We start from the raw sequence: 57671 nt of genomic DNA on the forward strand, positions 1-57671 counted from the left end.
CCTCCAGCCGCTCCAGATCGCGTACGGCGGTCCGCGCCCCCTTGGGCAGGGCCTCCCGGTCGAGTCCGGCGGCGGTCAGGGCGGTGTCGACACGCAGCCTCGCCTCCGCGGCGCGCTCGGCGCGCGGTCGCAGCAGCCCCCGCAGGGAGCCGCCGAAGCGGCGCTGGAGCAGCGCCCGTTCCCGCAGGTGCTCCCCGACGGTCAGGGCGGGGTCGAGGTCGGTGACACCGGCGACGTTGGCCACGGCGCTCATCCGCCGCACCGCCCCCAGCTGCTTGGGCAGCCGTGCCCCGCCCACGACCGCCGTCCCCTCGGAGGCCTTCATGCGCCCGGTGAGCGCCAGCAGCAGACACGTACGGCCCGACCCCGAGGCCCCCTGGACGGCGATCAGCGCACCGGGCTCCGCGTCGAGCCCGACCCCGCGGAACGTCCAGCCGCGCGGCCCCCTGAGCCCGAAGCCCTCGGCTGTGACGGCGACTCCGTGCACAGCCCCACCCCCTCTTCCCGAACTGCCCCTGTTTTTGAACTGACTGGTCAGTGCAAAAACTAGCCCGAACCTTCGATCGAGGCAAAAGCCCAGGTCGGAACGGATTGTCAGTGCCATACCTCACGATGGGCCCATACGGCATCCCGTATCGGGACGTGCCGTCACACAGACGACAGGAGGTTCGTCATGGCCAGCTATCACGCAGCAGCCGCCCGCCGGCGCCGTGCCACCGGCCCTGCCCCCTCACTGACCGGCCCGGCGAGCGACGTCCACCCCGTGCTCCGCCGGACCACGGCCCCGCCCGCCGCCCTCGACCTGCTCGCCCAGGCCCGTGCCGGACTCGACGAGGCCGCCGTCCTGGAGACCCCCAACGAGCGGTACGCCACGGCGCACCTCGCCGCCCTGCGCACCGCCGCCGCCGTGCTCGCCGCGCGCGGACGCCCCGAACCCACGCCGCGACGCCGGGCCAAGATACGGAGCGCCTGGGAAGTGCTCCCCGAGATAGCGCCCGAGCTCGCCGAGTGGAGCGCCCTGTTCGCCGCCGGCGCCAGGCGTCGCGCCCGCGCCGAGGCCGGCATCCAGGGCGCGGCCAGCCGCCGGGACGCCGACGACCTCATACGCGACGTGGCGATGTTCCTTCGCCTCGTCGAGCGGATGCTGGTCCTCCAGCCGGTGCTGCCCCAGCCCCGCCCGGACGCGGACCATCCGGGACCCGACGACCACACCAGGGGGCGGGACATGCCGGACGCGGGGTGAGCGGCGGCCGGGGCGAGCACCACCGGGGGAGCGGCCGCACACCGGGGACGGACGGCTCACGGGCCGGGCGCCGCCGACAGCCGGCTCCGGTGCGTACGGCGAGGTCCGCGGTGTGAGACGCCGGCCGGAGCCGCCCCTCGCGGTGGCCGGACGGGGTGGCGGAGGCAATAGGGTGGAGGGCGCCTGAAGCCTTCTCCGTCCGCACTTCCGGCGGAGACGGCAGCCCGTTCGCCCCGCCGCGCAAGAGGCGGTGCCGCGCCGAGGAGTCAACTGCCGTGTCGGACCCGCTGCGACCCCGCGCCTCTCTCCGTACCGCCGTGGTCTGGGAGGTCCTCCAGGACGCTCTCGACCGACGGGTCAAAGCCACGGGCCGCGACGCGCTGGACGTCCTCGACACCGGAGGCGGCAGCGGCAACTTCGCCGTGCCCGTCGCCCGCCTCGGTCACCGGGTCACCGTCGTCGACCCCAGCCCCAACGCGCTCTTCGCCCTGGAGCGCCGCGCCGCCGAGGCCGGTGTCGCCGACCGCGTGCGGGGCGTGCAGGGCGACGCCCACGGCCTCTTCGACGTGGTCGAGCGCGGGGCCTACGACGCGGTGCTGTGCCACGGCGTGCTGGAGTACGTGGACGACCCCGCCGAGGGCATGCGCAACGTGGTGGCCGCCCTGCGCGCCGAGGGTGTCCTCAGCCTGCTCGCCGCGGGCCTCGGCGGTGCCGTGCTCGCCCGCGCCCTCGCCGGCCACTTCAAGGAGGCTCGACAGGCCCTCGAGGACCCGAACGGCCGCTGGGGCACCGGCGACCCCGTGCCGCGGCGGTTCACCGCCGAGCAGCTCACCGAGCTGGTCGAGGGCGCGGGCCTCGCGGTCGGTGCCGTGCACGGGGTGCGGGTCTTCGCCGACCTGGTCCCCGGCGTGCTGGTCGACACCGAGCCCGGAGCCCTGGAGGCCCTGCTCAAGCTGGAGGAGGCGGCGGCCGAACTCACCGCCTTCCACTCCGTGGCCACGCAGCTCCATGTGCTCGGTGAGACACGGGGGACCAGCGAGGGCTGAGCCGGCTCTCCTCGGGCGGCGCTGATCAGGGACTTGCGTGCGCATGGAGTACGCCACAGGCCCCCCGATCGGGCGTCCAGAGCCGTATGATCGAGGGAGACCGTCCGGCATGACGTGTCGGCCGCTGGGGAATGCAGGTTCTAGCGGCCGGGATGTCCATGGCGGAACCTGGTTGGCCAATTGGCGTAGAGGGGCGGGTTTCACGGGGGCGATTCCCTGCCTATCCTGAAGGGACCCCCCGGGTCGCCCCGGCGACTGCACGATGAGGAGGACTCCGTGCCGCTCTCGGAGCACGAGCAGCGCATGCTCGAGCAGATGGAGCGAGCGCTGTACGCCGAAGATCCCAAGTTCGCGACAGCGCTTGAGGGAAGCGGGCTGCGCACGTACACCCGGCGACGGGTCTACCAGGCGGTCGCGGGCTTCCTCGTCGGTATCGCGCTCCTCATGGCAGGAATGGTCGCCAAGCAGGTCTGGCTCAGCGTGATGGGCTTCCTCGTCATGCTGGGCTGTGCGGTCCTCGCCGTGACCGGCTGGCGCAAGGCCCCCAAGCCGGGCGAGCAGCCCATTGCCGGGGCCCCGCAGGCCCACCGTCCGGCCCGGCAGAAGCGCTCCATGATGGACCGCATCGAGCAACGCTGGCAGAAGCGCCGCGACGAGCAGGGCGGCCACTAGCCGGACCAGCAGCTGAGCGTGAGGGGGTGACCGCCCGCAGGCGGTCACCCCCTCACGCACGCCCGCTGGACGGCACGGGTCACCCGGTGCGTGAGCAATCGCCCGAGAGGCAGTCGCCTGGCCGACGAGTGGCAACGGGTGGCGACGAGTGCCGGCGGGTGGCGACGGGTGCCGGCGGGTGCCGGCGGGTGCGACGGGTGCGACGAGTCCCGACGGGTGCCGGCGGGTGCGGCGCGTGCCGATGAGTGCCGATGAGTCAGGCCCCGAACCGTTCACCCGGTTCGGGGCCTCACCCTTTGCTCCGATCGAGGGCACCGCCCTCCTCGCCCGCCCCAGGGGCTCAGCCCTCCTGGCCCGACGGCTTGCGCAGCGTCGGCCTGGCCGCCGCCGCGCGGGCCGTCACCCGGGCCCACCACTGCGAGACGGCCCACACCACTCGTACGGCGGAACGCGGAGCGAGGAGCGCCCGCAGCCGCGTACGCCGCGGCACCGGGGCGGCCAGTCCGGCGACCGCCCTGCGGACGTCCTCCCCGAGCCCGGCCGTCAGGCGGGGCCGCGGTGCGTAGAGGACCTGCTCCACGGCGTCCGCCACCCGGTGCACCGCGGTCGCGGCCTCCGGGTCAAGATGCCCGAGTCTGACGATCCTGGCCGCCGCCTTGCGCGGGGTCTGCGACTCGTCCGGCGGAATGCCGAAGTCCCACGCCGTGTCGGTCAGTTCCAGCCAGACCGCCAGGGTGTGCGGCACCACGTCCGCCTCACCGCGCCCGTGCGCCCCCAGCCGTACCGCCCGGACGCGCCGGCGCCACATCATCGGCGCCAGCGGGATCGCCAGGGCGGCGAGACCGCCGAGCGCCCAGGCCAGGGCGACGTACCACTTCGGGCCGTCGTCGTCCGTGGGCGCCGCGATCGCCGCGGACTCGCTCGGACAGGCCTCCAGCTTCTTCTGCTCCGCCGTGCAGCTCTCGCTCGCCGAGGGGGCGGTGGAGGGCGCGACGCTCGCCGACCGCGAGGGCAGGCCCGGGTCGGGCAGGCTGTTGCTCGGGCTGTCCGTCTGGGTGTACTCCGGCTGGGTGCCCCGCGTCGGCGTCGGCTCGAAACGGGTCCAGCCCACGCCCTCGAAGTACAGCTCCGGCCAGGCGTGGGCGTCCCGCAGCCCCACCGACACGGTGCCGTCGACCTGCGGGGTGCCCGGCGCGAAGCCGACCGCGACGCGGGCCGGGATGCCCAGCGTGCGGGCCATCGCCGCCATGGCGAAGGAGAAGTGGACGCAGAAGCCCTGCTTGTCCTTCAGGAACCGGGCGATCGCCTCGGTGCCGGAGCCCACCTGCACCTGGGTGTCGTACTGGAAGCCGCCGGTCAGTGAGAAGTACTCCTGGAGCTTGACCGCCTGCTCGTAGTGATTCGCCGAGTCCTGGGTGACCGCACGGGCCGTCCGGGCCACGACCGCCGGCAGCGAGTCGGGCACCTTGGTGTACTCGCGCCGCAGACCCGCCGGCGGTGCCGTGGCCGCCGCCAGCTGCTCCGCCGTCGGCTGCACCACGAGGCTCTTGACCTCGTACGCCACCCCGCCCGTGTTCTGGCCGTGGTCGCCGACGAGGGTCATGCCCTCCGGCTCGTACCGCCAGTTGCCCTCGACCTCCACGCCGCTGGGCGGGTACGGCATCGGCAGAAAGTCCTGCCGGTAGTCCTCGGCGGCCACGACCCGGGTCGTGATCTCGGCGCGCCGGATGTCGGCGCCGAGCCCGACCGGGGTGGGGAACTCGTCCGGCACCTTCTCGATGTTGCGCTTGGACGGCTTCCAGGTGCGGCCGTCGAAGTCGTCCAGCGACACGATCCGCACGTACAGGCTGCCCTGGTCCTCGGGCTCGGTGCGCAGGGTCAGGACCTGGCGGTCCTCGTCCACGTTGAGGTTGTCGCGCAGGGAGACCAGCGGGTTCACCGCGGCGATCGTGCCGCCGCTCCCGCTGCCGCCGCCCACACCCGTGCCGGTGCCGTCCAGGAGGCCGCCGTCCATCGACGGCAGCGCGACCGGCACCACCAGGGCGAGGCCCAGCGCGACCGCGCCGATGCGCCGCCCGGTGCGGACCGGGGCCACCACGCCGGACTCCCCGCCGGGGGTGCGCGGCGCCCCGCCGAAGACCCGCCCCCACTGGGAGAGCCGGTCGCGTCCCTCGGCCAGCAGCAGCATCAGATAACCGGCCGCCGCGACCAGGAACCACAGCCAGTCGGCGCCGCCGTCGGACAGCCCCGCGGCCACGGAGTACAGCGCGAGCAGCGGCAGCCCGGCGGGCGCCGCGCCGCGGAAGGTCACCGCGAGGGTGTCCACCGCGAGCCCGATGACCAGCACCCCGCCGATGATCATCAGCCGGATGCCGGCGGAGTCCAGCGGCGCCGGGATCGCGTACCGTGCGATGTCGTCGCCGCCCTGCCGGAGCAGATCGGCGAAGCGCTGGAAGGCCTCGGGGGTCGGGATCACGCCTGCCAGGGCCTGCTGCCGGGCGAAGACCACGGTCAGCAGCATCAGGGTGACCAGGGCCTGCGCGGCGACCGTCAGCGGCCGGGCCAGCGGCACCCGCCGGGTCGCCGCGCCCACTAGCGACTGGATGCCGAGCAGGAAGGCCGCCTGGAGGATCCACGAGGCCGGTTCCACCAGGGGCAGCAGGGCGCAGGACGTCATCAGGGTGGCCGCCCAGGCGCACAGTGCCAGTCGTGCCCGCCCGCTCATGCGCGTGCCCCCTCGGCTCCCGGCCCGTTCGGCGCTCCGAAGCCGGTGCGCTCACGGTCCGCCTGGCGCCACAGCTCGGTCAAGGAGGCGCCGCGTGGCACGCGCAGCGCCGTCCAGCCCGCCTCGCGCAGCATCCGCAACCGCTCCTCGCTCCTGTCCAACGGCCGGGCCACATCGGTGGGTTCCCGCACCCAGCTCTGGCTGTCCAGCAGGAAGGCGACCGCGCCTCCGCTGCGCTGGCGCATCTTGGCGGCCACCGCGGCCTGCTCCTCGTCGAGGTCGCCGAAGAAGGCCACCAGCAGCCCTTCGTTGCCCCCGCGCAGCACGTCGTAGGCCCGGGACAGGCCGGTGCCGTCGGAGTGGTCGACGACCGCGAGGGTGTCCATCATCAGCCCGGCTGCGTCCGCCGACTCCTGGTTGGCGCCCGCGAACCCGTCCGCCCCCTCGCCGGGCACGGAACTGCCGGTGTCCGTCAACAGCCGTACCGAAAAGCCCCGTTCGAGCATGTGCACCAGCGCCGACGCGGTGCCCGACACGGCCCACTCGAAGGCGGAGTCGGGGCCCGCGCCGCGGAAGGCGAGGCCCCGGGTGTCGAGCAGCACGGTGCAGCGGGCGCGCTGCGGCTGCTCCTCGCGGCGCACCATCAGCTCGCCGTAGCGCGCGGTGGAGCGCCAGTGCACCCGGCGCAGGTCGTCGCCGTAGCGGTACCCGCGCGGGATCACGTCGTCCTCGCCGGCCAGCGCCAGCGAGCGGTGCCGCCCGTCGCCGTACCCCTTGGCCTCGCCGCTGAACCGCACCGGTGGCAGCGGCTCCACGCGCGGGATCACCGTCAGGGTGTCGAACGACGAGAAGGACCGGGTCAGTTCGCACATGCCGAACGGGTCGGTCAGGCGCAGCTGGAGCGGGCCCAGCGGGTAGCGGCCGCGCAGGTCGGAGCGGACGCGGTAGGACACCTCGCGGCGGCCGCCCGCCTCCACCCGGTCCAGCACGAAGCGCGGGCGCGGGCCGAGGACGTAGGGCACCCGGTCCTGGAGCATCAGCAGGCCGGTGGGCAGCCGCGAGACGTTGTCCATGCGCAGGTGGACCCGGGCCTCGCTGCCGGCGGGCACGCGCGCGGGGGAGAGCCGACGGCTGCCGGCCACCCGGTAACGGGTGCGGTAGAGCACGGTCGCGCACACCAGCGGCAGCAGCGCCAGCAGCAGTCCGACCCGGAGCAGATCGCTCTGCCCCAGGACGTAGGCGCAGACCGCGGCGGCGATCCCGGCGGCCAGGAAGGAGCGGCCGCGGGTGGTCAGCCCGGCGAGCGCCGTGCGTATCCCGCCCTTGTCGCCCCGGTCGGGCTCCCCGTGGCCCGGCCCCGCGGCGGTGGTCATCACAGCCTCCGCGGCGGCTGCTGACCGAACGCCTGCGTGCCGTGCCCGAGACCGATGCCGCTCTGCTGCTGGGGCACCGGGGTGCGCTGGAGGATCTCCTGCACCACCTGCTCGGCGGTGCGCCGGTTGAGCTGGGCCTGGGCGGTGGGCAGCAGGCGGTGGGCCAGGACGGCGACGGCGAGTGCCTGGATGTCGTCCGGCAGCGCGTACTCCCGGCCGCTGAGGGCGGCGGACGCCTTCGCCGCGCGCAGCAGATGCAGCGTCGCGCGCGGGGAGGCGCCGAGTCTGAGGTCGGGGTGGGTGCGCGTGGCGGCGACCAGGTCCACCGCGTAGCGCCGGACCGCGTCGGCGACGTGGACGCCGCGGACGGCGTCGACGAGCTTGACGATCTCGTGGGCGTGGGCCACCGGCTGGAGGTCGTCCAAGGGGTTCACCCCGCCGTGGATGTCGAGCATCTGCAACTCGGCCTCCGCGCTGGGGTAGCCGATGGAGACCCGGGCCATGAAGCGGTCGCGCTGGGCTTCGGGCAGCGGGTAGGTGCCCTCCATCTCGACCGGGTTCTGCGTGGCGACCACCATGAACGGGCTCGGCAGCTCGTAGGTCTGCCCGTCGATGGTGACCTGCCGCTCCTCCATGGACTCGAGGAGCGCGGACTGGGTCTTGGGCGAGGCCCGGTTGATCTCGTCCCCGATCACGATCTGCGCGAAGATCGCGCCCGGCTTGAACTCGAAGTCCCGGCGCTGCTGGTCCCAGATGGACACACCGGTGATGTCCGAGGGCAGCAGGTCGGGCGTGAACTGGATACGCCGCACCGAGCAGTCGATGGACCGCGCCAGTGCCTTCGCCAGCATGGTCTTGCCGACACCGGGGACGTCCTCGATCAGAAGATGTCCCTCGGCGAGCAGTACGGTCAGCGAAAGCCGTACGACCTCGGGCTTGCCCTCGATCACACCCTCCACCGAACTGCGGACACGCTCCACAGTGGCGGTCAGATCTGTGAGGCTCGCTCGATCGTCATAGGTCGTCACCCGGCCCTCCTCGGCCCGTTCTTTCCCGGGCCGACGCTCTGCGTTGCGGACCGGCCCACCCCGAATCACGGACACCGCACGGAAATGGTTCCGCGCGACGTCCATCCCCGCATTCTTGCTGCCGTTACCGATTCGTGTCACTCGCCTGTGGACAACTGACCGCGATATGTCGTCCTTGCGGCCTTTTCGGCGGCCCCGAACCGGAAATCAACAGCAGAACGACAGCTTCGGTGGCCCTCAGGCCGGGTCGACCTCGCGCAGCAGGCCCGTCTTCACGTCGAAGACGAAGCCGCGCACGTCGTCGGTGTGCAGCAGGAACGGGTTGGTGCGCACCCGCTGCATGGACTGCCGAACGTCCTGGTCGACGTCCCGGAAGGACTCCACCGCCCAGGCCGGGCGCTGGCCGACCTCCATCTCCAGGTCGGTGCGGAAGTCCTCGGTGATCTGCTCCAGACCGCAGCCGGTGTGGTGGATCAGGACGACGCTGCGGGTGCCGAGCTTGCGTTGGCTGATGGTGAGCGAGCGGATCACGTCGTCGGTGACCACGCCTCCCGCGTTGCGGATGGTGTGGCAGTCGCCCAGCTCCAGGCCGAGCGCCTCGTGCAGGTCGAGGCGGGCGTCCATGCAGGCCACGACGGCGACGCGCAGGACGGGACGGGCGTCCATGCCGGGGTCGGTGAACGAGGCGGCGTACCGTTCGTTGGCCTGGACGAGCCGGTCGGTGACCTCGCTGTCCGGTATGGCGTCCTCAGGCGTGGCGGCGGCGGATGCGGAAGTCGTCATAGGCACGACGGTACTGGTCACAGGGGTTCCGGTCCTGTCGTGAGAGCGGAAAAAGAGTGCCATCACGCCCGCCCTGTGAGGTAAGCCACAAGGGGGTGGCGGTGCGTCCGAGCGGGTGATTTCGCCGGGCCGGGCGCTTCGTGCCGGAGCCGGGCCGCGCCGCGCAGGCCGGTTGATTGACCGCGAGACACCGTGGACTAAAGTGACGCGAAGCGGGAGGCGAGGTCTCCCTGCTGGACTGAATTCCCACGGAGACACCGGCCGAGCAGCCGGATCTCCCCACGTGCGCGGCGCGCACGTACGGCTCGGCCTCCTCCCGCTCCCGGCCGGCTGACGCTCCCGGCGCCGGCGGGCCTCCCCTTCACCGGGGGTTTCCCCGGTTGTCCGGGGGAAGGCGGGGACCCGGCGGTGCGTACGGCCCGCCGGATCTGAGAGGGCCCCTTGAGCAACAGTCGACACGTCCCGGTGATGCTCCAGCGGTGCCTGGACATGTTGGCCCCCGCCCTCCAGGCCCCCGGTGCCGTCGTCGTCGACTGCACCCTCGGGCTCGGCGGCCACAGCGAGGCCCTGCTCCAGCGGTTCCCCGAGGCACGGCTCGTCGCCCTCGACCGCGACAAGGAGGCCCTGCGCCTGTCCGGGGAGCGCCTCGCGCCCTACGGCGAGCGCGCCACCCTCGTCCACGCGGTCTACGACGAGCTTCCCGAGGTCCTCGACCGACTCGGTCTCCCGCGCGTGCAGGGCGTCCTGTTCGACCTCGGCGTCTCCTCCATGCAGCTCGACGAGGCCGACCGCGGTTTCGCCTACGCCCAGGACGCCCCGCTCGACATGCGCATGGACCAGACGACCGGCGTCAGCGCCGCCGAGGTCCTCAACACCTACCCGCCCGGTGAACTCGTCCGGATCCTGCGCGCCTACGGCGAGGAGAAGCAGGCCAAGCGGATCGTCTCCGCGATCGTGCGCGAACGCGACAAGGAGCCGTTCTCCCACAGCGCGCGGCTCGTCGAGCTGATCCGCGACTCCCTGCCGCAGGCCGCCAAGCGCACCGGCGGCAACCCCGCCAAGCGCACCTTCCAGGCGCTGCGCATCGAGGTCAACGGGGAACTCGCCGTCCTGGAACGGGCGATCCCGGCCGCCGTGGCAGCGCTCGCGGTGGGCGGGCGGATCGCCGTCCTGTCGTACCACTCGCTCGAGGACCGTCTGGTCAAGCAGGTGTTCGCGGCCGGTGCCGCCACCACCGCGCCCCCCGGACTGCCGGTCGTCCCCGAGCAGTACCAGCCGAGGCTCAAGCTGCTCACGCGCGGTGCCGAACTTCCCACGGAGGAAGAGGTCGCCGAGAACCGGCGGGCGGCGCCCGCGCGGTTGCGTGGCGCCGAGCGCATCAGGGAGTCCCTGGAATGAGGGGAACGAGGGGAATGGGGAGCGTGAGCGAGTTGGGAAACCGGACTCACCGGAGGCGGAGTGAGTAGGAAACCCGAACTGAAAGGGCGGGCCGCCCGTCTCGCGCGGCTCTTCCCGACGGCGGGCGGTGGCGGACAGGCGGCCCGCACCCCGTTCGTCCTGCTCGTCGTCCTCCTCCTCGGCGGGGGCCTCATCGGGCTCCTGGTGCTGAACTCCGCGCTCTCCGAAGGGTCGTTCAAGCTCGACGACCTCGAGAGGGAGACGAAGAGCCTCACCGACCAGGAGCAGGCCCTGCAACGGGACATCGACTCCTACTCCGCCCCGGACGCCCTCCAGCGGCGCGCCCGCGAGCTCGGCATGGTCCCCGGCGGCGACCCCGCCTTCCTCGACCCCGACGGCACGGTCAAGGGCGTCCCGGGAGCGGCGACCCAGCAGGCCTATACGCAGGTCGTACCGCCACCCGAGGCGGTGGTGCCGCTGACGGCGACCTCGGTGCCACCGACCCCCACCCCCGGCCCGGCGGTCACCCCCACGCCGAGCCCCGCCCCCACCGCGTCCTCCGCGACCCCGACCCCCGGCAGGTGACGGAAGTGTCCGACAGGGAACCGCCGCGCCGCCGCGTACCCGGACCCGCCAGGCCCGCCTCCGACGCCCGGCGGCGGCCCCGGCCCGGACCCGGCGCCCGCCCGCCCCGCCGCCCCGCCGCGCCCCGGTCCACCGGCCCGCGCGTCATCCGGCTCGGCAGCCCCCGGCCCCGGCTGCGCATGGTCAGCCTCGCCCTGACCCTCGTCCTGCTCGTCTTCGCCGTACGGCTGCTCCAGGTGCAGGCCGTCGACGCGAGCACCTACGCCGCCAAGGCCGAGCAGAACCGGTACGTCGGCTACACCCTGGCCGCCGAGCGCGGCCAGATCACCGACCGCGCCGGAGTGGCCCTGGCGACCAGCGTGGACGCGTACGACATCACCGCCGACCCCACGCTCTTCGGCAAGCAGCAGCTGAAGGTCGCCGACGGTCCCGAGCAGGCGGCCGCCCTCCTCGCCCCGATCCTCGGCAAGGACCAGGCCGAGCTGACCGCGAAGCTGCGCGCCAAGGGGCAGTACGTCAAGCTCGCAGGGCGGCAGACGCCGCAGGTCTGGCAGCAGATCAAGGACCTCAAGAGCGCGCTGGCCACGAAGGCCGGGGAGGACCACACCACCGTCAACGTCCTCGCCGGGGTCTTCGCCGTCGCCACCAGCAAGCGTGTGTACCCCAACGGTGACCTCGCCGCCGGGATACTGGGCTGGGTCAACGCCGACGGCAAGGGCGGCGGCGGCGTCGAGCAGAAGCTGAACACCCTGTTGTCGGGCAAGGACGGCAAGATCCGCTACGCCCAGTCCGGCGGTCGGCAGGTCCCCACCGCCGGCTCCACCGAGACGCCCGCGGTGCCGGGCAGCGACGTCGAGCTCACCATCGACCGCGACATCCAGTGGGCCGCGCAGGACGCCATCAGCGAGCAGGTGCGCAAGTCCGAGGCGGACCGCGGGTACGTGATAGTGCAGGACACCCGGACCGGGGAGATCCTCGCGATGGCCAACTCGCCAGGCTTCGACCCGGGCGACCTCTCCCAGGCCGACCCGAACACCCTGCACAACTGGGCCCTGGAGGACGCCTACGAGCCCGGCTCCACCGCCAAGGTCATGTCGATGGCCGCCGTGCTGGAGGAGAAGGTCGCGACGCCGCTGACGCAGGTCGTCGTGCCCAACCGGCTGCACCGCGGCGACCGGCTCTTCAAGGACGACATCGACCACGAGACCTGGTACCTCACGCTCAACGGCGTGCTCGCCAAGTCCAGCAACATCGGCACCATCCTGGCGACCGGTCAGCTGGGCCGCACACAGGCGCAGGTCAACCGGACCCTGTACTCCTACCTGCGCAAGTTCGGCCTCGGCAGCTACAGCGGCCTGGGCTTCCCCGGCGAGACCAAGGGCATCCTCGCGGCACCGCAGGACTGGTCGACCTCGCAGCAGTACACGATCCCTTTCGGCCAGGGCGTCTCGCTCAACGCGATGCAGGCCGCGTCCGTCTACTCCACGATCGCCAACGGCGGCGTACGCGTCGAACCCACGCTCGTACGCGGCACCAAGGGACCCGACGGACGCTTCACGCCCGCCGCGAAGCCCGAGAAGACCAGGGTGATCAGCGAGAAGACGGCGAAGACCCTCGCCCGGATGCTGGAGTCGGTGGTGGACGACCGGGACGGCACCGGCACCAGGGCGCGTATCCCCGGCTACCGGGTCGCGGGCAAGACGGGTACGGCCAACCGCGTGGATCCGGCCACTGGCAAGTACCACGGCTACACCTCCTCGTTCGCCGGATTCGCGCCCGCCGACAAGCCCCGGATCACCGTGTACTGCGCCATCCAGAACGCCACCAAGGGCAGTTACTTCGGCGGCCAGATCTGCGGCCCGGTCTACAAGCAGGTCATGGAGTTCGCCCTGAAGTCCCTCCAGGTCCCGCCGACCGGCGCCAAGCCCGCCAGCCTCCCCGTCACCTTCACCCCCTGACCCGCCCGCCTCAGCACGGAACCACCCAGGAACCAGCTCGTGACAACGATCACTCCCGACCCCGGGAACCAGGCCGCGCCCCTGCCCTCACTTCGCTCGGAAGCGGGTGCGCCCGGTACGCTCACCGCCGTGCCACACGCTGATCAGTCCCAAACCACCCAGAAGGGGCATCCCGTGACATACCCCGGGCCGCCCAGGCCGGTTCAGGTCTCCGCCGCACCCCTCGCGGAACTCGCCGACCAACTGGGTGTCGCACGGCCGGAGAACGACGCGCGGATCACGGGCATCACCCATGACTCCCGTGCCGTCCGCCCCGGCGACCTGTACGCCGCCCTCCCGGGCGCCCGGCTGCACGGCGCCGACTTCGTCACCCAGGCCACCGGCCTCGGCGCGGCCGCCGTGCTGACCGACCCGACCGGCGCCGACCGCGCCGCGGCGAGCGGGCTGCCCGTGCTGGTCGTCGACGACCCGCGCGCGCTGATGGGCGAACTCGCGGCCACCATCTACGGTCACCCGGGCCGCGATCTGCTCCAGATCGGCATCACCGGCACCTCCGGCAAGACCACCACCGCCTACCTGGTGGAAGGCGGTCTGAAGACGGTCCGCAGCACCGGACTCATCGGCACCGTGGAGATGCGCATCGGCGACGAGCGCATCAAGTCCGAGCGCACCACCCCCGAGGCCACCGACCTCCAGGCCCTGTTCGCGGTCATGCGCGAGCGCGGCGTCGAGGCGGTCGCGATGGAGGTCTCCAGCCACGCGCTGGTGCTCGGCCGCGTCGACGGCACCGTCTTCGACATCGCCGTGTTCAACAACCTGAGCCCGGAGCACATGGAGTTCCACTCCGGCATGGAGGACTACTTCCAGGCGAAGGCCCAGCTGTTCACGCCCCGACGCAGCAGACTCGGCATCGTCAACCTCGACGACGAGTACGGCCGCAGGCTGGTCAAGGAGGCCGGGGTCCCGATCGTCACCTTCTCCGCCGAGGGCCACCCCGACGCCGACTGGCGGGCCGAGGACGTCCGGGTCGGCCCGATGGACTCCACGTTCACCGTGATCGGCCCCAAGGGCGAGCGGATCTCCGCCAGGTCGCCGATCGCCGGACCCTTCAACGTGGCCAACACCCTGGCCGCCATCACCGCCCTCGCCCTCGCGGGCCTCGACCCGCAGACCGCCGCCGACGGCATCGCCGAGGTGCCGGGCGTGCCGGGGCGCCTGGAGCGGGTGGACGCCGGACAGCCGTATCTCGCGGTCGTGGACTACGCCCACAAGACCGACGCCGTCGAATCGGTCCTGCGCGCCCTGCGCAAGGTCACCGAGGGCAGGCTGCACATCGTGCTCGGCTGCGGGGGTGACCGGGACAGGACCAAGCGCGGGCCCATGGGAGCCGCCGCGGCCCGGCTCGCCGACACCGCCGTACTGACCTCCGACAACCCCCGCTCCGAGGATCCCCTCGCCATCCTCGCCACCATGCTCGAGGGTGCCGCGTCCGTACCGGCGCACGAGCGCGGTGAGGTCCAGGTCTTCGAGGACCGGGCCGCCGCGATCGCCGCCGCCGTCGCCCGCGCCCGGCCGGGGGACACCGTGCTGGTCGCCGGCAAGGGCCACGAGCAGGGCCAGGACATCGCCGGAGTGGTCCGTCCCTTCGACGACCGCCAGGTGCTTCGAGAAGCCATTCAGAAGACCCAGGGATGAACTTGTGATCGCCCTCTCTCTCGCCGAGATCGCCTCAGTCGTCGGCGGGCAGACGCACGACATACCGGATCCGTCCGTCCAGGTCACCGGACCCGTCGTCCGGGACTCCCGGGAGGCGGGGCCCGGCAGCCTCTTCGTCGCCTTCGTCGGCGAGCGCGTGGACGGCCACGACTTCGCCGCGCAGGTCGTCGGGGCGGGCGCGGTCGCCGTCCTGGCCTCGCGGCCCGTGGGCGTGCCCGCGATCGTCGTCGAGGACGTGCAGAGCGCGCTCGGCGCGCTCGCCCGCCACGTCGTGCAACGGCTCGGCGCGATCCTCGTGGCCCTCACCGGCTCCGCGGGCAAGACCAGCACCAAGGACCTGATCGCCCAGGTGCTCCAGCGCAAGGCGCCGACGGTGTGGACCCCGGGCTCGCTCAACAACGAGATCGGGCTGCCGCTGACCGCCCTCAGCGCCACCGACGAGACCAGGTTCCTGGTCCTGGAGATGGGCGCCCGCGGCATCGGCCACATCCGCTACCTCGCGGACCTGACGCCTCCGAGGATCGGCCTCGTCCTGAACGTCGGCAGCGCCCACATCGGCGAGTTCGGCGGCCGGGAGCAGATCGCGCAGGCCAAGGGCGAACTGGTGGAGTCCCTGCCCGAGGACGGCGCCGCGATCCTCAACGCCGACGATCCCCTCGTACGGGCCATGGCATCCCGTACGAAGGCGAAGGTGATCCTTTTCGGAGAGTCCGACGAAGCGGACGTACGCGCCGAGAACGTGCGACTCACGGACACCGGACAGCCCGCCTTCAGGCTTCGCACACCCTCCGGTGACAGCGACGTGACCATGCGCCTGTACGGTGAGCACCACGTGTCGAACGCGCTCGCCGCGGCCGCCGTCGCCCATGAGCTGGGCATGTCCGCAGCTGAGATCGCCACCGCGCTCTCCGAGGCGGGCTCCCTCTCCCGCTGGCGTATGGAGGTCACCGAGCGCCCGGACGGCGTGACGGTCGTCAACGACGCCTACAACGCGAACCCCGAGTCCATGCGAGCGGCTTTGCGCGCGCTCGTGGCCATGGGCAAGGGGCGGCGGACCTGGGCGGTGCTCGGCAAGATGGCCGAGCTCGGGGACGAGGCGCTCGCCGAGCACGACGCGGTCGGACGGCTCGCCGTCCGGCTCAACGTCAGCAAGCTCGTCGCGGTCGGGGGCAGGGAAGCGTCCTGGCTGCAACTGGGCGCATATAACGAGGGTTCGTGGGGTGAGGAGTCGGTGCACGTGTCCGACGCACAGTCGGCGGTCGACCTGTTGCGCAGCGAGCTGCGTCCGGGAGACGTCGTACTCGTGAAGGCGTCCCGTTCGGTCGGCCTGGAGAGTGTCGCCGCGGCGCTGCTCGGCGCCGAGGGTGAGGTTGCCGCCCGATGATGAAGCAGATCCTGTTCGCAGGAGTCATTGGTCTGTTCCTGACCCTGGTCGGCACCCCGCTGCTGATCAAACTGCTCGCGCGCAAGGGCTACGGTCAGTACATCCGCGACGACGGCCCGCGCGAGCACGCCAGCAAGCGCGGTACGCCGACCATGGGCGGTATCGCCTTCATCCTGGCGACGGTCGTCGCCTACTTCCTGTCCAAGGTCATCACCGGCTACCCCCCGACCTACTCGGGCCTGCTGGTGCTCGGCCTGATGGTCGGCATGGGCCTGGTCGGCTTCCTCGACGACTACATCAAGATCGTCAAGCGGCGGTCGCTCGGTCTGCGGGCCAAGGCCAAGATGGCCGGCCAGCTGATCGTCGGCATCAGCTTCGCGGTGCTCGCCCTGATGTTCCCGGACGCCCGCAACAACACCCCCGCCTCCGACCGGCTGTCGTTCATCACGGACTTCGGCTGGAAGATCGGCCCGGTGCTGTTCGTGATCTGGGCGCTGTTCATGATCCTCGCCATGTCCAACGGCGTGAACCTGACGGACGGTCTGGACGGCCTGGCCACCGGCGCCTCCGTGCTCGTCTTCGGCGCCTACACCTTCATCGGCGTCTGGCAGTTCCAGGAGTCCTGCGCCAACGCGGGCACCCTGACCAACCCGGGGGCCTGCTACGAGGTACGCGATCCCCTCGACCTGGCGGTCATCGCCTCGGCGCTGATGGGTGCCTGCCTCGGCTTCCTGTGGTGGAACACCTCGCCGGCCAAGATCTTCATGGGCGACACGGGTTCGCTCGCGCTCGGCGGCGTCCTCACCGGCCTGGCCATCCTCTCCCGCACGGAGCTGCTGGTGGCCATCATGGGCGGTCTGTTCGTCCTCATCACGATGTCCGTGGTCATCCAGGTCGGCTCCTTCAAGCTCACCGGCAAGCGCGTCTTCCGGATGGCGCCGCTCCAGCACCACTTCGAACTCAAGGGCTGGTCCGAGGTCCTCGTGGTGGTCCGCTTCTGGATCATCCAGGGCATCTGCGTGATCGTCGGCCTGGGCCTCTTCTACGCGGGATGGGCAGCGGAAAAGTGACCTCCTCGGAGTCTGCCGACTGGCAGGGCAAGCACGTCACCGTCGCCGGCCTCGGCGTCTCCGGCCTCCCGGCGGCCAAGGCGCTGCACGCGCGCGGAGCCGTCGTCACGGTCGTCAACGACGGCGACGACGCACGCGCGCGTGAGCAGGCCGCCGAACTCCAGGCGCTCGGCATCACGGTCCGCCTCGGCGACGGCGCGACCTTGCCCGAGGGGGCCGAACTCGTCGTCACCGCCCCCGGCTGGCAGCCCGACAAGCCACTGTTCACGGCGGCCCGCGAGGCCGGCGTCGACATCTGGGGGGACGTGGAGCTCGCCTGGCGGCTGCGCGGCCCCGACGCGGCCCCCTGGCTCGCCGTCACCGGCACCAACGGCAAGACGACCACCACCCAGATGCTGGCGTCGATCCTGACGGCCGCCGGACTGCGCACCGCCGCCGTCGGCAACATCGGCGTCTCCCTGCTGGACGCGGTGCTCGGCGAGGAGCGCTACGACGTCCTCGCCGTGGAGCTGTCCAGCTACCAGCTGCACTGGGCGCCCTCCCTGCGCGCCCACTCCGCCGCCGTGCTGAACCTCGCGCCGGACCACCTGGACTGGCACGGCTCCATGGAGGCGTACGCGCGCGACAAGGGCCGCGTCTACGAGGGCAATCGCGTGGCCTGCGTCTACAACGTGGCCGACAAGGCCACCGAGGACCTGGTGCGCGAGGCGGACGTGGAGGAGGGCTGCCGGGCCATCGGCTTCACCCTCGGCTCCCCGGGCCCCTCCCAACTCGGCGTCGTGGACGGCATCCTGGTCGACCGCGCCTTCGTCGAGAACCGGCAGAAGAACGCGCAGGAGCTCGCCGAGATCTCCGACGTCACCCCGCCGGCCCCGCACAACATCGCCAACGCCCTTGCCGCGGCGGCCCTCGCGCGCGCCTTCGGGGTGCCCGCCAGGGCCGTACGCGACGGTCTGCGGGCCTTCACGCCGGACGCGCACCGCATCGCGCACGTGGCCGACCTGGACGGCGTCTCCTACGTCGACGACTCCAAGGCCACCAACACCCATGCGGCGCAAGCCTCGTTGGCGGCGTACGAGTCGATCGTGTGGATCGCGGGCGGCCTCGCCAAGGGCGCCACCTTCGACGAGCTGGTCGCGCGGTCGGCACAGCGGCTGCGCGGTGCCGTGCTCATCGGCCGCGACCGCGAGCTGATCCGTGAAGCCCTCGCGCGACACGCCCCGGAAGTACCCGTCGTCGACCTCGACCGGACCGACACTGGGGCGATGCTCCAGGCGGTGACGGAGGCGAAGCGGCTGGCTCGGCCCGGCGACACGGTGCTGCTGGCCCCGGCCTGCGCCTCCATGGACATGTTCACCAACTACAACAAGCGCGGTGACGCGTTCGCGGAGGCGGTTCGCGAACTCGGCTCCTGACCGACGTAGCGGAGGCTCTGATGCCCAGTAGCCGTACCGGCCGACCGCCCGTGCAGCGGGCCGTCAGACGTCCCGCGGCTTCCCGGGCACCGCGGGAGAACCCCGTCCAGCAGCTCGTCACCCGCGCGCGCAAGGCGTGGGACCGGCCGCTGACCGCGTACTACCTGATCCTCGGCGGCAGTCTGCTGATCACCGTGTTGGGTCTGGTGATGGTCTACTCGGCCTCCCAGATCAAGGCGTTGCAGATGTCGCTGCCGGGGTCCTACTTCTTCCGCAAGCAACTCCTCGCCGCCTCGATCGGCGCCGGGCTGATGCTGCTCGCCTCGCGGATGCCGGTGAAGCTGCACCGGGCGCTGGCCTACCCGATCCTCGCCGGCGCCGTCTTCCTGATGGCGCTGGTGCAGGTGCCGGGGATAGGGATGGCGGTCAACGGCAACCAGAACTGGATCGCGCTCGGCGGCTCCTTCCAGATCCAGCCCAGCGAGTTCGGCAAGCTCGCCCTGGTGCTGTGGGGCGCGGACCTGCTCGCCCGCAAGCAGGACAAGAAGCTGCTCACGCAGTGGAAGCACATGCTGGTGCCGCTCGTCCCGGTCGCCTTCATGCTGCTCGGGCTGATCATGCTCGGCGGCGACATGGGCACCGCGATCATCCTCACGGCGATCCTCTTCGGCCTGTTGTGGCTCGCGGGGGCACCGACCCGGCTGTTCGTCGGGGTGCTGTCGGTGGCCGCCACGATCGGGCTGATCCTCATCAAGACCAGCCCCAACCGGATGGCCCGGCTCCAGTGCATCGGCGCCACCGACCCCGGCCCGGGCGACGCCTGCTGGCAGGCCGTGCACGGCATCTACGCCCTCGCCTCCGGCGGGATCTTCGGCTCCGGACTCGGCGCGAGTGTGGAAAAATGGGGCCAACTCCCGGAAGCGCACACGGACTTCATCTTCGCCGTCACCGGTGAGGAACTGGGCCTGGCGGGGACGCTGTCGGTGCTCGCCCTCTTCGCGGCTCTAGGCTATGCGGGTATCCGCGTGGCCGGTCGTACGGAGGACCCCTTCGTCAGGTATGCCGCGGGAGGCGTGACCACCTGGATCACCGCGCAGGCGGTGATCAACATCGGTGCGGTGCTCGGTCTGCTGCCGATCGCCGGTGTCCCCCTCCCGCTGTTCTCCTACGGAGGATCCGCCCTGCTGCCGACCATGTTCGCCATCGGGCTGCTGATCGCCTTCGCGCGTGACGAGCCCGCTGCGCGGGCCGCGCTGTCGATGCGGCAGCCCCGCTTTGGTAGAAAGCGGGGAGGCGGGGGTCTCTCGGGGCCTCGGAGATGGAACACGATGCGACGGCGCGCCTCGGCGCGTTCGTCCGGAGAGCGGTGAATTTCGGTGCATGTCGTACTCGCCGGTGGGGGGACCGCCGGCCACATCGAGCCCGCGCTCGCCCTCGCGGACGCCCTGCGCAGGCAGGACCCCACCGTGGGGATCACGGCCCTGGGCACGGAGCGCGGCCTGGAGACCCGGCTCGTCCCCGAGCGCGGCTACGAGCTCGCGCTGATCCCGGCCGTGCCCCTGCCGCGCAAGCCCACCCCCGAGCTGATCACCGTCCCGGGCCGGCTGCGCGGCACCATCAAGGCCGCGGAGCAGATCCTGGAGCGCACCAAGGCGGACGCCGTGGTCGGCTTCGGCGGGTACGTGGCCCTGCCCGCCTACCTCGCCGCCAAGCGGCTCGGCGTGCCGATCGTGGTGCACGAGGCGAACGCCCGCCCCGGCCTCGCCAACAAGATCGGCTCCCGCTACGCCGCCAGGGTCGCCGTCTCCACCCCGGACAGCAAGCTCCGCGACGCCCGCTACATCGGCATCCCGCTGCGCCGGACCATCGCCACCCTGGACCGGGCCGCCGCCCGTCCCGAGGCCCGGGCGATGTTCGGCCTGGACCCGAACCTGCCGACCCTGCTGGTCTCCGGCGGCTCGCAGGGCGCCCGCCGCCTCAACGAGGTCGTCCAGCAGGTCGCGCCCTGGCTCCAGCAGGCCGGCATCCAGATCCTGCACGCGGTCGGCCCGAAGAACGAACTGCCGCACGTGCAGCAGATGCCGGGGATGCCCCCGTACATCCCGGTACCGTACGTGGACCGGATGGACCTCGCGTACGCCGCGGCCGACATGATGCTCTGCCGCGCGGGCGCGATGACCGTCGCCGAACTCTCCGCCGTCGGGCTCCCGGCCGCCTACGTCCCGCTGCCCATCGGCAACGGCGAACAGCGGCTCAACGCCCAGCCGGTGGTCAAGGCGGGCGGCGGTCTGCTGGTCGACGACGCGGAGCTGACCCCCGAGTGGGTGCAGCAGCAGGTCCTGCCCGTCCTCGCCGACCCGCACCGGCTGTACGAGATGTCCCGCGCCGCCGCCGAGTTCGGCCGCCGGGACGCCGACGAGCTGCTCGTCGGCATGGTGTACGAGGCGATCGCCGCCAGCCGTGCACACCGCTAGGCACGGCGTTTCCACGTAGAGCGAAGGGCAGGCAGCGTGGCCGGAACGACGACCGCCGAGCGCGGTGAACGCCAGCAGGAGTCGTCCGGCCCGCCGCCCGTCCGCCGGTTGCGGGTGCCGCGGCCCCGGACGGTCGTCGTCCTCGCCGTCGCGCTGGTCCTGCTCGGCGCGGGCTCCCTGTGGGCCCTGTACGGCTCGCAGTGGCTGCGCGTGGAGCGCGTGGCGGTCTCGGGCACCGGCGTTCTGACGCCCGCACAGGTGCGCGAGGCCGCCGATGTGCCGACCGGGGCGCCGCTGATTTCCGTCGACACCGACGCGATCGAGGCACGGTTGCTCCGGAAATTGCCCCGAATTGACGCGGTTGATGTGGCTCGTTCCTGGCCCCATGGAATCGACCTGAAAGTGGTTGAGCGCACTCCGGTTCTGATTGTCGAAAAGGGCGGAAAGTTTGCCGAAGTGGACGACGACGGCGTCCGTTTTGCCACGGTTTCCCGGGCCCCGAAAGGCGTCCCCGCGCTGGAATTGACGGTCTCCGAGTCGGGTTCCGCCGCCCCGAGCCTGCGCCGCTTCGGCGAGGACCGGCTGGTGCGCGAGGCGGTGCGGGTCGCCGGTCACATCCCGGCCGCCGTCGCGAAGAGCACCCGGACCGTCAAGGTGCGTTCCTACGACGACATCTCGCTGGAGTTGAGCGACGGTCGCACCGTCGCGTGGGGGAGTGGCGAGAAGGGGGCCGCGAAGGCCCGTACGCTCGACGCTCTCATGAAAGCGGTGCCGGACGCGCGGCACTTCGACGTCTCGGTTCCCACCGCCCCTGCGTCATCAGGGAGTTGACGTTCATCCGTGCAGGCCAGCACCCTGGTTGGCTACCGCTACGGCTGATCACATAGGGTGAAAAGAAAAACGGGAGGTTCGGCGTGTTCGTTGAACGTGCGCCACTTGTCGACTTAGTGTCCTGTTCAGAAGACTCCAGGGAACAGACACACTGGTAACCCTAAACTTCAACGTTAGGGTTCGGGTCGGCGCTATGGACCGTCCCATTCGGCATCCGTCGTCGCATCGCAACACCCGCGATACGACGACACGTAACTCGAGGCGAGAGGCCTTCGACGTGGCAGCACCGCAGAACTACCTCGCAGTCATCAAAGTCATCGGTGTCGGCGGCGGTGGTGTCAATGCCATCAACCGGATGATCGAGGTCGGTCTCAAGGGCGTCGAGTTCATCGCCATCAACACCGACGCGCAGGCGCTGTTGATGAGCGACGCCGACGTCAAGCTCGACGTCGGCCGTGAACTCACCCGCGGACTCGGCGCCGGCGCCAACCCGGCCGTCGGACGCAAGGCCGCCGAGGACCACCGCGAGGAGATCGAGGAGGTCCTCAAGGGGGCCGACATGGTCTTCGTGACGGCCGGTGAAGGCGGCGGCACCGGCACCGGCGGCGCACCCGTCGTGGCCAACATCGCGCGCAACCTCGGCGCCCTCACCATCGGCGTGGTCACCCGCCCGTTCACCTTCGAGGGCCGGCGCCGCGCCAACCAGGCCGAGGACGGCATCGCGGAACTCCGCGAAGAGGTCGACACCCTAATCGTCATCCCCAACGACCGACTGCTGTCCATCTCGGACCGCCAGGTCTCGGTGCTCGACGCCTTCAAGTCGGCCGACCAGGTCCTGCTCTCCGGCGTTCAGGGCATCACCGACCTCATCACCACGCCCGGCCTGATCAACCTCGACTTCGCCGACGTCAAGTCGGTCATGTCCGAGGCCGGTTCGGCCCTCATGGGCATCGGCTCGGCCCGCGGCGACGACCGCGCGGTGGCCGCCGCCGAGATGGCGATCTCCTCGCCGCTGCTGGAGGCGTCCATCGACGGCGCCCGCGGTGTGCTGCTCTCCATCTCCGGTGGCTCCGACCTCGGCCTGTTCGAGATCAACGAGGCCGCCCAACTGGTCTCCGAGGCCGCCCACCCCGAGGCGAACATCATCTTCGGCGCGGTCATCGACGACGCCCTCGGCGACGAGGTGCGCGTCACGGTCATCGCCGCCGGCTTCGACGGCGGCCAGCCGCCGACCCGCCGGGACACCGTCCTCGGCTCGACCTCCTCCTCCCCGGCCCGCCGGGAGGAGCCCACCCCGGTACGGCAGACCGAGTCCCGCCCGTCCTTCGGCTCGCTCGGCAGCGTCACGCCGAAGGAGGACCCGGAGCCCGCGCCCGAGCCGGTGGCCGACCTCCCGGTCGCCCCGCCGGTCCCGCCCTCGCGGTCCTACTCGGACAGCGCGGCCGAGGAACTGGACGTGCCGGACTTCCTGAAGTGATAGGACAGCGCTCCGCAACGAGCACTGCGAGCGGCGCCCACTTCGCCTTCACCGACCGGTGGGGCGGGGTGAGCGCCGTTCCGTACGAGGAGCTCAACCTCGGCGGGGCGGTCGGGGACGCCGCCGACGCCGTCCGCACCAACCGTGAACTGGCCGCCAAGTCGCTGGGGCTCGACCCCGTCCGGGTGGTCTGGATGAACCAGGTGCACGGGGCGGACGTGGCCGTGGTCGCGGAGCCCTGGGGCGACCGGCCGGTGCCGGAGGTGGACGCGATCGTCACCACCGAGCGGGGTCTCGCCCTCGCCGTCCTCACCGCGGACTGCACGCCCGTACTGCTCGCCGACCCGGTCGCCGGGGTCGTCGGCGCGGTGCACGCGGGACGGCCCGGCATGATCGCAGGGGTCGTCCCCGCCGCCGTGCGGGCCATGGTCGAACTCGGCGCCGACCCCGTCCGGATCGTCGCCCGCACCGGACCCGCCGTCTGCGGCCGGTGCTACGAGGTGCCGGACGCGATGCGCGCCGAGGTCGCCGCGATCGAGCCGGCGGCGTACGCCGAGACGAGCTGGGGCACACCCGCGGTGGACGTGACCGCCGGGGTGCACGCGCAGCTCGAACGGCTCGGGGTGCGCGACCGGGAGCAGTCGCCGGTGTGCACGCTCGAGTCGGGCGACCACTTCTCCTACCGTCGCGATCGCACCACGGGGCGACTCGCGGGATATGTCTGGCTGGGCTGAGAGAGCATGACGGACCGTAAGGACGAACTCGCCGCGAATCTGGCGAAGGTGGAGGAGCGGATCGCCGCCGCGTGCGCGGCCGCGGGCCGCAAGCGCGAGGAGGTGACCCTGATCGTGGTCACCAAGACCTACCCCGCGAGCGATGTGCGGATCCTGTCCGACCTCGGCGTGCGCGCCGTCGCCGAGAACAAGGACCAGGACGCGGCACCCAAGGCGGCCGCATGCTCGGATCTGCCCCTCGACTGGCATTTCGTCGGACAGCTTCAGACCAACAAGGTTCGATCCGTGGTCGGTTACGCGGATCTCGTGCAGTCCGTCGATCGTTCGAAGCTGGTGACGGCCCTGTCGAAGGAGGCCGTACGGGCCGGGCGCGAGGTGGGGTGTCTGCTCCAGGTCGCGCTCGACGCCGGGGAGAGCGAGCGGGGGGAGCGCGGAGGTGTCGCGCCGGGCGGGATCGGGGAGTTGGCCGATCTGGTCGCCGGCGCCCCGGGGCTGCGGCTCGACGGGCTGATGACCGTCGCGCCGCTCACCGGGGAGTACGCGGGTCGCCAACAGGCGGCGTTCGAGCGGTTGATGGATTTGTCGACCGACCTGCGCCGAAGTCATCCGGCTGCGAACATGGTCTCGGCAGGAATGAGTGCGGACCTCGAACAGGCCGTGGCGGCCGGAGCGACACATGTGCGCGTCGGTACGGCGGTACTCGGAGTCCGCCCGAGGCTCGGGTAACGTCGCCAGGAAGTCGGACCACAGCAGAAAATATGGTCATTACCGCCGGAAGGCGGGTGTAACGACCACGTGGATCGCGGGCACTTGGCAGTCGTCAGCCGATCCACCACAGAGCGGAGGACTCAGAGAATGGCCGGCGCGATGCGCAAGATGGCGGTCTACCTCGGCCTCGTGGAGGACGATGGGTACGACGGCCGCGGATTCGACCCCGACGACGACTTCGAACCCGAACTGGACCCGGAGCCCGAGCGTGACCACCGGCGGCATGAACCGGTGCACCAGGCGCACAGTGCACATCAGTCCCAAAGGGACGAAGAGGTGCGAATCGTGCAGCCGTCGGTGCCGCGCGAACCGGCCGCCCGTTCCGCTTCGCTCGCCGCTGAATCCGGGCGTCCGGCGCGGATCGCGCCCGTGGCGTCCATCACACAAGAACGCGCAAGCCTGGAGAAGAACGCACCGGTGATCATGCCCAAGGTCGTGTCGGAACGAGAGCCTTACCGGATCACCACGCTTCACCCACGGACCTACAACGAGGCCCGTACCATCGGGGAACACTTCCGTGAGGGCACCCCGGTGATCATGAATCTGACTGAGATGGATGACACAGACGCCAAGCGACTTGTCGACTTTGCGGCCGGTTTGGTGTTTGGTCTTCACGGCAGCATCGAGCGGGTGACGCAGAAGGTGTTCCTGTTGTCGCCTGCTAACGTCGATGTCACGGCGGAGGACAAGGCCCGTATCGCAGAGGGCGGGTTCTTCAATCAGAGCTGAGACAGACGACCGGTAAGACGTACGAGCAGGGGAGAGGGAAACACAGACCATGGGCGTGTTCGCGCAGGTGATCTACATCGCGCTGATGGTGTTCCTCATCGTGCTCATCTTCCGGTTGGTCATGGACTACGTCTTCCAGTTCGCCCGCTCGTGGCAACCTGGCAAGGCGATGGTGGTCGTTCTGGAGGCCACCTACACTGTCACCGATCCACCGCTGAAGCTTCTGCGGCGGTTCATTCCGCCGCTGCGTCTCGGGGGCGTGGCGCTCGACCTGTCCTTCTTCGTACTGATGATCATCGTCTACATCTTGATCTCTATCGTGGGCAATCTCGCGAGGTGACAGTGGACGATACGGTCCTGCCGACTGCCGATGACTACGTTGAGGTGAAGAGATGCCGTTGACCCCCGAGGACGTGCGGAACAAGCAGTTCACGACCGTCCGCCTCCGAGAAGGCTATGACGAGGACGAGGTCGATGCCTTCCTCGATGAGGTCGAAGCCGAACTGACGCGCCTGCTGCGCGAGAACGAGGACCTGCGCGCCAAGCTGGCCGCGGCGACGCGTGCCGCTGCGCAGAACCAGCAGAACATGCGCAAGCCTCCGGAGGGCCCCGGCGGCCCCCAGGATCAGCAGCAGGGCGGAATGCAACAGCAGGGTATGCCCCAGCAGGGCATGCCGCAGCAGGGCATGCGTGGCCCCGGTCCCGGCGCCCCGGTGCCGGCCGGCATATCGGGCCCGCCGCAGCAGCAGATGGGCGGCCCCATGGGCGGTCCGCCCCAGCTGCCGAGCGGTGCGCCGCAGCTGCCCGCCGGTCCCGGCGGTCAGGGTGGCCCGCAGGGTCCCGGCCCGATGGGCCAGGGGCACGGTCCGATGGGCCAGGGGCCCATGGGCCAGGGCCCGATGGGCGGCCAGCCCCCCATGCAGCAGCAGATGGGTGGCCCGATGGGCGGCCCCATGGGCGGCATGGGCGGCCCCGGTCAGGGTCCCGGTGGCGACAGCGCCGCGCGAGTCCTGTCGCTGGCCCAGCAGACCGCCGACCAGGCGATCGCGGAGGCCCGTTCCGAGGCCAACAAGATCGTCGGCGAGGCGCGTTCGCGTGCCGAGGGTCTCGAGCGTGACGCCCGTGCCAAGGCCGACGCCCTGGAGCGGGACGCGCAGGAGAAGCACCGCGTCGCGATGGGCTCCCTGGAGTCCGCCCGCGCCACGCTGGAGCGCAAGGTCGAGGACCTGCGTGGCTTCGAGCGCGAGTACCGCACCCGCCTGAAGTCCTACCTCGAGTCGCAGCTGCGTCAGTTGGAGACTCAGGCCGACGACTCGCTGGCCCCGCCGCGCACCCCGGCGACCGCGTCGCTGCCGCCGTCCCCGGCGCCCTCCATGGCCCCGGCCGGCGCGAGCGCCCCGTCGTACGGCGGCAACCCGGGCGGCATGGGCGGCGGCCCGTCCCCGGCGGGTCCGTCCTACGGCGGCCAGCAGCAGATGTCGCCCGCGATGACCCAGCCGATGGCTCCGGTCCGGCCGCAGGGCCCCGGCCCGATGGGCCAGGCTCCGTCGCCGATGCGCGGCTTCCTCATCGACGAGGACGACAACTGACGAGAGGTAGTACGCCTCAGGCGTCGGCAGCGTTCAGGGCGAGGCCCCGGGTTGTGACCCGGGGCCTCGCCCTTTTTTGTGCCCTTCGTCGCGTCCCTTCAGGGGCGGGCCGGTGCTGCCCGGGCGTGCGCGGTTCGTCGCATCCCTGCGGCGGTGGTGCCCGGGTGGGCGCGGTTCGTCGCGGGCCTCGGGCGGGGGTGAGGTGGCCCTGGCGTAGGGCCTCGCGTCCCCTGGCAAGGGCGGGGCGCGCTCCGTCGGTCGCGGGGGTCCTCGCGGTCCTTGTTCGGGGGCGGGGCAGGGCGAAGGGCCCGGCTCCGTTGGGGAGTCCGGGCCCCTTGGGCGCCGTGTCGGTTACGCCTTGCGCAGGCGGAACGTCAGTGACAGGCCCTCGTCGGTGAAGGCCTCGCCGTAGGTGTCGTCCGCCTCTCCCTGGCCGAAGTCCGTCGCCAGGACCTCGTCGGAGATCAGCCCCGTGTGCTCGGTCAGGGCCTCGGCCACCGCCGGGTCGGTGGAGGTCCAGCGCAGCGCGATGCGGTCGGCCACGTCGAGGCCGCTGTTCTTGCGGGCCTCCTGGATCAGGCGGATCGCGTCACGCGCGAGGCCGGCCTGGCGGAGCTCCTCGGTGATCTCCAGGTCCAGGGCGACCGTGGCACCGGAGTCGGAGGCGACCGACCAGCCCTCGCGCGGGGTCTCCGTGATGATCACCTCGTCGGGGGCGAGCGTGACCGTCTCGCCGTCGACCTCCACCGATGCCGTGCCCTCGCGCAGCGCGAGGGAGAGCGCGGCGGCGTCCGCGTTCGCGACGGCCTTGGCCACGTCCTGGACGCGCTTGCCGAAACGCTTGCCCAGGGCGCGGAAGTTGGCCTTCGCGGTGGTGTCCACCAGGCTGCCGCCGACCTCGGCGAGGGACGCGAGCGCGCTCACGTTCAGCTCCTCCGTGATCTGCGCGTGCAGTTCGCGGTCGAGGGCGTCGAAACCGGTCGCCGCGATGAGCGCCCGGGACAGCGGCTGGCGGGTCTTCACGCCCGACTCCGCGCGCGTGGCCCGGCCCAGCTCGACGAGCCGGCGCACCAGGACCATCTGCTTCGACAGCTCCGGGTCGATGGCGGTCAGGTCCGCCTCCGGCCACGAGGTCAGGTGCACCGACTCCGGGGCGCCCGGGGTGACCGGCACGACCAGGTCCTGCCAGACCCGCTCGGTGATGAACGGGGTGAGCGGGGCCATCAGCTTGGTCACCGTCTCGACGACCTCGTGCAGGGTGCGCAGCGCGGCCTTGTCGCCCTGCCAGAACCGGCGCCGGGAGCGGCGGACGTACCAGTTGGAGAGGTCGTCGACGAACGCCGACAGGAGCTTGCCGGCGCGCTGGGTGTCGTACGCCTCCAGAGCCTGGGTCACCTGATCGGTGAGGGCGTGGAGCTCGGACAGCAGCCAGCGGTCCAGGACCGGGCGGTCGGCCGGGGCCGGGTCGGCCTCGCTGGGCGCCCAGTTCGACGTACGGGCGTACAGGGCCTGGAAGGCGACCGTGTTCCAGTAGGTGAGGAGTGTCTTCCTCACCACCTCCTGGATCGTGCCGTGGCCGACGCGGCGGGCCGCCCAGGGGGAGCCGCCGGCCGCCATGAACCAGCGCACCGCGTCCGCCCCGTGCCGGTCCATCAGCGGGATGGGCTCCAGGGTGTTGCCCAGGTGCTTGGACATCTTGCGGCCGTCCTCGGCGAGGATGTGGCCGAGGCAGACGACGTTCTCGTACGAGGACTTGTCGAAGACCAGGGTGCCCACGGCCATCAGCGTGTAGAACCAGCCGCGCGTCTGGTCGATGGCCTCGGAGATGAACTGCGCCGGGTAGCGGGACTCGAACAGTTCCTTGTTCTTGTACGGGTAGCCCCACTGTGCGAACGGCATGGAACCCGAGTCGTACCAGGCGTCGATGACCTCCGGCACGCGCGTGGCCGTCTTCTCGCACTGCGGGCACGCGAAGGTGACCTCGTCGATGAACGGGCGGTGCGGGTCGAGGTCCGAGTGGTCCGTGCCGGTCAGCTCGGTGAGCTCGGCGCGGGAGCCGACGACCGTGAGGTGGTCGTCCTCGCAGCGCCAGATCGGCAGCGGGGTGCCCCAGTAGCGGTTGCGGGACAGCGCCCAGTCGATGTTGTTCTGGAGCCAGTCGCCGAAGCGGCCGTGCTTGACCGTCTCCGGGAACCAGTTGGTGTTCTCGTTCTCCTGGAGGAGGCGGTCCTTCAGCGCGGTGGTGCGGATGTACCAGGACGGCTGCGCGTAGTAGAGGAGCGCGGTGTGACAGCGCCAGCAGTGCGGGTAGCTGTGCTCGTACGGGATGTGCTTGAAGAGGAGGCCGCGCTGCTGGAGGTCCTCGGTGAGCTGTTCGTCCGCCTTCTTGAAGAAGACGCCGCCTACCAGCGGGACGTCTTCCTCGAACGTGCCGTCCGGGCGGACGGGGTTGACCACGGGCAGGCCGTAGGCGCGGCAGACCTTGAGGTCGTCCTCACCGAAGGCGGGGGACTGGTGGACCAGGCCCGTACCGTCCTCGGTCGTGACGTACTCGGCGTTGACGACGAAATGCGCCGCCTCCGGGAACTCCACGAGCTCGAAGGGACGTTGATAGGTCCAGCGCTCCATCTCGGCGCCGGTGAAGGACTGGCCGGTGGTCTGCCAGCCCTCGCCGAGCGCCCTGGCGAGCAGCGGCTCGGCGACCACGAGCTTCTCCTGGCCGTCGGTGGCGACGACGTAGGTGACCTCCGGGTGCGCGGCGACCGCCGTGTTGGACACCAGGGTCCAGGGGGTCGTCGTCCACACCAGGAGCGCGGCCTCACCGGCGAGCGGACCGGAGGTGAGCGGGAAACGGACGTACACGGACGGGTCGACGACCGTCTCGTAGCCCTGCGCCAGCTCGTGGTCCGAGAGGCCGGTGCCGCAGCGCGGGCACCAAGGGGCGACGCGGTGGTCCTGGACCAGCAGACCCTTGTCGAAGATCGTCTTCAGCGACCACCAGACCGACTCGATGTACTCGGGGTCCATCGTGCGGTACGGGTCCTGGAGGTCGGTCCAGTACCCCATGCGGGTCGTGAGCGCCTCGAAGGCGTCGGTGTGGCGGGTCACGGACTCGCGGCACTTGGCGTTGAACTCGGCGATGCCGTACGCCTCGATGTCCTTCTTGCCGCTGAAGCCGAGCTCCTTCTCGACCGCCAGCTCCACCGGCAGGCCGTGGCAGTCCCAGCCGGCCTTGCGGGCCACGTGGTAGCCGCGCATGGTGCGGAAGCGGGGGAAGACGTCCTTGAAGACGCGCGCCTCGATGTGGTGGGCGCCGGGCATGCCGTTGGCGGTGGGCGGGCCCTCGTAGAACACCCACTCCGGGCGGCCCTCGGACTGCTCCAGGGTCTTGGCGAAGATCTTCTGCTCGCGCCAGAAGTCGAGCACGGCGTGCTCGAGGGCGGGCAGGTCGACCTGGGCGGGCACCTGGCGGTACATCGGCGTTGTCATCAGCGAGCTTCCTCCGGCGGACTTGCTGCCTTCCGTCCGGAGGGACGAGAGCCGAATGCTGTACGCCGTCGTCGGCGCGCTCCCGCGGTACCACCCTCCTTGGCTCCCCGGTGTGCCTTCCCCACCGGTGAGCCCCCTCATTGGGGTCGCGATGCCGGGTCTACCGCCCCTCGCGGGGTTTCTTCCGGCGGCTCCGGGGTGATCTTCGCGTCGCGCTCGCCCCCGGGCTCCCACCGTCCCCGGGTCGCTCTTGGCCGCGTACGCCGCTACTCGTCCCCATCCACGCTTTTCGCTCCGCCCAGTGTACGGCGCCGCACCGACAGCGGCCGACCGGATTTCCGGGTCCGGGCTGCGGGGGTGGCGGGCGGTGGGGGTGACCCGAATGGAGCGGTGCGCGCGAGCGGATCCCGGGACGTACGGCACGGCGGATTACCCGGCGGGGAGCTGGGCACAACGCATGCAGGCTCGGCGCGCCCCCGCGTGAGCCGGGCGAATCGGGCGGTGTGCCCCGTTGCCGCGGGACTCAAGTCGATTTATCGTCCCAGCACGATTCGCGTGCAAGATCACAATATGTGAAGGGGCCGCGGCCATGGTGGCGAAGAAGACCGCCGTACAGCAGTCGGCGTCGGGCAGTTCGGGGGCTGCCAAGGCCTCCGTCGGTGCGGCCAAGGACGTGGGCGGGAAGAAGAGCGCACAGGGGGGTGCGGAAGGGCGTGCCGCCAAGGTGACCAAGGCGGTGAAGGCGGTGGGCGAGGCCGTGCGGAAGACGGCGGCCAAGAGCCCCGCGAAGAAGACCGCGGCCAAGAAGGCCGCGGCGTCCAAGGCGGCTCCCGCGCGGAAGGCCGTGGAGGAGGAGGGGCCCGGAAGAGAGGCGGCCGGGACGGCCGCCGCGAGGAAGACCGCGGGGAGGACGGCGTCGAGGACCACGGCGGTGAAGAAGACGGCAGCGGCGGCTAAGAACACGGCGGTGGCGTCGAGGACGACCGCAGCGGCGAAGAAGACGACTGCCGCGGCCAAGAAGACGACCGCTGCGGCCAAGAACACGGCAGTGGCATCGAAGACGACCGCAGCGGCCAAGAAGACGACTGCCGCGGCCAAGAAGACGACCTCCGCAGCGAAGAAGGCGGCCGTGAAGAAGACGGCCACCGCGCGGAGCACCTCCGCGAAGAGCACGACCGGCACGAAGAGCGCGGCCGGTACCGAGAGCACGGCCAAGAAGGCGGGCGCGGCCGAGGCCGCGAAGCAGACGGGAGCCACGACGGTGGTTGCGAAGAAGACTCCTGGCACGGCCACGGCGGCGAAGACCGCGGTCCCCAAGGCACGCCTCGCCGCGGCGGTGGAGCCGGGCGAACTCGCGGTCCGCCCCGGCGAGGACCCCTGGACACCGGAGGAGGTCGAGGAGGCGCGCGCCGAGCTCCAGTCCGAGGCGCTGCGGCTGCGCACCGAGATCACGTCGTCCGAGGAGTCCCTCGCGGGTCTGATGCGGGACTCCGGGGACGGCGCCGGCGACGACCAGGCGGACACCGGCACCAAGAACATCACGCGCGAGCACGAGATGGCCCTCGCGGCCAACGCGCGCGAGATGCTGCTCCAGACCGAGCGCGCCCTGGAGCGGCTCGACGCGGGCACCTACGGCCTGTGCGAGAACTGCGGCAACCCCATCGGCAAGGCGCGCATGCAGGCGTTCCCGCGGGCCACCCTCTGCGTGGAGTGCAAGCAGAAGCAGGAACGCCGGTACTGAGGGTGCCAGGGGGCGTGACGTACCCTCGTGCTCAGTCAGGTACCTAGTCGAGGGACTCACGTGGCAGAGGCGGAGCGCATCATCGGTACGCCGGACTCCCCGGAGGGGGCGGAGACCGAGCCGGAGCAGTCAGCCGGTGCGGAGGGGCAGCGGAGCGCCGAGGCGCCGCCCAGGGGCAGGCGGCGGATCGCCGTGCTGTTCGCGGTCGCCACGTTCGCGTACGCCCTCGACCTGGTCAGCAAGATGATCGTGGTCGCCAAGCTGGAGCACCACGCGTCGATCGAGATCATCGGGGACTGGCTGAAGTTCGAGGCGATCCGCAACGCGGGCGCGGCCTTCGGCTTCGGCGAGGCCTTCACCGTGATCTTCACGGTGATCGCGGCGGCCGTGATCGTGGTGATCGCCCGGCTCGCCCGCAAGCTCTACAGCCTGCCCTGGGCGATCGCGCTCGGCCTGCTCCTCGGCGGCGCGCTCGGCAACCTCACCGACCGGATCTTCCGCTCGCCGGGTGTCTTCGAGGGCGCGGTCGTGGACTTCATCGCGCCCAAGCACTTCGCGGTGTTCAACCTGGCGGACTCGGCGATCGTGTGCGGCGGCATCCTGATCGTGCTGCTGTCCTTCAAGGGCCTGGACCCGGACGGCACGGTCCACAAGGACTGATCCGCGGGGACCGCTCCCCGGGCACTGATCCACAGGCGCGGTCGGGGCTGTCGGTGCCGTCCGGCATACTCGACGGGTGAGCACGATTCCCGAGATCCGCACCCTGCCCGTGCCCGACGGCCTGGAGGGCGAGCGTGTCGACGCCGCCATCTCCCGCATGTTCGGCTTCTCCCGTACCAAGGCCGCCGAGCTCGCCGCGGCGGGGAAGGTCACGGTCGACGGCTCGGTGGTCGGGAAGTCCGAGCGGGTGCACGGCGGCGCCTGGCTCGAGGTGGAGATGCCGCAGGCGCCCGCGCCCGTGCAGGTCGTCGCCGAGCCGGTCGAGGGCATGGAGATCGTGCACGACGACGACGACGTGGTCGTGATCGTCAAGCCGGTCGGCGTCGCCGCGCACCCCAGCCCCGGCTGGACCGGCCCGACCGTCATCGGTGGCCTCGCCGCGGCCGGGTACCGCATCTCGACCTCCGGCGCCGCCGAGCGCCAGGGCATCGTGCACCGCCTGGACGTCGGCACCTCGGGTCTGATGGTGGTCGCGAAGTCCGAGCGCGCGTACACCTCGCTCAAGCGCCAGTTCAAGGAGCGCACGGTCGACAAGCGCTACCACACCCTGGTCCAGGGCCACCCGGACCCGACGAGCGGCACCATCGACGCCCCCATCGGCCGCCACCCGCAGCACGACTACAAGTGGGCGGTCACCGCCGAGGGCAAGGCGTCGGTCACCCACTACGACCTCATCGAGGCGTTCCGCGCGGCCTCCCTGCTCGACGTGAAGCTGGAGACCGGCCGCACCCACCAGATCCGCGTCCACATGGCCGCCCACCGCCATCCTTGCGTGGGCGACCTCACCTACGGCGCCGACCCGACGCTCGCCAAGCGGCTGCGGCTGACCCGGCAGTGGCTGCACGCCGTCCGCCTCGGCTTCGAGCACCCCGGGGACGGGGAGTGGGCGGAGTTCGCGAGCGACTACCCGGACGACCTCCAGCAGGCCCTGGACCAGGTCCGCGAGGAGACGTACGGATGAGCCTGCCGTCGTACACCGTGCGCGTCGCCGAGGACCCCGCCGACCGCGAGCTGTGCTTCGCGGTGCGCAAGGAGGTCTTCGTCGCCGAGCAGGGGGTGCCGGAGGACCTGGAGTACGACGCCTACGACGCCGTCGCGGTGCATGTACTGGCCGTGCGGGAGGACGGGGTGCCGCTGGGCACCGGGCGGTTGCTGCACGGCTCCGAGGCCGCGGAGAAGGTCGGCGGCGATCTGACGCTCGGCCTGCTCGGGCGGCTCGCCGTCACCAAGGAGGCCCGCGGGCTCGGGGTCGGCGTCGCGCTCGTGCGGGCGATCGAGGACGCGGCACGCGCGCGTGGGCTCGCCGCGGTGGACCTGCACGCCCAGACGCACGCGCTGGGGTTCTACGAGCGGCTGGGCTACGAGGCCTACGGGCCGGAGTACCCGGAGGCGGGGATCCCGCACCGCGGAATGCGGCGCGCGCTGTAGCGCGGGGGCCGAAAGCGCTGGTGGGAACGGCGGCGTGGCAGGCTTGAGGTCTGTCGTCCGAACGCCGAGAACCCCATCGGAGTGCTGACCGTGGATCAGTTGGCCCTGTTGTTCGTGCTGTTGCTCGGGGCCGTGGTGAGCGTCCCGGTCGGCGACCGGCTGAAATTGCCGGCGCCGGTGCTGATGACCCTGCTCGGGATCGTGCTGGCGCTGCTCGAGTTCGTGCCGAACGTCGAGATCCCGCCGGACCTGATCCTTCCGCTGCTGCTGCCCCCGCTGCTCTACGCTGCCGTGCGGCGGACCTCCTGGCGGCAGTTCACGGCCAACATCAGGCCGATCTTCCTGCTGGCCGTGGCCCTGGTGTTCGTCACCACCCTGTGTGTGGCCGTCGTCGCCCACGCGATCGTGCCGGGCCTGCCGATCGCCGCCGCCGTGGCGCTGGGCGCGCTGGTGGCGCCGCCCGACCCGGTCGCGGCGACCGCCGTCGCCGGGCAGCTCGGGCTGCCGCGCCGGCTGGTGTCGATCCTGGAGGGCGAGGGGCTCTTCAACGACGTCACGGCGATCGTGCTGTACCACGTGGCGATCGCGGCGGCCGTCAGTGGCTCGTTCGCGGTCGGGGAGGCCGCGCTGGAGCTGGTGCTCTCCGCGGTCGTCGCCATCGCCGTCGGGGTCGGGCTCGGCTGGGGTGCCAACCGGCTCATGGATCTGCTCGACGACCCGACCCTCCAGATCGGCCTGACCCTCCTCGTGCCGTACGCCTCCTATGTGGCGGCCGAGGAGCTGCACGGCTCGGGGGTGCTGGCCGTGCTCGCCACCGCCCTCTTCCTCGCCGAGTACGCCACCGACGCCGACGACGTGCTCACCCGGCTCGCCGGGCACACCTTCTGGGACATCGTCGACACGCTGGTGACCGGGGTGGCGTTCGGGCTGATCGGCCTGGAGCTGCACAACGCGGTGCGGACCGCGTCCGGTCGGTGGGGCGAACTGCTCGGCTGGGCGGCCGCGATCGTCGGGGTCGTCATCCTCGTTCGGCTGGTGTGGCTGCTGCCCGCGACCTGGGTCGCCAAGCGGCTGCACGCCAAGCAGGACTACGCCGAGGAGGTCCCGATGAGCTGGCGGGAGACCGTCGTGATGTGGTGGTCCGGGATGCGCGGGGTGGCGTCCGTGGCGCTGGCGCTGGCGATCCCGCTGAACACCGAGGACGGGTCCGCCTTCCCGGACCGGGACGAGATCGTGTTCATCGCGTTCGGCGTCATCATGGCGACCCTCGTGCTTCAGGGCCTGACCCTGCCGTGGCTCGTGCGCAAGCTCGGGGTGAAGGCCGACACCGAGCACGAGAAGCAGTTCGAGAAGGCGCTGGCGACCCGGGCGGCCAAGGCGGCCAAGCGCAGGCTGCGGGAGATCGAGGAGGTCGAGGAGCTGCCGGAGGAGCTGTCCGAGCAGATGCTGCGGCGGGCCTTCGAGATCGGCGTGCGGATCAGTCCGGACATGGGGGACGAGGAGCGACGGGAGGCGCACGAGCAGCGGGTGCGCCGGCTGAAGCGGGTGCGGCGGATCCACGGCGAGATGCTGAGCGCGGCCCGGCACGAGGTGCTCGCGGCGCGCAGCGAACCGGGGGCGGACCCCGAGGTGGTGGACCGGGTGCTGCGGCACCTGGACGTGCGCAGTCTGCGGTGACCCGGCGGTCGTACGACCATCGCGACCTGCTGACCGCCGCGCTGCTCACCGAGGCCCTCAAGGGCCGGCTCGCCGAGCCCGGCGGGCGGGTGCTGTTGCCAACAGGGGCGCGGAGCGGGGGCGTTGGCTTCGAGGGTGATGAGTGGTCGAGGCGGGTGTCCCCGGCGCCCCCGGTGGTCTGCCGCTCCGCCGAGATGTGCGGTACTTCACGGCTCGCGCGGGTCACCGGGGGTGCCGGGGTCGGTCAGCGGCTCGTCCTCGGGGGCTCGTAGGCCCGGCGGTGGGCGCGGTCGTGGGACGGGCGGTTGCCGTGGACGCTGTGCGGCAGGGCCGCGTCCGCGGTGTTGACGCGGGGCAGGGCGTACGGGTGCTGCTCGCAGAGCCAGCGCAGCATGCGCTCGCGGACCGTGACCCGGACCGTCCAGATGTCGTCCGCGTCCTTGGCGGTCACCAGGGCACGCACCTGCATGGTGTTCGGGGTGGAGTCGGTGACGGTCAGGTCGCAGGCGCGGCCGTCCCAGGCAGGGCAGTCGCGCAGGATGTCGCGCAGCTGCCGGCGCATCGCGTCCATCGGCGCCGAGTGGTCGAGGTGCCAGTAGACGATGCCGGTCATCTGGGCCCCGCCGCGCGACCAGTTCTCGAACGGCTTGGAGGTGAAGTAGGACACCGGCATCGTGATCCGGCGCTCGTCCCAGGTCCGCACGGTCAGGAAGGTCAGGGTGATCTCCTCGACCGTGCCCCACTCGCCGTCCACCACGACCGTGTCCCCGATGCGCACCATGTCGCCGAACGCGATCTGGAACCCGGCGAACATGTTGCTCAGCGTGGACTGCGCCGCGACACCGGCGACGATGCCGAGGATGCCGGCCGAGGCCAGCAGCGAGGCACCGGCCGCGCGCATCGCCGGGAACGTCAGCAGCATCGCCGCCACCGCCACCACACCGACGATCGCGGTGACCACCCGTGTGATCAGTGTCACCTGGGTACGGACCCGCCGGACCCGGGCGAGGTCGCGCTGGGCCCGCGAGTAGCGCCGGTACGTGGCCTCGACTATCGCCGAGACGATCCGGACCACCAGCCAGGCCACCGAACCGATCAGGACCAGCGTCAGGGTCTGCCCGATGCCGACCCGGTGCCTCTCCAGAACCTTCGCGCTGTCATACGCCCCTCTGAGCAGGGCCGCGCAGATGACGAGCTGGTAGGGGATCCGGCCGCGGCGCAGCAGGTCCCACAACGGCGTGTCGCTCTGCCGGGCGTCGATCTTGCGCAGCACCAGGTCCGTGGCCCAGCCGATCACCAGCGTGAGCAGGATCGAGCCACCGATCACGATCAGGGGGCGGAGTACGTTCTCCATGACCCCGAACCTAACCGGCCCCGGGCGGTCATGAACATGTGACTTCGGCGCGGAAGTGGGTACGGCCGCGGACCGGCGGTGTCGGTCCCTGCTGGCACCATGGCCTCATGAACATCATGCTCTTTCACTCGACCTACGGCCTGAGGCCCGCCGTGCGCCAGGCCGCCGACCGGCTGCGCGCCGCCGGACACGAGGTGTGGACGCCGGACCTCTTCGAGGGGCGCACGTTCGAGACGGTCGAGGACGGCATGGAGTTCAAGGAGAGCGTCGGCAAGGACGAACTGCTCAAGCGGGCCGTGCTGGCCGCCGCGCCCTACTCGGAGCGGGGGCTCGTCTACGCCGGGTTCTCGTTCGGCGCCTCCGTCGCGCAGACCCTCGCCCTCGGCGACGAGCGGGCGCGCGGGCTGCTGCTTCTGCACGGCACCTCGGACATCGCCGCCAACGCGGCCGTGGACGACCTGCCGGTGCAGCTGCATGTCGCCGAGCCGGACCAGTTCGAGACGGACGACTGGCTGAGCTCCTGGTATCTCCAGATGGGCCGGGCGGGCGCCGACGTGGAGGTGTACCGGTACGCCGGGGCCGGCCATCTCTACACCGACCCCGACCTGCCGGACTGGGACGAGGAGGCCGCCGAGGCCACCTGGCGGGTGGCGCTCGGCTTCCTGGAGTCCCTCTAGGGCCTGTTGTGAAGGCGGCCGCGCCGGACAACAGGCCTCAGGCTCAGCCCGCGGCGCGGTAGGCGGCCCAGTTCTGCTGCATGCGGGTCACCTGGCCGGAGGTGAACTGGTACATGCAGTCGTCGTAGGTGTAGTCCATGAAGTTGTGGATCGGGTCGACGCCCGCCTTGGTGGTGCAGGTGTCGCGGCCGGTCGGGCACTCGTAGGCGGCGCTCTTCTCGGCAGGGGTGTCGTCGACGTAGTCGCCCTTGCCGCTGCAGCCGCCCTGGAAGGTGTGGTAGAGCCCCATCCAGTGGCCGACCTCGTGGGTGGCGGTGTCGCCCTTGTTGTAGTTGGTGGCCGAGCCGCCGGGCAGGGACGTGTCCAGGAGGACGACGCCGTCCATGCTCGGGCTGGACCTGTAGGAGCTGGGGAAGGTGGCCCAGCCGAGGAGGCCGTCGCCGAGGTTGGCGGTGTAGACGTTGAGCGCGTTCGCGCCGCCCTTGCGCAGGGCGGACTTCATCGCCTTCTCCTCCGCGGAGCCGTAACCGACGTTGTACCAGGCCGCGTTGTCGGTGTAGTCGGTGCCGGCGAGGGTGAACTGGTAGCCGGAGTCGACGTTTCCGGTGCCCTGGCCGGCGTAGGCCGCGTTCAGGACGTTCAGCTGGGCGGAGATGTCGGTCGAGGTGAGCTTGCCGGTCGTGCCGTTGTGGACGACGTGGAAGTACACGGGGATGGTCGTCGAGGCGGCCGCGGCGAGGCTGCGGCTGCCGGAGGAGGGCAGCTTGTCGAGCTTGGCGCGCAGCGCGGCGTCCATCGACTGGGCCTTGGCGGCACTGATCTCGTTGGGCTCGGCGACGTTTCCGCCCCCGTGACCGGGGTGGGCCTCGCGGGCCGCGGCGTGGGTGTCGGTGTCGGCGCAGTCGGCGGCCGGAGCCTGGGCCGCCGCGACACCGGTGGGCGCCGACAGGGGGGTGAGCAGCAAGGTTCCGGCCATGACGGCCGTGCCGAGAAGGCGTCTGCGCGTAGAGGGGGTTATCCGGGCGAGCGCACGCATGCTGACTCCTAGCTGATGCGTTGGGGAGGAGCGGCGCAGGGGTCTTTCCTGGCCGCCGCCCGGACATTACGTGTACATGGTCAAAGCCGTGGAGAAACGATTCAGCCAATCGGGATCTCGAACGGGCAGGCCTGAAATCGGCCATCCCGCCGACCAGGCGGGCAGAGTGTCCGGATTCGGGACACGGGCCGCCTGGTCGGCGTTGGCCGGAATTCGACTCACACGGGGCGGTAGGTCCGCTCGACCTTCTGGGTGCCGCTGCGCGTGCGGTACGAACGGGCCCAGGCGGAGGTGGCGTTCGCCTGCGTCTTGTCGGACAGCACGTAGTAGTCCATCTGCGCCCGCTCGGCGGTGATGTCCAGGACGCCGTAGCCGTGCCGGTCCGTGTCGACCCAGTGCACATGCCGGTTGGCGGCCCTGATGACCGGTGCGGCGACCGCGGAGACCGCGCCCTCGGGGACCTTGAGGATGTCGTCGAGGTTGTCGGAGGTGACCGAGGTGACGACGAACTCCGTGGCGGCCGAGGCCGACAGCGGGTAGGTGCCGGCGTCGACCGGCACGTCGTTGGCCCACGCCATGTGGATGTCGCCGGTCAGGAACACGGTGTTGCGGATCGCGTTCGCGCGCAGATGGGCCAGGAGCTCGCGGCGGTCGTCCGTGTAGCCGTCCCACTGGTCGGTGTTGAGGGCGAGTCCCTCCTTCGGCAGGCCCAGCAGCTCGGCGAGCGGCCTCAGGAGGTCCGCGGAGAGCGAGCCGATGGCGAACGGCGAGATCATCACCGAGTTGCCGACCAGCCGCCAGGTGGTGTCCGACGACTTCAGCCCCGCCTTCAGCCAGTCGAGCTGGGCGCGGCCGGTGATCGTACGGTCCGGGTCGTCGACCGAGCCGTTGCCGACGGCCACCTGCTGGGAGCGGTACGAGCGCAGGTCCAGCAGCGACAGGTCCGCCAGCTTGCCGAAGCGCAGCCGCCGGTAGGTGGTGCCGGCGACCGCGGTGCGCACCGGCATCCACTCGAAGTAGGCCTGCCTGGCGGCGGCCTGACGGGCGGCCCAGGCGCCTTCCGCGCCCTCGGTGTGGTTCTCCGCCCCGCCCGACCAGGCGTCGTTGGCGAACTCGTGGTCGTCCCAGATCGCGACGACGGGCGCCACCGCGTGCAGGGCCTGGAGGTCGGGGTCGGTCTTGTACCTGCCGTGCCGGGTGCGGTAGTCGGCCAGCGTGAGGATCTCGTGGGTGGGCGCGTGCGGGCGTACGACGGTGTCGCGGGTGCCGTACTCGCCGGTGCCGTACTCGTAGACGTAGTCGCCCAGGTGCAGCCAGGCGTCCAGGTCGCCGCGGGCCGCGAGATGGCGGTACGCGGAGAAGTAGCCGGCCTCCCAGTTGGCGCAGGAGACCACGCCGAAGCGGAGGCCCGCGACGGCCGCGTCCACCGCCGGCGCGGTGCGGGTGCGCGCCGCCGGGGAGTCGGTGCCGCCCGCGGAGAACCGGAACCAGTAGTCGGTGGACGGTTCCAGGCCGCGGACGTCGGCCTTGACGGTGTGGTCGGAGGCGGCGGTCGCGGTGACGGAGCCCTTGGCGACGATGTCCGTGAACGCCTTGTCCCGGGCGACGACCCAGCCCACCTCGGTGTCCGGGCCGAGCCCGGAGCCGGGTATCGCCTCGGCGGTGGGCGTCACCCGGGTCCACAGCAGGACCCCGTCGGGCAGCGGGTCCCCGGAGGCGATCCCGTGCAGGAAGGCGGGGGTGTCGGCGGCGGCCCGGGCCGGCAGCGCGGCGGCGAGCGGACCGGCCAGAACAGCGCCGGCCGCCGCGGCCTTGACGACCGTACGGCGGCGCGGTGACAGGGAGTTGAGATGCTCGGATGCTCTGAATCTACTGGTCACGACCGATCAGGTTACTGAGCGGTATGAACGAGAGCGGGCGAACCGGCAAAAGTTCGCCCGCTCTTTGTCGGACGGACGGTCAGGCCTTGAGGGCCGCCGTGATCGCCGTGTCGAAGTCGGCCACCGTCATGGGCGCGTTCTTGCCGTCGGGGCCGGTCAGCGCCTTGCCGTCCATCTTCAGGGTCGGGGTGCCCTGGACGCCGCTGTCGTCGAACTTCTTGGACATCTCCAGCGCCCACTTGTCGTAGGTGCCGTTCTTCACGGCGTTCTGGAACGTCTTGTTGCCCTTCAGGGCGTCGACCGTGTTCGCGATCTCGATGAGGTAGTCGTCGTCCTTGAACTTGTCGTCGGACTCCTCGGGGTGCCACTTCGCCGAGTACATCGCGGTCTTGTACTCGAGGAAGGCCTCGGGGCTGACGTCGAGCGCCGCGCCGAGCGCGCTCAGACCGTTCTTGGAGCCCTCGCCGCCCAGGCCGTTGTCGAGGAAGCTGGCACCGACGAACTCGATCTTGTACTTGCCGTCCTCGACGCCCTTGTCCACCGTGGCGCCGACGGTCTGCTCGAACTGGGCGCAGACGGGGCAGCGCGGGTCCTCGTACATGACGAGGGTCTTCTTGGCGGTGCTCTTGCCGATGGTGACGGTCGTGCCGTTGGTGCCGCTGGTGTGGGCCGGCTTGACGAGCTTGTCCTTCTTGGCGGCCTCCCAGTAGTCCGGCTTGTTGTTCTGGACGACCGCGTAGCCGATGCCGCCGGCTATCGCGAGGACGCCGACGATCGAGCAGGCGACGATGACCTGCCGCTTGACCTTGTCGCGCTTGGCCTGGCGTTCGCGCTCCTGGCGCAGCCGCTCGCGGGCCGCCGTCTTGGCCATCTGGCTGTTGCGCTTGCTCATGGGGGATCTCCGTAAGGGGACGCGCACACCTCGTGTGCGGGATGCCTGGGATGCGCACCTGGTGCGCGGGATGCGAAAGAGGGGAACTGGGTGGTGCTCGGGGGCTGTCCGGTCAGGCGACAGCGGCCGGGCACGGCGGTCCACGCCGTCCCAGGGAGTGCACGAGGATCCGGTCCCGGACCAGGGGGGTACGGCGACCGGGGTGCCGCGGGCCGCGGGCCGCCGGGGCCCGCCGTACCGTCACCGCGGCCACGGCCAGCAGGAGCGGACGGAACGTGGTCGCCGCCGCCGCGCCGAGCAGCTGGGTCAGGGCCCGCTCGCCGCGGCGCAGCCACCCGGCGGCGAGGAGGCCCACGCCGAGGTGCGCGCCCAGCAGCAGCCAGGCGGCCCACGGATCGACGTGGGCGAGGGCGCCCGCGAGGTGGTCGGTGTCGGTGCCGGTCACCCGGGCCAGCGGGCTGCCGACGTTGGTGCCGTCGCCGCAGAACACGTCCCAGCCGACCGAGCGCAGGGGGCCCGTGACCGGGCCGCCCGCGGCGCCGTAGCAGACGTGCTGGCCGGTGGTGAAGACGGTGTCGGCGGCCAACTCCAGCGGGAGAAGCAGGGCGGCGATCCGCCCGAAGCCCCGCTCGCGGCCGGCCAGGGCGTAGGCGAGGGCGAACACGGCGGCCGCCACCAGGGCCACCGTGTTCAGCGGGAGCGGGACCCGGGACAGCAGCACGTGCGACGCGGTGCTGAGCGTCACGACGAGTGCCGTGAACAGTGCCGCGCGCAGCGCTCGCAGTCGGGTCCCGGATATGTCCATAGCGCAGAGAGTGTGTCACGCGGGCCTGTAAGAGACCCCTAAAGGGTCCCTGTGAGCGGCCCCGCCGTCATCGGTCCCACGGGGCCCTCCGTCCCGCACGTGATCCGCGGGGCCGTCTACAGGCCCGGGATGCGGCCGTTGCGGAACAGGTCCACGAAGATCTGGTGGTCGGCACGCGCGCGGGCGCCGTAGTCGTGCGCGAAGGAGACCAGCAGCTCGCCGAAGCCCTCCTCGTCGGCGGCGATCGCCGCGTCGATGGCCCGCTCGGTGGAGAAGGGCACCAGGGACTCCCCGGACTGGTCGTCCGCCGCCCCGTGCATGGTGGCCGTGGCGCGGCCGAGGTCGGCGACGACCGCCGCGATCTCCTCCGGGTCGTCGATGTCGCCCCAGTTCAGGTCGACCGCGTACGGCGAGACCTCGGCGACCAGCTGGCCCGAGCCGTCCAGCTCGGTCCAGCCCAGCCACGGGTCGGCGTGCTGCTGGAGGGCGCGCTGGGAGAGCACCGTGCGGTGGCCCTCGTGCTGGAAGTAGTCGCGGATCGCCGGGTCGGTGATGTGCCGGGAGACCGCCGGGGTCTGGGCCTGCTTGATGTAGATCACCACGTCGTTCTCCAAGGCGTCGCTGTGGCCCTCGAGAAGGATGTTGTACGACGGCAGCCCCGCCGAGCCGATACCGATGCCACGGCGGCCCACGACGTCCTTGACGCGGTAGGAGTCGGGGCGGGCCAGCGAGGTCTCCGGCAGCGTCTCCAGGTAGCCGTCGAAGGCCGCGAGGACCTTGTAGCGGGTGGCCGCGTCCAGCTCGATGGAGCCGCCGCCGGGCGCGAAGCGGCGCTCGAAGTCGCGGATCTCGGTCATCGAGTCCAGCAGGCCGAAGCGGGTCAGCGCGCGGGCGTCGCGCAGCGCGTCCAGGAGCGGGCCCTCGGCGGTGTCCAGGGTGAAGGGCGGCACCTCGTCGCTCTTGGCGCCGGTGGCCAGGGCGCGGATCCGCTCGCGGTAGGCGGCCCCGTACACCCGCACCAGCTCGGTGATCTGCTCGTCGCTGAGGGCCTTGGCGTACCCGATCAGCGCGATGGAGGCGCAGAAGCGCTTGAGGTCCCAGGTGAAGGGGCCGACGTAGGCCTCGTCGAAGTCGTTGACGTTGAAGATCAGCCGGCCGGTGGAGTCCATGTACGTGCCGAAGTTCTCGGCGTGCAGGTCGCCGTGGATCCACACGCGCGAGGTGCGCTCGTCCAGGTAGGGGCCGCTCAGTATGTCCCCGCCCGCCCGTCCGACGTTCTCCGCGTCGAGGTCGTGGTAGAAGAGGCACGCCGTCCCGCGGTAGAACGCGAACGCGGAGGCCGCCATCTTGCGGAACTTGACGCGGAACGCGGCCGGGTCGGCGGCCAGGAGCTCGCCGAAGGCGGTGTCGAAGACGGCGAGAATCTCCTCGCCGCGAGGCTCGTCGTTGAGCTGCGGAACCGACATCGCGGGGTGCCTCCTGGTGCATGTGTACGACAGCGTTTCTGTCGTTCGTCCAACGGGCGGGCCCCGGGATAAGTGCCCGCGCCCCTCGCTGTGAAGGTACGCGGGGCGGCCCCCGGAGTGTCAGTGCCGAGGCATAGACTTCGACGCTGTCCCCCAGACTGTCCGCCAGCCTGCCGCCGACTGTTTTCCTAGGAGGTCGAACGTGTCAAAGCCGCCGTTCACGCACCTGCACGTCCACACCCAGTACTCCCTGCTGGACGGTGCCGCGCGGCTGAAGGACATGTTCGACGCGTGCAACGAGATGGGGATGACCCACATCGCCATGTCGGACCACGGCAACCTGCACGGGGCGTACGACTTCTTCCACTCCGCGAAGAAGGCCGGGGTCACCCCGATCATCGGCATCGAGGCCTATGTGGCCCCCGAGTCCCGGCGCAACAAGCGCAAGATCCAGTGGGGTCAGCCGCACCAGAAGCGGGACGACGTCTCCGGTTCGGGTGGTTACACCCACAAGACGATCTGGGCGGCGAACTCCACGGGCCTGCACAACCTCTTCCGGCTCTCCTCGGACGCGTACGCCGAGGGCTGGCTGCAGAAGTGGCCCCGGATGGACAAGGAGACCATCTCCCAGTGGTCCGAGGGGCTCATCGCCTCCACCGGCTGCCCCTCGGGCGAGCTCCAGACCCGGCTGCGCCTCGGCCAGTTCGACGAGGCCCTGAAGTCGGCCGCCGAGTACCAGGACATCTTCGGCAAGGACCGCTACTTCCTGGAGCTGATGGACCACGGCATCGAGATCGAGCGCCGGGTCCGCGACGGGCTGCTCGACATCGGCAAGAAGCTCGGCATCCCGCCGCTGGTGACGAACGACTCGCACTACACGTACGCGCACGAGGCGACGGCGCACGACGCGCTGCTGTGCATCCAGACCGGCAAGAACCTCTCCGATCCCGACCGGTTCAAGTTCGACGGCACCGGCTACTACCTCAAGTCCACGGACGAGATGTACGCCATCGACTCCTCGGACGCCTGGCAGGAGGGCTGCCGCAACACCCTCCTGGTCGCCGAGCAGGTCGACACCACCGGCATGTTCGAGGCCAAGAACCTCATGCCGAAGTTCGACATCCCCGAGGGCTACACCGAGGTCACCTGGTTCAAGGAGGAGGTCCGCCGGGGCATGGAGCGCCGCTTCCCCGACGGCATCCCCGAGGACCGCCAGCGCCAGGTCGAGTACGAGATGGACGTCATCATCCAGATGGGGTTCCCGGGCTACTTCCTCGTCGTCGCCGACTTCATCATGTGGGCCAAGAACAACGGCATCGCGGTCGGCCCGGGGCGTGGCTCCGCGGCCGGTTCGATCGTCGCCTACGCCATGGGCATCACCGACCTCGACCCGATCCCGCACGGCCTGATCTTCGAGCGGTTCCTCAACCCCGAGCGCGTCTCCATGCCCGATGTCGACATCGACTTCGACGAGCGTCGGCGCGTCGAGGTGATCCGGTACGTGACGGAGAAGTACGGCGCCGACAAGGTCGCCATGATCGGCACCTACGGCAAGATCAAGGCCAAGAACGCGATCAAGGACTCCGCGCGCGTGCTGGGCTACCCGTACGCGATGGGCGACCGCATCACCAAGGCGATGCCCGCCGACGTCCTGGGCAAGGGCATCGATCTCAACGGCATCACCGACCCCTCGCACCCCCGCTACTCGGAGGCCGGCGAGGTCCGCGGGATGTACGAGAACGAACCCGACGTGAAGAAGGTCATCGACACCGCCAAGGGCGTCGAGGGCCTGGTCCGGCAGATGGGCGTGCACGCCGCCGGCGTGATCATGTCCAGCGAGACCATCACCGAGCACGTGCCCGTCTGGGTCCGGCACACCGACGGCGTGACCATCACGCAGTGGGACTACCCGAGCTGCGAGTCGCTCGGCCTGCTGAAGATGGACTTCCTCGGCCTGCGCAACCTGACGATCATGGACGACGCCGTCAAGATGGTGAAGTCCAACAAGGGCATCGACCTGGAGCTGCTGAGCCTCCCGCTCGACGACCCCAAGACCTTCGAACTCCTCCAGCGCGGCGAGACTGTCGGCGTCTTCCAGTTCGACGGCGGCCCCATGCGCTCCCTGCTGCGCCTGATGAAGCCCGACAACTTCGAGGACATCTCCGCCGTCTCCGCGCTCTACCGTCCCGGCCCGATGGGCATGGACTCGCACACCAACTACGCGCTGCGCAAGAACAAGCTCCAGGAGATCACCCCGATCCACCCCGAGCTGGAGGAGCCGCTCCGCGAGGTCCTGGACGTCACCTACGGCCTGATCGTCTACCAGGAGCAGGTGCAGAAGGCCGCCCAGATCATCGCGGGCTACTCGCTCGGCGAGGCCGACATCCTGCGCCGCGTGATGGGCAAGAAGAAGCCCGACGAACTGGCGAAGAACTTCACCATCTTCCAGGCCGGCGCCCAGAAGAACGGCTACAGCGACGAGGCCATCAAGGCCCTGTGGGACGTGCTGGTCCCCTTTGCCGGCTACGCGTTCAACAAGGCGCACTCCGCCGCCTACGGCCTGGTCTCCTACTGGACCGCGTACCTCAAGGCCAACCACCCGGCCGAGTACATGGCCGCCCTGCTGACCTCGGTCAAGGACGACAAGGACAAGTCGGCCGTCTACCTCAACGAGTGCCGGCGCATGGGCATCAAGGTGCTCCCGCCGAACGTCAACGAGTCGGTGCACAACTTCGCCGCCCAGGGCGACGACGTGATCCTCTTCGGCCTGGAGGCCGTCCGGAACGTCGGTTCCAACGTCGTCGAGTCGATCATCAAGGCCCGCAAGGCCAAGGGGAAGTACGCCTCCTTCCCCGACTACCTCGACAAGGTCGACGCCACCGCCTGCAACAAGCGCACCACCGAGTCGCTGATCAAGGCGGGCGCCTTCGACAGCCTCGGCCACACCCGCAAGGGCCTGACCGCGCACTTCGAGCCGATGATCGACAACGTGGTCGCGGTCAAGCGCAAGGAGGCCGAGGGCCAGTTCGACCTCTTCGGCGGGATGGGCGAGGAGGAGAGCACCGAGCCCGGCTTCGGACTCGACGTGCAGTTCACCGAGGACGAGTGGGACAAGACCTATCTGCTCGCCCAGGAGCGGGAGATGCTCGGCCTGTACGTCTCCGACCACCCGCTCTTCGGTCTGGAGCACGTGCTGTCCGACAAGGCCGACGCGGGCATCGCCCAGCTCACCGGCGGTGAGCACGCCGACGGCGCGGTCGTCACCATCGGCGGCATCATCTCGGGGCTCCAGCGCAAGATGACCAAGCAGGGCAACGCCTGGGCGATCGCCACCGTCGAGGACCTCGCCGGGTCCATCGAGTGCATGTTCTTCCCGGCGACCTACCAGCTCGTCTCGACCCAACTCGTCGAGGACGCCGTGGTGTTCGTCAAGGGCCGCCTCGACAAGCGCGAGGACGTCCCCCGGCTGGTCGCGATGGAGCTCCAGGTCCCCGACCTGTCCCACGCGGGCACCAACGCCCCCGTGGTCCTCACCATCCCGGCGACGCGGGTCACCCCGCCGATGATCAGCCGCCTCGGTGAGATCCTCACCCACCACAAGGGCGAGAGCGAGGTCCGGATCAGGCTCCAGGGCCCGACCAAGACCACCGTCCTGCGCCTGGACCGGCACCGCGTGAAGCCCGACCCGGCGCTCTTCGGCGACCTGAAGGTGCTGCTCGGCCCGTCCTGCCTCGCCGGATAGCCGCACCCGCGAAGCCGGACGGCCGGACCGGGGGAGCCGGACGGCCGGACCGGGAAGCCGGACGGCCGGACCCGCACGTGCAGGAGAGGGCGCGCCCGTCAACCGGGTGCGCCCTCTCTTGTGCCTGGGTCTCAACAACCCGTTACGCAGATTCAGTTGTGACCGAAGCGCTTCTGCTTGCTCTTGCGGGCCATGTCGCCCGGAGTCACCTGGGTCGTGCGCTGCTCGCCCTGCGCCTCCATCGTGGACTGCGGGGTCTGCTGACCACGCTCGGACTGCGGCTGCTTGCGGTCACGGTTCTTGTTCTTGGCCATGGTGATCTGCCTCCTGTGGGTGATCTAAGGGCCAGAGCCGGGACCAGATTCACATAGCCTGACAATGAGCGCATTTCGGATAATTACCGTCTGTGACAGGGCTCGTCGGCCCCCCGGCGCCCCCGAAACGCCACGCCGAAGATCGAGTTCCGGCCGTTAACCTCCGCGCGGTCGGGCAGACTCGAAGGAAGCCTGAACCAAACCGCCTCGGAAGAGGGTGAGTCGCGTGGACCGCTGCATCGTCCTGGTGGACGCCGGGTATCTGCTGGGGGCGGCCGCCAGTCTCCTCGCCGGGGAGCCCTCCCGCTCCAGGATCACCGTCGACCACCCCGCCCTGATCCAGGGCCTGCGAGAACGCGCCGAGTCGGACACCGAACGGCCCCTGCTGCGCATCTACTGGTTCGACGGCGCTCCCGACCGCGTCCCGCAGCCCGAGCACCGCCGGCTGCGCGTGATGTCCCGGGTCACCGTCCGGCTCGGCGCCCTGACCCGCAGCGACGGCCGCTGGGCCCAGAAGGGCGTGGACGCGGCCATGCACGCCGAGCTCACCGAGCTGGCCCGCAACCGCGCCTGCTCCGACATCGTCCTGGTCACCGGCGACGGCGATCTGCTGCCGGGCATGATGGCGGCCAAGGAGCACGGCGTCGCCGTACACCTGTGGGCCGTGCAGGCCGCCGACGGGGACTACAACCAGTCCGAGGACCTGGTCGCCGAGGCCGACGAACGGCGCGTGCTGGACCGCGCCTGGATCACCAAGGCCGTACGCGCCAAGGACTTCGGCGGGATCTGCGCGCCGCAGCCCGTCCCGCGGCCCGAGATCGCCGCGATCCTGTCCGCGCCGCTGCCCGAGTCCGCGCTCGCCGCGGCCGCCGAGCGATCCGGCGAGGAGGGCGAGCACACCACCGCGGCCGCCCCGGAGAACGGCACCCAGGAGCGGGTGCCCGCGCCCAAAGGGGTGCCCACCCCCAAGGACCTCGCCGCGCTGCGCGCCCCCGGCGTCCAACAGCCCCAGCACCCCGCCAACGCCACCCTGCGCTGGTCCTCCGACAAGGGCTGGGTCGACCGCCCCGGTGTCGTCGAGCCCCCCGAGGTCGCCTCCATGCCCACCCTCGCCCAGCTGACCAGCGCCGAACAGCGCTGGGCGGACCGCGAGGAGGACATCACCACGGTCGGCGGCGACCCGTTCGAGGTCGGGCAGGTCTTCGCGCGGCGCTGGATGGAGCGGCTCGGCGACCAGAGCCACCTGCAGAAGCTGTCCGGCATGTATCCGCGCGTGCCGCACCGCATCGACGGCGAGCTGCTGCGCTACGCCGCCCGCTTCGGTCTGCTCGCCCACAAGGACGACCAGATCGACGAGCACGACCGCTACGCCATCCGTGCCGGGTTCTGGCGTGAGATCGACGTACGCACCGGCGTCGAGCACGCGCCCGTGGGGGAGTGAAACGGCACATACGCCGCCCCCGGGGGCGTGCGGGGCCGACCGACCCCGTACCCTCGTCCCTTGTGAGTACGCGCGCGGCACAGGCATTTCGGCACGGTGACGATGTCGTGTGCGCGGTGCGCGGACTGACCAAGACCTATCCCGCGGTGCGCGGCCGGCGCGGGGTCCCCGCCACCCCCGAGGTGCGGGCCACGGACGACGTACGGCTCGACATCCGGCGCGGTGAGATCTTCGGCCTGCTCGGCCCGAACGGCGCCGGCAAGTCCACCCTGGTACGCCAGCTCACCGGTCTGATGCGGCCCGACCGGGGCAGCGTCGAGATCCTCGGCCACGACATCGTGCGGCACCCGGAGCGGGCCGCGCGGATCCTCGCCTACCTCGGTCAGGAGTCCACCGCCCTCGACGATCTCACCGTCTCCCTCGCCGCCGAGACCACCGGGCGGCTGCGCGGCCTCCAGGCGCGGGCGGCGCGGGCCGAGCGGGACGCCGTCCTCGACGAACTGGGGCTCACCCCGCTCGCCGGGCGCGTGATCAGGAAACTGTCCGGCGGTCAGCGGCGCCTGGCGTGCTTCGCGGCCGCCCTGGTCGGGCAGCGGCCGCTGCTGGTGCTCGACGAGCCGACCACGGCGATGGATCCCGTGGCGCGCCGGGCCGTGTGGTCCGCGGTGGACCGGCGGCGGGCGGAGCACGGGGCGACCGTGCTGCTCGTCACCCACAACGTCATCGAGGCCGAGACCGTGCTCGACCGGGTCGCCGTCCTCGACCAGGGCCGCGTGATCGCCTGCGACACCCCCGTCGGGCTCAAGGAGCGGGTCGCCGGGGAGGTCCGGGTCGACCTGGTGTGGCGCGAGACCGCGCCGCTGCACGTCCCCGAGGTCGCGGCCCTCCAGGACCGGGCCGTCGCCTCCGGGCGCCGCTGGACGCTGCGGCTCGCCCCCGAGGAGGCCCGCGCGGTCGTCGCGACCGTGACCGGCGGGGCCGCCTTCGCCGCGCTGGACGACTTCACGCTGGCCACGCCGAGCCTGGAGGACGTCTATCTGGCGCTGGGCGGGGCGGCACAGCAGGGACTGGTGAAGGCGTGAGGGCGCCGCGGGACCTCGAGCCAGGCTCGAGCACTGTGCGGGACCTCGAGCCGGGGTTGAGCGCACGGGCCGTAGCATCCGTACGGAAGGCGAACGCCGCAGTGAACCCGTTTGTGAAAGGGAGCAGCGCCACGTGAGTGTCGTACCCGCCGAGGTTCTGCCGGGCGGCGCCCTGGCCGTCGAGGAGACGGCCCGCGGCGCGGCCGAGCTCGGCCCGCGCGCGCGGCTGTGGCCGTCGCTCGCGGCCGTGTACCGGGCACAGCTGTCCCGGGCGCGGGTCGCGCGGATCCCGCTGCTGTTCGTGGCGACCTTCCAGTCGGTCGGGATCATGATCCTGATGCGCGGGGTCGTGGACGGCGGGGCCGAGGCGCAGGCCGTCGTCGCGGGCTCGTCGGTGCTCGTCGTGGCCTTCGTCGCGCTGAACCTGCTCGCCCAGTACTTCGGGCAGCTGCGGGCCAACGGAGGGCTGGACCACTACGCCACGCTGCCGGTGCCGCCGGCCGCCGTCGTGCTCGGGGCGGCCGGTGCCTACGCCTCCTTCACCGTGCCCGGGACCGTGGTGACCGCGGTGTTCGGGTGCGCGCTGTTCGGGCTTCCGCTGGCGCATCTGTGGGTGCTCGTCGCGGTGATCCCGCTGGCGGGCGCGGCGCTGGCCGGGCTCGGGGCGGCCTTCGGGCTGCTCGCGCCGCGGCCGGAACTGGCGACCGTGCTCGGCCAGTTGGGCATGTCCGCGGCGCTGCTGCTCGGGGTGCTGCCCGCCGACCGGATGCCGGAGGCGCTGCGCTTCCTGCGCGACCTGCTGCCGTCCACGTACGGCGTGGAGGCCTTCGCCCGGACCTTCGGACCGCATCCGGACTGGGCGTTCGTGCTCGGTGACCTCGCCGTGTGCGCGGTGGTCGGGGTCGTCTCGCTGGCCGTGGCCACCTGGGCGTACCGTCGGGCGGCCGTCCGGTGACGCGCCGCACACAGGCGCCTGGCACGATGTCAGGGTGACCGCACCGTTGACTCCGCCCCCGCCCCCGCACGAACCGTCCTCGCACGCCGCGTGGCAGTCACCTGCCGCGGCGTACGCGGCTCCCGTGCCTCACGAGACCGCGTACGACGGCCCCGGAATGGCGACCGAGGTGCGTGAGGCCGCGGTCGTCACCGTCGCGGCGGCCCTCGCCGGGGCGCTGCTCGGGGTGCTGTGGTGGTGGCTGGCCCCGCATGTCCCGCTGGTCGGGGACGTCGTCGACGGGAAGTGGGTCGTCTACCTCGGGGACAGCGAGGGGGAGCAGGCGATCGGCGTCGACGGAACGTTCACTCTGCTGGGACTGGCGTTCGGCGCGGTCAGCGCGCTCGTGGTGTTCCTGCTGCGTCGGCGCGGCGGTGTCCCGCTGGTGGTGGCGCTCGGTGCGGGCGGACTGCTCGGCTCGCTGCTGGCGTGGCGGGTCGGGATCTGGCTCGGTCCCGCGCAGGACGTGATCGCCCACGCCAAGTCCGTGGGCAAGGGGGTCACCTTCTCGGCGCCGCTGAAGCTGGAGGCGTACGGGGCCTGGCTGGCGTGGCCGCTGGCGGCGCTGGTGGTCCACCTGGGACTCACCGGACTGTTCGGACCCCGGGACCCCGACCCGTACCAGCAGGGGCCGTACGGGCATCCTGGGGTGCCGTCGGCGTAGGCCGGGCAGGGCGCCGGGCCGTGCGCGCCCTGGGGCGCCGTCGGTGCCGGCCAAGACCTACGGGCAGGTCTGGGAGCGTGGGCCCCCAGACCCCCGCGACGGCCCGGGCACGGGCCAGTGCCTGGCAGGCAGCGTTCGCCTCGTAATGGACGTACATGGGCTTGCGGCCGGTGCGGCGAGAGGGCGGGCCCCCGGCGCACCGAGACCACCCAGCGGACGCCGCTCCCTGACGGGCGAACGGTGCCCGCCCCGGCGTCAGGCCGGTCGCCTGCCGTGGTTCGCGCGGCCCTTCTTCGTGCGCCACTTCCGCTTGCGTGTTTTCTTCGACATGCCCCTCGTGCTTAACCGAGGAACCGGGGCGCGTCGAGGGGTCGCGCACGCCCGAGGGGGCCACCGCGGGGGCTGGGGGGCGCGCACGCCCGAGGGGGGTCACCGCGGGCTGGGGGGCGCGCACGCCCAAGGCCACCGCGGGCTGGGGGTCACGCCCGCCTGAGGGAGCCACCACCGGGTGGATGGGGGTTACGCGCGCCCGACCGGGGGCCGCCGCCGGGGGCTGTGGGGTTACGCGCGCCCGACTGGGGCCGCCACCGGGGCTGGGGTCGCGCACGCCCGACCGAGGGCCGCCACCGGGGCTGGGGTGACGCATGCCCGACCGGAGGCCACCACCGGGGCTGGGGGTCACGCCCGCCCGACGGGGGTCACGACCGGCGGCGGGGGTCACGCCCGCCCGACCGGGGCCACCACCGGGGGCTGGGGGTCACGCCCGCCCGACGGGGGTCACGACCGGCGGCGGGGGCCACGCCCGCCCGACCGGGGCCACCACCGGTGGCTGGGGTCACGCGCGCCCGACCGGGGCCACCACCGCGTCGGTCAGTTTCGCCAGGTCCTCGGGGGCGAGCTCGACCTCCAGGCCCCGGCGGCCGGCCGAGACGCAGATCGTGGCGTGGGCCGACGCCGAGGCGTCCAGGACCGTGGGGAGCTTCTTGCGCTGGCCGAGCGGGGAGATGCCGCCCCGGACGTAGCCCGTGGTGCGTTCCGCCAGCGCCGGGTCGGCCATGGTGGCGCGTTTGCCGCCCACCGCCGTCGCCAGCGCCTTCAGGTCCAGCTGGCCGGCGACCGGGACCACCGCGACCGTCAGGGCGCCGTCGACGTCCGCCACCAGCGTCTTGAAGACCCGCTCGGGGGAGACGCCCATGGCCTCGGCCGCCTCCTCGCCGTACGAGGGGTGCGCGGGGTCGTGCTCGTAGGCGTGGACGGTGTACTCGACGCCCGCGGCGGTCAGCGCCACCGTCGCGGGGGTGCCTCCGGACTGCTGTTTCCTGGACTTCTTCGCCATCGAGGGTCCCCGGCTCAGTTCAGGCTCGTCGGGCCGCGCGTCAGGTCCGACGCGGGCAACGAGGGCAGGCTGCGGATGATCGAGGTCTCCGAACGCAGGAGCTTCAGTTCGTCGCGCAGGCGGGACGCGGCGTCGGGGGCCTGGAGGAGCCGCTGCTTGGTCGGGGTGTCCAGCATCATCGCGGCGGCGACCAGGTAGGAGACGACGGAGGGTTCGTCCGGCAGCTCCGAGCCGGTGGTCAGCGAGCGCTCGCGGGCGCCGGCCAGCCGCTTCTGGTACTGCCGGAAGGCCCGCAGCACCCCTTCCGCGAGGGCGCCCGCCTCGTCGCCCGGTGACTCGTCGAGCTCTTCGAGCTCCGCCGTCAGGAACGGGCCCGAGGCGTCCACCGACAGCAGGCGCACCCGCCGGGTGCCGGTCGCCAGCACCTCGAAGGTGCCGTCCTCCCGCTCCCGGATGGTCGCCGCGTCGGCCACGCACCCGGTGCCGTGGAACGCCTTGAGCGGGTCCGTGCCGAAGCCGGCCGTCGGCCCGCGGTCGGGCAGGGCCGTCGGATCGGGCATGCCGGGGGAGGTGGAGGCGACCTCGAGGCCGTCGCGGATCGCCACGACGGCGAAACGGCGCGGTTCGTCCTCGGGGGTCTTCAGCAGCTCGCGCATCATGGCGCGATAGCGCTCCTCGAAGACGTTCAGCGGAAGCACCAACCCCGGGAACAGCACCGAGTTCAGGGGGAAGAGCGGGAGACGGACGGTGGTCACGACGCAAAAGCCTAATGGTCGCCGGGGCGGGCGCGTCCGGGGTGCCCACTTCGTGGATGCCCGTCGGCCGCGCGGAGGCGGATCTCCTCGCGCACGTCCAGGAAGCGGCCCAGCGGGTCGTCCGAGAGCCGGTCCCAGGGGAACGAGGTGGCGTACGGGCCGACGAGCCTCATCTGCTCGAGCGCGTCCGTCCAGCGGTCGAGGCGGGACAGGACGTAGGCCAGTTTGTTCCGCATCTCCGCCGGCCACGGGTCGGCGGCCGGGAACCGGGCCGACAGCGCGATCGCCCGGTCCGCCGCCGCGTCCAGCCGCTCGCGCGGTACGGCCGGGCCGCAGCCGTCGGTCAGATAGGCGAAGGCGGCGCGCGTGGGCAGCGCCTGGACGAGGGAGTCGGCGGGGGAGTCCTGCGCGGCGGTATCGGCGAAGTCGAAGCACTCGCGGTGCGAGCCGTGCCAGGACTCGGCGAGGTAGCGCAGGGCGGCCGCGTGGCAGCCGTAGTGGTGCGGCGCGCGGCGGATCGCCGCCTCCCAGAGCTCCTCGAAGTACTTGTGCCCGGCCTGGGAGCCGTGCGCGTGGTCCAGGGCGAGCCGCCACGGCACCGGGTCGCGGTCGTCGCCGCGCGCGGCGGCCGTGATCAGCGGGTTCAGCTCGCGCAGCAGTTCCGCCCGGGCCGGTGAGTCCCAGGCGCGGCTGACCGCCAGCTGGGCGCCGACCAGCAGCTGGTCCGGGTCGTGCGGGGCGGCCGTACGCCAGTCCTGGAACCACTCGGGGCGCGAGTGCGCGAAGGACGCGAGGCGTACGACGTACCGGTCGCGCATCTCCCAGGCGGCGTCCGCGCGGGTGGCGGCGAGCAGGGCGGAGGCGGTCCGCCAGGCGCCCTGGCCCGCGGCGACGAGGGCGGGGCCGAGCCGGTCGTCGGGCGCGTCCAGGAGCACCTCGTCGTCGGCCGGGAGTGCGACGGCGGGATGCTGAGTGGGGGGCCGGGTCGTCCGGGTCGCGCGTGACGAGCGGACGAACGGGGGCAGCAGAGCCATGGTGTCGACCATTGAAAAGCGGCGGGTCCCGGATGCGCCAGAGGTTCCGGGCAATGTGCGGAAAGTTGTACGACCTGAGGTCAAGAATGGGTAAAGTGTTTACTGTTCAACAACTGTTCGCGCGCTGTGATCGCCCTCGCCACGCGGCGGCTAACTCCGGCGCAGCAGCCGGGACGCCCCCGCCGCCACCGTCGTGGCCAGGACCCAGCCCAGCAGGATCATCGTCGCCGCCAGCCACTGCCAACCGCCGCTGAGCTGCCAGAACCCCACCTGCCCCAGGTCGATGACCGGCAGCAGCAGGTCCAGGGCGAACAGGGCCGGGTTCCAGTACGGCGCCTCGCCGCTCTTGATCGGCGGGTGGTGGGCGTGCGCGAAGGCCAGCGAGCCCGCCGCCCACAGCACCGCCATCCACACCAGGGCCCGTCCCGGCCGGTACCCGTAGGCGACCGTCCAGTCCTGCGCGTACCCCCACAGCTTGGCCGCGGGCGGCAGCGTCTCGCGGCGCCTGCGCTGCTTGGCGAGCAGCACCTCGCGCGCGTCCTCGTCCTCGCCGCCGGACCGCAGCACGGCCGCCAGTCGCTCGTACGGCTCCGGGTTGTACTCCGCAGTGGCCGCCGTGACCCACGCCAGCCGCTCGTCCAGCGGGAACGGACCCCTCGGCACCAGGTTCTCGTAGGAGAAGCCGCCCATGTGCAGCCGCCCCGGGCCCGGCCAGCTGTCCGTGCGGTCCATCAGGTTCACCACCCGCGCCCCCGACAGCACCACCCGCCCGCGCGCCGGGCGCTCCCCGAGGAAGCGCAGCTCGGGCGTCTGGATGCGGCGCAGCGACACCTCCTGGTCGTCGGCGAGGGCGAACCGGGCCCGCTCGAAGTCGAGCGCGTCCCCGAACCGCCCGTCGTCCAGGCGCAGCCCGCCCTCGCAGCTGAAGCGCTGGATGCGTGTCCCGTGCGCCGGGGTGGCCCCGCTCAGCAGCGGGCTGCCGATGCCCGCCGGGGTCAGGTACATCGAGCGCTCGACGGTCAGCTGCGGCGCGTTCAGGGCGAGCCGGGTGGAGGGGTTGACCAGCCTCGCGCCGCGCAGGCTCAGCGAGACGCCGACCTTGGCGCTGCGCAGGCTCAGCTCGCCGTGCGACTCCAGCAGTTCGGCCTGGAGGTCCTGCCCGACGGTCATGCCGTCGGCGGCGATCGAGCGGCCGCTGCGGTCCCGGTGGACGATGGCCTGGTTGAGCAGCAGGTCGGTGCCGATGTGGGCGTCGGTCAGCCGGACACCGTTGTGGAAGCGGCAGCGGGGCAGGTGCAGATCGCCCTCGGTGTGGATCCGGGCGGCCTCCAGGCGGGGCACCGAGCAGTCCACCATCCGCAGGGTCGTGAACCGCGCCTCGGGCAGCAGCACGTCCCGCTCGAAGCGGCAGCCGCGCATCTCGACGTACGGCACCACGTCCCCGCCGGCCAGCTCCAGCGTGCCGCTGATCTGCACCCCGCTGAGCTTCAGGGAGGCCACCCGGCCCGCGAGCGCGGGCGGCCCGTCCAGGAGCAGCCAGCACACGATGCGGGCCCGCACGGTCCGCTCCGGCCCCCACGGGTGCCCGCCGTGCGGATCGTCGACGAGCATGTCGCCGCTGCTCAGGTCGTACACGCTGCCGTTGCGGAAGGCCTGCCACATCCCGGCCTCGGCGGCGGTCAGGTCGTCCGGCAGGTCCCCGTCGCGGGTGCCGGCCTCGTCGGTCACGGCTCTCCCATCCCCCTCGGTCGCTCACACATTTCGCACAACCGTTCATGCCCGTTGGCCGGCGCCCTGAACGCCGGACGTCGGTGGGATCTTCGACGGCGCGTATCAGCCATTGGAATGCCCGAACGACGCCCGACCGCGGTCTGAGAGAATTGACCTCGTGATCTCCCGAATCGACCTGCGCGGCGACGCCCTCCCCGAGGGCCCCGCCCTGCGCGACCTGCTGCCCCGAGCCGACTTCGACGTCTCGGCCGCCCTGGAGAAGGTGCGTCCGATCTGCGAGGCCGTGCATCATCGGGGTGACGCGGCGCTGATCGACTTCGCGGAGAAGTTCGACGGGGTCCGACTGGAATCCGTACGGGTCCCGGCCCGGGCGATCGCCGAGGCGCTCGAGGAACTCGACCCGGCCGTCCGCGCG

General features: G+C 71.6%; 49 protein-coding genes (2 of these 49 only partly in view). 32 read left to right on the forward strand and 17 right to left on the reverse strand.

Annotated features, from left to right (window positions below; genetic code table 11):
- On the reverse strand, window positions 1-487 hold the 5' portion of the coding sequence (locus ACH41F_RS02955) for an ATP-binding cassette domain-containing protein (RefSeq protein ID WP_398832449.1). Its footprint begins 284 nt before the window's first position; only the first 487 of its 771 coding nucleotides appear in the window; its start codon is at window positions 485-487; its stop codon lies off the left edge, out of view.
- Window positions 488-673: 186 nt separating this feature from the next.
- On the opposite strand from ACH41F_RS02955, the gene ACH41F_RS02960 reads away from it, so the two are divergent.
- From ACH41F_RS02960 to ACH41F_RS02970, 3 genes are all read left to right on the forward strand, one after another.
- Entirely contained in the window at window positions 674-1243 is a 570-nt protein-coding gene (locus ACH41F_RS02960) for an SAV_6107 family HEPN domain-containing protein (RefSeq protein WP_398832451.1), read from the forward strand.
- Between the two features lie 275 nt (window positions 1244-1518).
- Complete coding sequence (locus ACH41F_RS02965; protein WP_391229964.1) at window positions 1519-2289, forward strand: methyltransferase; 771 nt, start codon at window positions 1519-1521, stop codon at window positions 2287-2289.
- A gap of 276 nt (window positions 2290-2565) precedes the next feature.
- Window positions 2566-2961, forward strand: a complete 396-nt coding sequence (locus ACH41F_RS02970) for a DUF3040 domain-containing protein (RefSeq protein ID WP_391229967.1) — start codon at window positions 2566-2568, stop codon at window positions 2959-2961.
- Between the two features lie 340 nt (window positions 2962-3301).
- Here the strand turns inward: ACH41F_RS02970 and ACH41F_RS02975 are convergent, their stop codons facing one another.
- The 4 genes from ACH41F_RS02975 to ACH41F_RS02990 all read right to left on the reverse strand — a co-directional run bounded on the left by ACH41F_RS02975 (window position 3302) and on the right by ACH41F_RS02990 (window position 8933).
- A complete protein-coding gene (locus ACH41F_RS02975; protein WP_398832455.1) occupies window positions 3302-5686 on the reverse strand; it encodes a DUF3488 and DUF4129 domain-containing transglutaminase family protein in 2385 nt (794 codons plus the stop codon).
- Window positions 5683-7059 carry a DUF58 domain-containing protein gene (locus ACH41F_RS02980; RefSeq protein WP_398832458.1) on the reverse strand — a complete coding sequence of 459 codons (1377 nt, stop codon included), beginning with the start codon at window positions 7057-7059 and terminating at the stop codon, window positions 5683-5685. The genes ACH41F_RS02975 and ACH41F_RS02980 overlap by 4 nt, the downstream gene beginning before the upstream one ends.
- Entirely contained in the window at window positions 7059-8087 is a 1029-nt protein-coding gene (locus ACH41F_RS02985) for an AAA family ATPase (protein ID WP_398832460.1), read from the reverse strand. Before ACH41F_RS02985 ends, ACH41F_RS02980 begins: the two co-directional genes overlap by 1 nt.
- 237 nt (window positions 8088-8324) lie before the next feature.
- Window positions 8325-8933 carry a carbonic anhydrase gene (locus ACH41F_RS02990; RefSeq protein WP_391229976.1) on the reverse strand — a complete coding sequence of 203 codons (609 nt, stop codon included), beginning with the start codon at window positions 8931-8933 and terminating at the stop codon, window positions 8325-8327.
- A 378-nt stretch (window positions 8934-9311) separates the two neighbouring features.
- Here ACH41F_RS02990 and rsmH point away from each other — a divergent pair, with 378 nt between their 5' ends.
- The 16 genes from rsmH to ACH41F_RS03070 all read left to right on the forward strand — a co-directional run bounded on the left by rsmH (window position 9312) and on the right by ACH41F_RS03070 (window position 26998).
- A complete protein-coding gene (rsmH, locus tag ACH41F_RS02995; protein WP_391229978.1) occupies window positions 9312-10268 on the forward strand; it encodes a 16S rRNA (cytosine(1402)-N(4))-methyltransferase RsmH in 957 nt (318 codons plus the stop codon).
- A gap of 60 nt (window positions 10269-10328) precedes the next feature.
- Window positions 10329-10853: a septum formation initiator family protein gene (locus ACH41F_RS03000; protein ID WP_398832463.1), complete on the forward strand. Its 525-nt coding sequence runs from the start codon at window positions 10329-10331 to the stop codon at window positions 10851-10853.
- A 5-nt stretch (window positions 10854-10858) separates the two neighbouring features.
- A complete protein-coding gene (locus tag ACH41F_RS03005; protein WP_398832465.1) occupies window positions 10859-12811 on the forward strand; it encodes a peptidoglycan D,D-transpeptidase FtsI family protein in 1953 nt (650 codons plus the stop codon).
- Between the two features lie 174 nt (window positions 12812-12985).
- Complete coding sequence (locus tag ACH41F_RS03010) at window positions 12986-14506, forward strand: UDP-N-acetylmuramoyl-L-alanyl-D-glutamate--2,6-diaminopimelate ligase (protein WP_391229985.1); 1521 nt, start codon at window positions 12986-12988, stop codon at window positions 14504-14506.
- Between the two features lie 4 nt (window positions 14507-14510).
- A complete protein-coding gene (gene murF, locus ACH41F_RS03015; protein WP_391229987.1) occupies window positions 14511-15911 on the forward strand; it encodes a UDP-N-acetylmuramoyl-tripeptide--D-alanyl-D-alanine ligase in 1401 nt (466 codons plus the stop codon).
- Window positions 15908-16981 carry a phospho-N-acetylmuramoyl-pentapeptide-transferase gene (mraY, locus tag ACH41F_RS03020; RefSeq protein ID WP_391229989.1) on the forward strand — a complete coding sequence of 358 codons (1074 nt, stop codon included), beginning with the start codon at window positions 15908-15910 and terminating at the stop codon, window positions 16979-16981. Before murF ends, mraY begins: the two co-directional genes overlap by 4 nt.
- A complete protein-coding gene (gene murD / locus ACH41F_RS03025) occupies window positions 16963-18396 on the forward strand; it encodes a UDP-N-acetylmuramoyl-L-alanine--D-glutamate ligase (RefSeq protein WP_391229992.1) in 1434 nt (477 codons plus the stop codon). The genes mraY and murD overlap by 19 nt, the downstream gene beginning before the upstream one ends.
- Window positions 18397-18416: 20 nt before the next feature.
- Window positions 18417-19766 carry a putative lipid II flippase FtsW gene (ftsW, locus tag ACH41F_RS03030; protein ID WP_391229994.1) on the forward strand — a complete coding sequence of 450 codons (1350 nt, stop codon included), beginning with the start codon at window positions 18417-18419 and terminating at the stop codon, window positions 19764-19766.
- A 6-nt stretch (window positions 19767-19772) separates the two neighbouring features.
- On the forward strand, window positions 19773-20870 hold the full coding sequence (gene murG, locus ACH41F_RS03035) for an undecaprenyldiphospho-muramoylpentapeptide beta-N-acetylglucosaminyltransferase (protein WP_391229996.1): 1098 nt from the start codon (window positions 19773-19775) through the stop codon (window positions 20868-20870).
- A 36-nt stretch (window positions 20871-20906) separates the two neighbouring features.
- A complete protein-coding gene (locus tag ACH41F_RS03040; protein ID WP_391229998.1) occupies window positions 20907-21701 on the forward strand; it encodes an FtsQ-type POTRA domain-containing protein in 795 nt (264 codons plus the stop codon).
- 277 nt (window positions 21702-21978) lie between these two features.
- Window positions 21979-23178 carry a cell division protein FtsZ gene (gene ftsZ, locus ACH41F_RS03045; RefSeq protein WP_391230000.1) on the forward strand — a complete coding sequence of 400 codons (1200 nt, stop codon included), beginning with the start codon at window positions 21979-21981 and terminating at the stop codon, window positions 23176-23178.
- Complete coding sequence (pgeF, locus tag ACH41F_RS03050; protein ID WP_391230002.1) at window positions 23175-23912, forward strand: peptidoglycan editing factor PgeF; 738 nt, start codon at window positions 23175-23177, stop codon at window positions 23910-23912. Before ftsZ ends, pgeF begins: the two co-directional genes overlap by 4 nt.
- Window positions 23913-23918: 6 nt before the next feature.
- A complete protein-coding gene (locus ACH41F_RS03055; protein WP_391230004.1) occupies window positions 23919-24638 on the forward strand; it encodes a YggS family pyridoxal phosphate-dependent enzyme in 720 nt (239 codons plus the stop codon).
- A gap of 129 nt (window positions 24639-24767) precedes the next feature.
- Window positions 24768-25409, forward strand: a complete 642-nt coding sequence (locus tag ACH41F_RS03060; RefSeq protein WP_391230006.1) for a cell division protein SepF — start codon at window positions 24768-24770, stop codon at window positions 25407-25409.
- 49 nt (window positions 25410-25458) lie between these two features.
- Window positions 25459-25749 (forward strand): YggT family protein, encoded by a 291-nt coding sequence (locus ACH41F_RS03065; RefSeq protein ID WP_037937545.1) that lies wholly within the window; start codon window positions 25459-25461, stop codon window positions 25747-25749.
- A 52-nt stretch (window positions 25750-25801) separates the two neighbouring features.
- Entirely contained in the window at window positions 25802-26998 is a 1197-nt protein-coding gene (locus ACH41F_RS03070; RefSeq protein WP_391230008.1) for a DivIVA domain-containing protein, read from the forward strand.
- Between the two features lie 351 nt (window positions 26999-27349).
- On the opposite strand, the gene ileS is transcribed toward ACH41F_RS03070, so the two are convergent.
- Window positions 27350-30487 (reverse strand): isoleucine--tRNA ligase, encoded by a 3138-nt coding sequence (gene ileS, locus ACH41F_RS03075; protein WP_398832475.1) that lies wholly within the window; start codon window positions 30485-30487, stop codon window positions 27350-27352.
- A gap of 589 nt (window positions 30488-31076) precedes the next feature.
- On the opposite strand from ileS, the gene ACH41F_RS03080 reads away from it, so the two are divergent.
- The 6 genes from ACH41F_RS03080 (at window position 31077) to ACH41F_RS03105 (ending at window position 36325) form a co-directional block, all read left to right on the forward strand.
- Complete coding sequence (locus ACH41F_RS03080; protein WP_398832477.1) at window positions 31077-32228, forward strand: TraR/DksA family transcriptional regulator; 1152 nt, start codon at window positions 31077-31079, stop codon at window positions 32226-32228.
- Between the two features lie 60 nt (window positions 32229-32288).
- Window positions 32289-32888, forward strand: a complete 600-nt coding sequence (gene lspA / locus ACH41F_RS03085) for a signal peptidase II (RefSeq protein WP_391230012.1) — start codon at window positions 32289-32291, stop codon at window positions 32886-32888.
- Between the two features lie 76 nt (window positions 32889-32964).
- Window positions 32965-33909: an RluA family pseudouridine synthase gene (locus tag ACH41F_RS03090; RefSeq protein ID WP_391230014.1), complete on the forward strand. Its 945-nt coding sequence runs from the start codon at window positions 32965-32967 to the stop codon at window positions 33907-33909.
- Window positions 33906-34376, forward strand: a complete 471-nt coding sequence (locus tag ACH41F_RS03095; protein ID WP_398832479.1) for a GNAT family N-acetyltransferase — start codon at window positions 33906-33908, stop codon at window positions 34374-34376. Before ACH41F_RS03090 ends, ACH41F_RS03095 begins: the two co-directional genes overlap by 4 nt.
- Window positions 34377-34466: 90 nt before the next feature.
- Window positions 34467-36053: a Na+/H+ antiporter gene (locus ACH41F_RS03100; RefSeq protein ID WP_391230019.1), complete on the forward strand. Its 1587-nt coding sequence runs from the start codon at window positions 34467-34469 to the stop codon at window positions 36051-36053.
- A complete protein-coding gene (locus tag ACH41F_RS03105; protein WP_398832485.1) occupies window positions 36050-36325 on the forward strand; it encodes a hypothetical protein in 276 nt (91 codons plus the stop codon). The genes ACH41F_RS03100 and ACH41F_RS03105 overlap by 4 nt, the downstream gene beginning before the upstream one ends.
- Here ACH41F_RS03105 and ACH41F_RS03110 read toward each other — a convergent pair.
- On the reverse strand, window positions 36298-37407 hold the full coding sequence (locus ACH41F_RS03110) for a mechanosensitive ion channel domain-containing protein (RefSeq protein WP_391230022.1): 1110 nt from the start codon (window positions 37405-37407) through the stop codon (window positions 36298-36300). The genes ACH41F_RS03105 and ACH41F_RS03110 overlap by 28 nt on opposite strands.
- A 107-nt stretch (window positions 37408-37514) precedes the next feature.
- Between ACH41F_RS03110 and ACH41F_RS03115 the strand changes: the two genes are divergently transcribed.
- Entirely contained in the window at window positions 37515-38084 is a 570-nt protein-coding gene (locus ACH41F_RS03115) for a dienelactone hydrolase family protein (RefSeq protein WP_391230024.1), read from the forward strand.
- Between the two features lie 43 nt (window positions 38085-38127).
- On the opposite strand, the gene ACH41F_RS03120 is transcribed toward ACH41F_RS03115, so the two are convergent.
- The 5 genes from ACH41F_RS03120 to ACH41F_RS03140 form a co-directional block, all read right to left on the reverse strand.
- Window positions 38128-39120 (reverse strand): zinc metalloprotease, encoded by a 993-nt coding sequence (locus ACH41F_RS03120; protein ID WP_398832489.1) that lies wholly within the window; start codon window positions 39118-39120, stop codon window positions 38128-38130.
- Between the two features lie 218 nt (window positions 39121-39338).
- On the reverse strand, window positions 39339-41000 hold the full coding sequence (locus ACH41F_RS03125; RefSeq protein WP_398832492.1) for an alkaline phosphatase D family protein: 1662 nt from the start codon (window positions 40998-41000) through the stop codon (window positions 39339-39341).
- A 79-nt stretch (window positions 41001-41079) separates the two neighbouring features.
- Window positions 41080-41892, reverse strand: coding sequence for a DsbA family protein (locus tag ACH41F_RS03130; RefSeq protein ID WP_398832494.1), 813 nt, complete (start codon window positions 41890-41892; stop codon window positions 41080-41082).
- 112 nt (window positions 41893-42004) lie between these two features.
- Window positions 42005-42697, reverse strand: a complete 693-nt coding sequence (locus ACH41F_RS03135) for a hypothetical protein (protein ID WP_398832497.1) — start codon at window positions 42695-42697, stop codon at window positions 42005-42007.
- Window positions 42698-42813: 116 nt separating this feature from the next.
- Window positions 42814-44163, reverse strand: coding sequence for a DUF2252 family protein (locus ACH41F_RS03140; RefSeq protein ID WP_391230038.1), 1350 nt, complete (start codon window positions 44161-44163; stop codon window positions 42814-42816).
- Between the two features lie 202 nt (window positions 44164-44365).
- On the opposite strand from ACH41F_RS03140, the gene dnaE reads away from it, so the two are divergent.
- Window positions 44366-47905, forward strand: a complete 3540-nt coding sequence (gene dnaE, locus ACH41F_RS03145; RefSeq protein WP_398832501.1) for a DNA polymerase III subunit alpha — start codon at window positions 44366-44368, stop codon at window positions 47903-47905.
- 152 nt (window positions 47906-48057) lie between these two features.
- On the opposite strand, the gene ACH41F_RS03150 is transcribed toward dnaE, so the two are convergent.
- Entirely contained in the window at window positions 48058-48219 is a 162-nt protein-coding gene (locus ACH41F_RS03150; protein WP_391230043.1) for a hypothetical protein, read from the reverse strand.
- Window positions 48220-48445: 226 nt separating this feature from the next.
- Between ACH41F_RS03150 and ACH41F_RS03155 the strand changes: the two genes are divergently transcribed.
- The 4 genes from ACH41F_RS03155 (at window position 48446) to ACH41F_RS03170 (ending at window position 52400) form a co-directional block, all read left to right on the forward strand.
- Complete coding sequence (locus ACH41F_RS03155) at window positions 48446-49660, forward strand: NYN domain-containing protein (protein WP_398832504.1); 1215 nt, start codon at window positions 48446-48448, stop codon at window positions 49658-49660.
- A 107-nt stretch (window positions 49661-49767) separates the two neighbouring features.
- Window positions 49768-50742, forward strand: coding sequence for an ATP-binding cassette domain-containing protein (locus ACH41F_RS03160; RefSeq protein ID WP_391230584.1), 975 nt, complete (start codon window positions 49768-49770; stop codon window positions 50740-50742).
- A gap of 133 nt (window positions 50743-50875) precedes the next feature.
- On the forward strand, window positions 50876-51697 hold the full coding sequence (locus tag ACH41F_RS03165) for an ABC transporter permease (RefSeq protein WP_398832506.1): 822 nt from the start codon (window positions 50876-50878) through the stop codon (window positions 51695-51697).
- A 34-nt stretch (window positions 51698-51731) separates the two neighbouring features.
- Window positions 51732-52400 (forward strand): AAA family ATPase, encoded by a 669-nt coding sequence (locus ACH41F_RS03170; protein ID WP_391230049.1) that lies wholly within the window; start codon window positions 51732-51734, stop codon window positions 52398-52400.
- An 835-nt stretch (window positions 52401-53235) separates the two neighbouring features.
- On the opposite strand, the gene ybaK is transcribed toward ACH41F_RS03170, so the two are convergent.
- The 4 genes from ybaK to ACH41F_RS03190 form a co-directional block, all read right to left on the reverse strand.
- Window positions 53236-53736: a Cys-tRNA(Pro) deacylase gene (gene ybaK / locus ACH41F_RS03175; RefSeq protein WP_391230051.1), complete on the reverse strand. Its 501-nt coding sequence runs from the start codon at window positions 53734-53736 to the stop codon at window positions 53236-53238.
- A 14-nt stretch (window positions 53737-53750) separates the two neighbouring features.
- Window positions 53751-54491, reverse strand: coding sequence for an LON peptidase substrate-binding domain-containing protein (locus tag ACH41F_RS03180; protein WP_391230053.1), 741 nt, complete (start codon window positions 54489-54491; stop codon window positions 53751-53753).
- Window positions 54492-54502: 11 nt separating this feature from the next.
- Window positions 54503-55537: a hypothetical protein gene (locus tag ACH41F_RS03185; protein ID WP_391230056.1), complete on the reverse strand. Its 1035-nt coding sequence runs from the start codon at window positions 55535-55537 to the stop codon at window positions 54503-54505.
- Between the two features lie 138 nt (window positions 55538-55675).
- Window positions 55676-57253 carry an oxidoreductase gene (locus ACH41F_RS03190; protein ID WP_398832510.1) on the reverse strand — a complete coding sequence of 526 codons (1578 nt, stop codon included), beginning with the start codon at window positions 57251-57253 and terminating at the stop codon, window positions 55676-55678.
- A 160-nt stretch (window positions 57254-57413) separates the two neighbouring features.
- Between ACH41F_RS03190 and hisD the strand changes: the two genes are divergently transcribed.
- Window positions 57414-57671, forward strand: the start of a protein-coding gene (hisD, locus tag ACH41F_RS03195) for a histidinol dehydrogenase (RefSeq protein ID WP_398832512.1). Its footprint extends 1065 nt past the window's final position; only the first 258 of its 1323 coding nucleotides appear in the window; the start codon lies at window positions 57414-57416; its stop codon lies beyond the right edge, outside the window.

This window comes from Streptomyces sp. NPDC020489 (genome assembly GCF_044386545.1).
GTDB lineage: Bacteria > Actinomycetota > Actinomycetes > Streptomycetales > Streptomycetaceae > Streptomyces.

Excerpts from the sequence above, each read along its gene's own strand:
- ACH41F_RS02960 (WP_398832451.1), top strand. The coding sequence starts at position 674 with ATGGCCAGCTATCACGCAGCAGCCGCCCGCCGGCGCCGTGCCACCGGC.
- ACH41F_RS02975 (WP_398832455.1), bottom strand. The coding sequence starts at position 5,686 with ATGAGCGGGCGGGCACGACTGGCACTGTGCGCCTGGGCGGCCACCCTG.
- ACH41F_RS02980 (WP_398832458.1), bottom strand. The coding sequence starts at position 7,059 with ATGACCACCGCCGCGGGGCCGGGCCACGGGGAGCCCGACCGGGGCGAC.
- ACH41F_RS02990 (WP_391229976.1), bottom strand. The coding sequence starts at position 8,933 with ATGGCACTCTTTTTCCGCTCTCACGACAGGACCGGAACCCCTGTGACC.
- mraY (WP_391229989.1), top strand. The coding sequence starts at position 15,908 with ATGATGAAGCAGATCCTGTTCGCAGGAGTCATTGGTCTGTTCCTGACC.
- murD (WP_391229992.1), top strand. The coding sequence starts at position 16,963 with ATGGGCAGCGGAAAAGTGACCTCCTCGGAGTCTGCCGACTGGCAGGGC.
- ftsW (WP_391229994.1), top strand. The coding sequence starts at position 18,417 with ATGCCCAGTAGCCGTACCGGCCGACCGCCCGTGCAGCGGGCCGTCAGA.
- ACH41F_RS03055 (WP_391230004.1), top strand. The coding sequence starts at position 23,919 with ATGACGGACCGTAAGGACGAACTCGCCGCGAATCTGGCGAAGGTGGAG.
- ACH41F_RS03060 (WP_391230006.1), top strand. The coding sequence starts at position 24,768 with ATGGCCGGCGCGATGCGCAAGATGGCGGTCTACCTCGGCCTCGTGGAG.
- ACH41F_RS03065 (WP_037937545.1), top strand. The coding sequence starts at position 25,459 with ATGGGCGTGTTCGCGCAGGTGATCTACATCGCGCTGATGGTGTTCCTC.
- ACH41F_RS03070 (WP_391230008.1), top strand. The coding sequence starts at position 25,802 with ATGCCGTTGACCCCCGAGGACGTGCGGAACAAGCAGTTCACGACCGTC.
- ileS (WP_398832475.1), bottom strand. The coding sequence starts at position 30,487 with ATGACAACGCCGATGTACCGCCAGGTGCCCGCCCAGGTCGACCTGCCC.
- ACH41F_RS03080 (WP_398832477.1), top strand. The coding sequence starts at position 31,077 with ATGGTGGCGAAGAAGACCGCCGTACAGCAGTCGGCGTCGGGCAGTTCG.
- ACH41F_RS03095 (WP_398832479.1), top strand. The coding sequence starts at position 33,906 with ATGAGCCTGCCGTCGTACACCGTGCGCGTCGCCGAGGACCCCGCCGAC.
- ACH41F_RS03110 (WP_391230022.1), bottom strand. The coding sequence starts at position 37,407 with ATGGAGAACGTACTCCGCCCCCTGATCGTGATCGGTGGCTCGATCCTG.
- ACH41F_RS03115 (WP_391230024.1), top strand. The coding sequence starts at position 37,515 with ATGAACATCATGCTCTTTCACTCGACCTACGGCCTGAGGCCCGCCGTG.
- ACH41F_RS03120 (WP_398832489.1), bottom strand. The coding sequence starts at position 39,120 with ATGCGTGCGCTCGCCCGGATAACCCCCTCTACGCGCAGACGCCTTCTC.
- ACH41F_RS03130 (WP_398832494.1), bottom strand. The coding sequence starts at position 41,892 with ATGAGCAAGCGCAACAGCCAGATGGCCAAGACGGCGGCCCGCGAGCGG.
- ACH41F_RS03135 (WP_398832497.1), bottom strand. The coding sequence starts at position 42,697 with ATGGACATATCCGGGACCCGACTGCGAGCGCTGCGCGCGGCACTGTTC.
- ACH41F_RS03140 (WP_391230038.1), bottom strand. The coding sequence starts at position 44,163 with ATGTCGGTTCCGCAGCTCAACGACGAGCCTCGCGGCGAGGAGATTCTC.
- ACH41F_RS03150 (WP_391230043.1), bottom strand. The coding sequence starts at position 48,219 with ATGGCCAAGAACAAGAACCGTGACCGCAAGCAGCCGCAGTCCGAGCGT.
- ybaK (WP_391230051.1), bottom strand. The coding sequence starts at position 53,736 with ATGGCGAAGAAGTCCAGGAAACAGCAGTCCGGAGGCACCCCCGCGACG.
- ACH41F_RS03185 (WP_391230056.1), bottom strand. The coding sequence starts at position 55,537 with ATGGTCGACACCATGGCTCTGCTGCCCCCGTTCGTCCGCTCGTCACGC.